Annotated in this window: 52 protein-coding genes (1 of these 52 only partly in view); 31 read left to right on the top strand and 21 right to left on the bottom strand. The window is 67.0% G+C overall.

Annotated elements, in window-relative coordinates:
• Positions 1-140 precede the first annotated feature (140 nt).
• Both IPV08_RS10715 and IPV08_RS10710 read right to left on the bottom strand, forming a co-directional pair.
• Entirely contained in the window at positions 141-1,163 is a 1,023-nt protein-coding gene (locus IPV08_RS10715) for a zinc-binding alcohol dehydrogenase family protein (RefSeq protein ID WP_055885152.1), read from the bottom strand.
• 64 nt (positions 1,164-1,227) lie between these two features.
• Positions 1,228-1,997, bottom strand: a protein-coding gene (locus IPV08_RS10710) for an IS5 family transposase (protein ID WP_207411856.1) whose coding sequence is annotated in 2 segments (ribosomal slippage) — positions 1,228-1,682 and positions 1,682-1,997 — 771 coding nt in all. Because the reading frame shifts where the segments join, the coding sequence is not laid out codon by codon here.
• Positions 1,998-3,757: 1,760 nt separating this feature from the next.
• Between IPV08_RS10710 and IPV08_RS10705 the strand changes: the two genes are divergently transcribed.
• Positions 3,758-5,314: a hypothetical protein gene (locus IPV08_RS10705; RefSeq protein ID WP_207411855.1), complete on the top strand. Its 1,557-nt coding sequence runs from the start codon at positions 3,758-3,760 to the stop codon at positions 5,312-5,314.
• A 185-nt stretch (positions 5,315-5,499) separates the two neighbouring features.
• Here IPV08_RS10705 and IPV08_RS10700 read toward each other — a convergent pair whose 3' ends face one another.
• Positions 5,500-5,712: a hypothetical protein gene (locus IPV08_RS10700; RefSeq protein WP_207411854.1), complete on the bottom strand. Its 213-nt coding sequence runs from the start codon at positions 5,710-5,712 to the stop codon at positions 5,500-5,502.
• A gap of 255 nt (positions 5,713-5,967) precedes the next feature.
• A complete protein-coding gene (locus IPV08_RS10695) occupies positions 5,968-6,240 on the bottom strand; it encodes a hypothetical protein (RefSeq protein WP_207411853.1) in 273 nt (90 codons plus the stop codon).
• Positions 6,241-6,747: 507 nt separating this feature from the next.
• Between IPV08_RS10695 and IPV08_RS10690 the strand changes: the two genes are divergently transcribed.
• The 7 genes from IPV08_RS10690 to IPV08_RS10660 all read left to right on the top strand — a co-directional run bounded on the left by IPV08_RS10690 (position 6,748) and on the right by IPV08_RS10660 (position 13,331).
• A complete protein-coding gene (locus IPV08_RS10690) occupies positions 6,748-7,485 on the top strand; it encodes a GIY-YIG nuclease family protein (protein WP_207411852.1) in 738 nt (245 codons plus the stop codon).
• A 295-nt stretch (positions 7,486-7,780) separates the two neighbouring features.
• Positions 7,781-8,908, top strand: coding sequence for a radical SAM protein (locus tag IPV08_RS10685; RefSeq protein WP_207411851.1), 1,128 nt, complete (start codon positions 7,781-7,783; stop codon positions 8,906-8,908).
• On the top strand, positions 8,905-9,765 hold the full coding sequence (locus tag IPV08_RS10680) for a hypothetical protein (RefSeq protein ID WP_207411850.1): 861 nt from the start codon (positions 8,905-8,907) through the stop codon (positions 9,763-9,765). Before IPV08_RS10685 ends, IPV08_RS10680 begins: the two co-directional genes overlap by 4 nt.
• A complete protein-coding gene (locus tag IPV08_RS10675; protein WP_207411849.1) occupies positions 9,734-11,191 on the top strand; it encodes a 5'-methylthioadenosine/S-adenosylhomocysteine nucleosidase in 1,458 nt (485 codons plus the stop codon). Before IPV08_RS10680 ends, IPV08_RS10675 begins: the two co-directional genes overlap by 32 nt.
• Positions 11,192-11,226: 35 nt before the next feature.
• Positions 11,227-12,078, top strand: a complete 852-nt coding sequence (locus tag IPV08_RS10670) for an exodeoxyribonuclease III (RefSeq protein ID WP_348646107.1) — start codon at positions 11,227-11,229, stop codon at positions 12,076-12,078.
• Between the two features lie 383 nt (positions 12,079-12,461).
• Positions 12,462-12,836, top strand: a complete 375-nt coding sequence (locus tag IPV08_RS10665; protein WP_207411847.1) for a hypothetical protein — start codon at positions 12,462-12,464, stop codon at positions 12,834-12,836.
• A 186-nt stretch (positions 12,837-13,022) separates the two neighbouring features.
• Positions 13,023-13,331, top strand: a complete 309-nt coding sequence (locus IPV08_RS10660) for a hypothetical protein (protein ID WP_207411846.1) — start codon at positions 13,023-13,025, stop codon at positions 13,329-13,331.
• A 71-nt stretch (positions 13,332-13,402) separates the two neighbouring features.
• Here IPV08_RS10660 and IPV08_RS10655 read toward each other — a convergent pair whose 3' ends face one another.
• A complete protein-coding gene (locus tag IPV08_RS10655; protein ID WP_207411845.1) occupies positions 13,403-14,230 on the bottom strand; it encodes a hypothetical protein in 828 nt (275 codons plus the stop codon).
• Between the two features lie 77 nt (positions 14,231-14,307).
• Entirely contained in the window at positions 14,308-15,156 is an 849-nt protein-coding gene (locus tag IPV08_RS10650) for a hypothetical protein (protein WP_207411844.1), read from the bottom strand.
• 196 nt (positions 15,157-15,352) lie between these two features.
• Between IPV08_RS10650 and IPV08_RS10645 the strand changes: the two genes are divergently transcribed.
• From IPV08_RS10645 to IPV08_RS10605, 9 genes are all read left to right on the top strand, one after another.
• The gene (locus IPV08_RS10645) at positions 15,353-15,598 is read left to right on the top strand and encodes a hypothetical protein (protein ID WP_091972155.1); all 246 of its coding nucleotides are present in this window, start codon (positions 15,353-15,355) and stop codon (positions 15,596-15,598) included.
• A complete protein-coding gene (locus IPV08_RS10640) occupies positions 15,595-15,939 on the top strand; it encodes a hypothetical protein (protein WP_210348358.1) in 345 nt (114 codons plus the stop codon). Before IPV08_RS10645 ends, IPV08_RS10640 begins: the two co-directional genes overlap by 4 nt.
• Before the next feature lie 11 nt (positions 15,940-15,950).
• On the top strand, positions 15,951-16,493 hold the full coding sequence (locus tag IPV08_RS10635) for a hypothetical protein (RefSeq protein WP_091972153.1): 543 nt from the start codon (positions 15,951-15,953) through the stop codon (positions 16,491-16,493).
• An 11-nt stretch (positions 16,494-16,504) separates the two neighbouring features.
• Entirely contained in the window at positions 16,505-17,224 is a 720-nt protein-coding gene (locus IPV08_RS10630) for a hypothetical protein (protein ID WP_091972151.1), read from the top strand.
• 105 nt (positions 17,225-17,329) lie between these two features.
• The gene (locus tag IPV08_RS10625; RefSeq protein WP_091972149.1) at positions 17,330-18,226 is read left to right on the top strand and encodes a hypothetical protein; all 897 of its coding nucleotides are present in this window, start codon (positions 17,330-17,332) and stop codon (positions 18,224-18,226) included.
• A gap of 93 nt (positions 18,227-18,319) precedes the next feature.
• Positions 18,320-18,646 (top strand): hypothetical protein, encoded by a 327-nt coding sequence (locus IPV08_RS10620; protein ID WP_091972148.1) that lies wholly within the window; start codon positions 18,320-18,322, stop codon positions 18,644-18,646.
• Positions 18,646-18,939, top strand: a complete 294-nt coding sequence (locus IPV08_RS10615) for a hypothetical protein (RefSeq protein ID WP_244528721.1) — start codon at positions 18,646-18,648, stop codon at positions 18,937-18,939. The genes IPV08_RS10620 and IPV08_RS10615 overlap by 1 nt, the downstream gene beginning before the upstream one ends.
• Positions 18,940-19,027: 88 nt before the next feature.
• The gene (locus tag IPV08_RS10610; protein ID WP_207411843.1) at positions 19,028-19,435 is read left to right on the top strand and encodes a hypothetical protein; all 408 of its coding nucleotides are present in this window, start codon (positions 19,028-19,030) and stop codon (positions 19,433-19,435) included.
• Positions 19,436-19,485: 50 nt separating this feature from the next.
• Positions 19,486-20,151: a hypothetical protein gene (locus IPV08_RS10605; protein ID WP_091972144.1), complete on the top strand. Its 666-nt coding sequence runs from the start codon at positions 19,486-19,488 to the stop codon at positions 20,149-20,151.
• 39 nt (positions 20,152-20,190) lie between these two features.
• On the opposite strand, the gene IPV08_RS10600 is transcribed toward IPV08_RS10605, so the two are convergent.
• The 7 genes from IPV08_RS10600 to dctA all read right to left on the bottom strand — a co-directional run bounded on the left by IPV08_RS10600 (position 20,191) and on the right by dctA (position 28,221).
• Positions 20,191-20,769, bottom strand: a complete 579-nt coding sequence (locus IPV08_RS10600) for a metallophosphoesterase (protein WP_091972142.1) — start codon at positions 20,767-20,769, stop codon at positions 20,191-20,193.
• 179 nt (positions 20,770-20,948) lie between these two features.
• A complete protein-coding gene (locus tag IPV08_RS10595) occupies positions 20,949-22,490 on the bottom strand; it encodes an integrase family protein (RefSeq protein WP_244528720.1) in 1,542 nt (513 codons plus the stop codon).
• A gap of 695 nt (positions 22,491-23,185) precedes the next feature.
• The gene (locus tag IPV08_RS10590; protein ID WP_207411842.1) at positions 23,186-24,259 is read right to left on the bottom strand and encodes a tartrate dehydrogenase; all 1,074 of its coding nucleotides are present in this window, start codon (positions 24,257-24,259) and stop codon (positions 23,186-23,188) included.
• A 31-nt stretch (positions 24,260-24,290) separates the two neighbouring features.
• Complete coding sequence (locus IPV08_RS10585; protein ID WP_207411841.1) at positions 24,291-25,265, bottom strand: 2-hydroxyacid dehydrogenase; 975 nt, start codon at positions 25,263-25,265, stop codon at positions 24,291-24,293.
• Positions 25,262-25,537 (bottom strand): hypothetical protein, encoded by a 276-nt coding sequence (locus IPV08_RS10580; protein WP_207411840.1) that lies wholly within the window; start codon positions 25,535-25,537, stop codon positions 25,262-25,264. The genes IPV08_RS10585 and IPV08_RS10580 overlap by 4 nt, the downstream gene beginning before the upstream one ends.
• A 114-nt stretch (positions 25,538-25,651) precedes the next feature.
• Entirely contained in the window at positions 25,652-26,815 is a 1,164-nt protein-coding gene (locus IPV08_RS10575; protein WP_056433205.1) for a mandelate racemase/muconate lactonizing enzyme family protein, read from the bottom strand.
• Positions 26,816-26,889: 74 nt separating this feature from the next.
• Entirely contained in the window at positions 26,890-28,221 is a 1,332-nt protein-coding gene (gene dctA / locus IPV08_RS10570; RefSeq protein WP_056433200.1) for a C4-dicarboxylate transporter DctA, read from the bottom strand.
• 190 nt (positions 28,222-28,411) lie between these two features.
• Here dctA and IPV08_RS10565 point away from each other — a divergent pair, with 190 nt between their 5' ends.
• A complete protein-coding gene (locus tag IPV08_RS10565; RefSeq protein ID WP_207411839.1) occupies positions 28,412-29,314 on the top strand; it encodes a LysR family transcriptional regulator in 903 nt (300 codons plus the stop codon).
• A 223-nt stretch (positions 29,315-29,537) separates the two neighbouring features.
• Here IPV08_RS10565 and IPV08_RS10560 read toward each other — a convergent pair whose 3' ends face one another.
• Positions 29,538-30,455, bottom strand: coding sequence for a LysR family transcriptional regulator (locus IPV08_RS10560; protein ID WP_207411838.1), 918 nt, complete (start codon positions 30,453-30,455; stop codon positions 29,538-29,540).
• Positions 30,456-30,662: 207 nt separating this feature from the next.
• On the opposite strand from IPV08_RS10560, the gene IPV08_RS10555 reads away from it, so the two are divergent.
• The 4 genes from IPV08_RS10555 (at position 30,663) to IPV08_RS10540 (ending at position 35,861) form a co-directional block, all read left to right on the top strand.
• Complete coding sequence (locus tag IPV08_RS10555) at positions 30,663-31,541, top strand: SDR family oxidoreductase (RefSeq protein ID WP_207411837.1); 879 nt, start codon at positions 30,663-30,665, stop codon at positions 31,539-31,541.
• A 258-nt stretch (positions 31,542-31,799) separates the two neighbouring features.
• Positions 31,800-31,991, top strand: a complete 192-nt coding sequence (locus IPV08_RS10550; protein WP_056433188.1) for a type II toxin-antitoxin system ParD family antitoxin — start codon at positions 31,800-31,802, stop codon at positions 31,989-31,991.
• Positions 31,991-34,498, top strand: a complete 2,508-nt coding sequence (locus tag IPV08_RS10545) for a PAS domain-containing protein (protein ID WP_207411836.1) — start codon at positions 31,991-31,993, stop codon at positions 34,496-34,498. The genes IPV08_RS10550 and IPV08_RS10545 overlap by 1 nt, the downstream gene beginning before the upstream one ends.
• Before the next feature lie 130 nt (positions 34,499-34,628).
• Complete coding sequence (locus IPV08_RS10540; RefSeq protein WP_207411835.1) at positions 34,629-35,861, top strand: FAD-dependent monooxygenase; 1,233 nt, start codon at positions 34,629-34,631, stop codon at positions 35,859-35,861.
• Between the two features lie 111 nt (positions 35,862-35,972).
• Here IPV08_RS10540 and IPV08_RS10535 read toward each other — a convergent pair whose 3' ends face one another.
• Positions 35,973-36,584 (bottom strand): sigma-70 family RNA polymerase sigma factor, encoded by a 612-nt coding sequence (locus IPV08_RS10535; protein WP_348646106.1) that lies wholly within the window; start codon positions 36,582-36,584, stop codon positions 35,973-35,975.
• 537 nt (positions 36,585-37,121) lie between these two features.
• Here IPV08_RS10535 and IPV08_RS10530 point away from each other — a divergent pair.
• From IPV08_RS10530 to IPV08_RS10490, 9 genes are all read left to right on the top strand, one after another.
• Positions 37,122-37,283 carry a CsbD family protein gene (locus IPV08_RS10530; RefSeq protein WP_207411833.1) on the top strand — a complete coding sequence of 54 codons (162 nt, stop codon included), beginning with the start codon at positions 37,122-37,124 and terminating at the stop codon, positions 37,281-37,283.
• A 58-nt stretch (positions 37,284-37,341) separates the two neighbouring features.
• Entirely contained in the window at positions 37,342-37,845 is a 504-nt protein-coding gene (locus IPV08_RS10525) for a CsbD family protein (protein WP_207411832.1), read from the top strand.
• 222 nt (positions 37,846-38,067) lie between these two features.
• Positions 38,068-38,988: a PhnA-like protein gene (locus tag IPV08_RS10520; protein ID WP_207411831.1), complete on the top strand. Its 921-nt coding sequence runs from the start codon at positions 38,068-38,070 to the stop codon at positions 38,986-38,988.
• A gap of 77 nt (positions 38,989-39,065) precedes the next feature.
• The gene (locus IPV08_RS10515) at positions 39,066-39,269 is read left to right on the top strand and encodes a CsbD family protein (RefSeq protein ID WP_056429224.1); all 204 of its coding nucleotides are present in this window, start codon (positions 39,066-39,068) and stop codon (positions 39,267-39,269) included.
• Between the two features lie 70 nt (positions 39,270-39,339).
• The gene (locus IPV08_RS10510; RefSeq protein ID WP_207411830.1) at positions 39,340-39,777 is read left to right on the top strand and encodes a CsbD family protein; all 438 of its coding nucleotides are present in this window, start codon (positions 39,340-39,342) and stop codon (positions 39,775-39,777) included.
• A gap of 178 nt (positions 39,778-39,955) precedes the next feature.
• Complete coding sequence (locus IPV08_RS10505; protein WP_207411829.1) at positions 39,956-40,390, top strand: BA14K family protein; 435 nt, start codon at positions 39,956-39,958, stop codon at positions 40,388-40,390.
• 154 nt (positions 40,391-40,544) lie between these two features.
• Entirely contained in the window at positions 40,545-41,036 is a 492-nt protein-coding gene (locus tag IPV08_RS10500) for a YidB family protein (protein WP_207411828.1), read from the top strand.
• A gap of 137 nt (positions 41,037-41,173) precedes the next feature.
• Entirely contained in the window at positions 41,174-42,322 is a 1,149-nt protein-coding gene (locus IPV08_RS10495; protein ID WP_207411827.1) for a chromosome partitioning protein ParA, read from the top strand.
• Positions 42,323-42,395: 73 nt separating this feature from the next.
• Entirely contained in the window at positions 42,396-42,671 is a 276-nt protein-coding gene (locus IPV08_RS10490) for a hypothetical protein (protein WP_246747889.1), read from the top strand.
• A 602-nt stretch (positions 42,672-43,273) separates the two neighbouring features.
• Here IPV08_RS10490 and IPV08_RS10485 read toward each other — a convergent pair.
• From IPV08_RS10485 to IPV08_RS10460, 6 genes are all read right to left on the bottom strand, one after another.
• Entirely contained in the window at positions 43,274-44,167 is an 894-nt protein-coding gene (locus tag IPV08_RS10485) for an NAD(+)/NADH kinase (protein WP_207411826.1), read from the bottom strand.
• Between the two features lie 2 nt (positions 44,168-44,169).
• Positions 44,170-45,153 (bottom strand): SPFH domain-containing protein, encoded by a 984-nt coding sequence (locus tag IPV08_RS10480; RefSeq protein WP_207411825.1) that lies wholly within the window; start codon positions 45,151-45,153, stop codon positions 44,170-44,172.
• Between the two features lie 18 nt (positions 45,154-45,171).
• Positions 45,172-45,897: an NUDIX domain-containing protein gene (locus tag IPV08_RS10475; RefSeq protein WP_207411824.1), complete on the bottom strand. Its 726-nt coding sequence runs from the start codon at positions 45,895-45,897 to the stop codon at positions 45,172-45,174.
• Between the two features lie 155 nt (positions 45,898-46,052).
• Entirely contained in the window at positions 46,053-47,129 is a 1,077-nt protein-coding gene (locus IPV08_RS10470; protein WP_207411823.1) for a BMP family ABC transporter substrate-binding protein, read from the bottom strand.
• Between the two features lie 30 nt (positions 47,130-47,159).
• Complete coding sequence (locus IPV08_RS10465; RefSeq protein WP_056425047.1) at positions 47,160-48,086, bottom strand: ABC transporter permease; 927 nt, start codon at positions 48,084-48,086, stop codon at positions 47,160-47,162.
• Positions 48,087-48,201: 115 nt separating this feature from the next.
• On the bottom strand, positions 48,202-49,067 hold the 3' portion of the coding sequence (locus tag IPV08_RS10460) for an ABC transporter permease (RefSeq protein WP_207411822.1). Its footprint extends 211 nt past the window's final position; only the last 866 of its 1,077 coding nucleotides appear in the window; the start codon falls outside the window, past its right edge; its stop codon occupies positions 48,202-48,204.

Genomic DNA, 49,067 nt, shown 5'->3' with positions numbered 1-49,067 from the left:
ATTTCCGCAGGTCCGCTTTCGAGCGGCTGCGGCATCAGAGCCGACGTCGAGATAACGTTAGTCCAAGCCGCGACGCGGAGGCATCGCGGGCTGATGCAGAAAGTGTCCCGGCTCCGAGCCGGGACGCTTCGCTTGCCGGTTCAGTCGCTGAACCCGGCGAGGACGACCTTGCCCCTCGCCTTCCCGCTCTCGATGAGCGCGTGGGCGCGTGCCAGGTTGGCGGCGTCGATTGGACCTAAGGTCTCGGTCAACGTCGTGCGCAGCCGTCCCGCATCGATCAGGCGGGCGATCTCGGTCAGGATAGCGTGCTGCCGTTCCATATCGGCGGTCTGGAACAGCGAGCGGGTGAACATCAGCTCCCAGTGCAGCGACAGGCTCTTGGGCTTGAGCGGCATCACGTCCAGGGTCTCGGGGTCGTCGATCGGGCCGAGGCGTCCCTGCGGCGCGAGGAGCTCGATGATCTGCGGAAGATGCGCACCGGTCTGCGTCGTCGCGAACACGAACCCGGGCGCCCCGGGAAGACCGAGCGCCGCCACCTCGGTGGCGAGGGGCTTCGCATGGTCGATCACGTGGTGGGCGCCGAGGTCCCGGCACCATTGCGCCGTCTCGGGGCGGGAGGCCGTGGCGATCACGGTGAGGTCCGTGAGCTGCCGGGCGAGCTGGATCGCGATCGAGCCGACGCCGCCGGCGCCGCCGACGATCAGGATCGCGGGGGCGGCACCCGGCACGGGCTTGGAGACGTCGAGCCGGTCGAACAGCATCTCCCAGGCGGTCAGCGCGGTGAGCGGCAGCGCCGCAGCGGCGGCGAAATCGAGGGTGGCCGGCTTGGCACCGACTAGGCGCTCGTCCACGCATTGGAACGTGGCGTTGCTGCCCGGCCGGTCGAGCGCACCGGCGTAGAACACCACGTCGCCGGGCTTGAACAGGCGCGCCTCCGGTCCGACCGAGACCACGGTTCCGGCCGCATCCCAGCCGAGAATCTTCGGCTCGCAGCCCTGCTTGTAGGCGCCCTGGCGCACCTTGGTGTCGATCGGATTCACAGAGACGGCCTGCACGCGTACGAGCAGATCGCGCCCGGCCGGCACGGGATCGGGGAAGGTCGTGTCCACGAGCGCTCTAGGCGCATCGATCGGTGAGCCTTCGGTGTAGGTGACGGCGCGCATGGGTGTCTCCCGGGATGTCGCGACGGGCGGCCTCGGGCCGCCGTCCCAGACCGTCTAGGGCGTGTCATCGCTTGAGCCAATCGAGGGCGGCGGCGAGGGAGAGGACGCCCATGAAGCTGACGGCAGTCTTCTCGTAGCGGGTGGCGATGGCGCGCCACTCTTTGAGCCTGGCCCAGAGGCGCTCGACCTGGTTGCGGTTGTTGTAGATCCAATCCGGGCAAGCGACGGGCGCTTCGTGGCGCTGAGGCGGGATCGCAGGCCGAGCGCCCATATTCCAGATGTGTTCGCGAAAGACGTGGCTGGTATAGCCGCGGTCCCCCACGACCCATTTGGGCACCCCCGGCAGTTGGTCGAGCAGGGGAACAGCGTGAGGGAGTTCATGAGCCTGACCGGGCGCCAGACGGAAGGCGATGGCGCGGCCCTGCCCGTCGGCGATCACGCAAGCCTTGGTGCCATACCCGCCACGCGAGCGGCCAACAGCTTCACGAGCGTCTCGCTCGGCTGCAGATCCCCCCTTTTGGCGGCTCCCGCCGCCTTTTGGTGCGCCCGAACGTTCGTGCCGTCGAGGAACACCATACCGAGTTGGACACCGCGCTCCTGCACGAGGTGAAGAAGCCGCTCCCAGACGCCGGCACGCGACCAGCGGATGAAGATCTGGGCAGCCCGCCACCAGGGTCCCAATTCCTCGGGAATGGCTCGCCATTTGGCTCCGTTCTGATGCCGCCAAAGGATGGCCGAGAGCGTGCGATGCAGATCCTGAGGAGGCGTTTTGGCCTTGGGCCGGCAGACTTCAACCAGAGGCTCCAGATCAGCCCATTGCGCGTCGCTCAGCATCGTCCCTCCTCCATTAGAGAGACGAAAACGCAAGCCCAACCAATCTGTCCAGGCGACGACAGGCCCTAGGGCCTGTTGTCACTTGAATGGATCAGCTGTGCTGGCGTTTTCCTGTCTCTTAAGCAGGAGAATGATTCTGAGCTACGCACAATGATCTAGACGAAACCTCTGATCGATACGTGAAGACCCCTGTCAGCTTCATAGATAACCGCGGTCTTGCTGCCGCCTTCAATTGGCGCAAGCAATACCACGCCGAATTTTCTTACCCCCAGGACTGAAACATTTCTTCGAACGCATTTGCGTCGCCTTCGAGAAATTCGGGCGCTCGAGGTAACTGCGTGTGGCTGATTCTCGTGAACCCATAGTACGAAGGCATCAGGTCATAATCATAAATTCGGACATACAGCTGCTGCTTGTCATCTGCGAGATAAACACGCACTAACATCATGTACTGCGGGTTTCCCATTATGGATCGCTGCATACAGAATAATTCTCGAAGATAGGAATCCTCGCCGACATCTATGATTCTCGTTGCCCAAATCATGAGAGCCGACCCTCTTCTCGTCTGCGGCGAGGATGCCTTCAACGGTGCGCTAAAATCGAGGTCCCTGGCTGTTGCCATGGGCTCCCAAGCCAACCCCGGTGTTCGCGCTCCGCCCGGACCCCCCACCCATATTACCCATCCCGCCATACAGGCTGCTCACCCCCTGTCGCTGTATGATACCAAGGGGATCGCGCTGGCGGTCGGATTCACTGCGCATGGAGTTGGGCTGAACTACTTCGATCCGCGGCGCGTGACGTTTGTTTTTCTTAACACCTGATTCCTTAGCCATCACCGGGCCAGCCATTAGGGAACCGACGATCAGGATGTAAATTGCAAATTTTCCAGCCAATACGATTATCCTTGATGCAATTAATGCTGCATATCAAGGCAGACGGCTGGGAGTCGCTGCTCAATCCATAGCCACTTGATTATGGCGCAGGCATTGTGCCGTTGCGCACCATGGATAGACGTACCGTCGTTTGGTCCAGCTAATCAGTTCAGGCGACGACAGGCCCTAATAGCGTGCCGCTTCCTTTGGCGCAGCAACGTGACGCGCACATCACGCCCGTGCTGCTAAGACAGTGAGGCAGTGGCGGAATGTCGACCCGAACGAATTTCGAGATCGGCAATTTAGCGACCTCAAATCTAGACGTCGATATGCACCCTTGCCTCATCTGCAGCAGAGCTAAGCTGACATGAGGACAGGGCCTCCTGGACGGGCCACCCCGCGCGTCCGCGCCGAAGCCGGTGGGAGCGCAGGCGGTGAACCGCGCGTAAGCACTCCGAGTGGCCGACGAATGGCCGCTTAGCGGTTGTGCTGACGGCGGTTTGGACGACCGGCTTGGGTCGACACCCGTCCGTCCGCTCTATGACCAGGTTGGGTGGAAAGCTTTAAGTGGACACCAACACAATCCGTTAAGCAAGATCGACAGTGTCAGCGTGGCCCTAAGCGAGGAGATTAGCAGGCGAGAGACTGTCATTGGCGTTCCTTCCAGGTCTTCACACGAAGGTGAGCGCGCGGGGGGACTCGATTGGGCCCGTGTTCCTCCTGCCCGGAATGCCGGTCGTCCTGGTTTGGGGGCGCAGCACCTGCTCGTGCAGGATGCTGCCCAGTCCGGTCGAACGTCGACCCGTGCCCAGGACGGCCGCATCGTCATCCTTGACCGCGGCGACCCGAACTGTGTCCTCTAAGTTTCCAGGAGTTCGGCGGCCCACGATGACAACAGGCGAGAGGGAACTCGGCGGAACGTCGGATACGGCCGATCGTCCCGGTGAGACGAAGGTCGAACTGACCTTGCCGGAGGCCTTCAAACTGGATGAGGCTGGTCTCGCCCACTGGTTCCCGCACCTCGACGGGAAGTGGACCGAGCAGACGAAAGGCCTCATCCGAAGATCCGGAGCGACTGGCCTCGATCTCAACTGGAATTGGTTCGAGACGCCGGTGGACTGGCGCTGCACATGCTGCGGGCGCGACAAGCCCGGGATCGTCCGGCTGCTGGAGGGCGGGGTGCTGCTGGCCCACCTGCACCTCCATCACGACCACATGCGCGACTACGTGGGCGGCCGCCTGAACGAGCGCTTCGGCATCCCATGGGCGAAGGGCGTGCCGCTCCCCTCGCGTCACGCGGGAGACCACATGCAGGCCCTCGTTACGCGTTTCCGTGACACGATGGTCTGCGACGGCTGCAACACCGCCGAGGGGGAGGCTAAAAGGACGCTCGGGCTACCACGCCATTTCTCGTTCTCGCCCTCCGAGATGGCTGGCTTCATCCGTCCGCATGCCAACACGATGAACGAGGTCGATGTCGATGCCGCGAGCGGGATCTGGCTCGACGCCAGGGCAGCATACGAGGACCGGTTGGCCTTCGCCGACACCCTGGTCGACCGCCTCGCCACTGGGCTTTTCGCGGTGGAGCGGAACGTTAACTCAGTGCCGCTGATCCAACCTTCAACGTTTAACGCGTTTCTTGGGCGGCATGCCTTACGCCAAGCTCCCATTCGACAGCTCAACACGTGGCTGTCCCGCATCTGGGGCGACCTCAGGGAGCGCTCGCTGAGCCGTGACGGGGTCGGGAAATCGAGCCGTCCGCGTCGTATTGCCAAGGTCCGCCACCCGACCGATGCCGAGTTCGCCGCCTTCGAGGCGAAGCCCGCCCGCGCTTGGGAGCGAACCCCGACCGACTGGTCTTGTCCCTGCTGCGGGCGTGGCAAACGCGCGATCCTACGGCTTGGGAAGACGGGAAGCTGGTTTGGTCAGATCCGCATCCACCCGGGCGTCAATTTCGAGACGGACGCCGGAAACATGGCCTTTAGGCGGGACCTCTATCCCGAGCATCTGGAGAGGCCGGTCGTCGCGTCGCGGTGGCAGCGTTACATTTGCTCGGATTGCGGGGATGTGGCGTCCAAGCTTCAGACCATTAGGCCGGATCTCGGGGTCTTCACGCTGACGTTGGAAGACATCCAGGACTGCCTCGGCGAGGTCCGCGACAACGAGAGAACTGAGATCGATCTCGAACGGGCGGCCGAAAGGGCCGAGAACAACTCCGACCTGCAGCGGGCGGAGAGTGAGTTCGAGTACCACCGGGATCTGGCGATGCATCTTTGGGAGGTCTACGGCCGCTTCGGACCAGCAGCCCGGGAGAAGGCGCGCGATGCCCTGGTCACGCTTGCGCGTGCGAGCGGGGTCGAGTCCGAGCATGCCCCGGGAGGTCTGGGCTGGCTGCTGCGACAGGGAAGGGCGTTCGCATCGGCTCCGCGGAGCGCGCCGGAGTAGGAGGGCGCGGATGTCCGCCGTGGCGACCAGCGTGGGTGGCAGAAGGCGGTCCGGTGCGTGCGAGACGCCGAGGGCATTCTGCCCCGCCCCGAGCATGTTGGCCGCCTCGTCCGTGCCCGTCTCGCGCTTGCCGTTGAGCTTGCCAGCTGGGTACCGGAACACCAAGCCCCAATGCCCGACGCGGGTCAGGGCCTGTGAACGGGCTCGACCCAGTCTGGGCCGTGCACGTCGACGACCATGGCGGTGCCGGTCGGCTCCTCGATCCGCCCGCGGTCGCGGGTGGTGAGGGCGTCCTGCACCTGCGTCATCGCCAAAATTATGCGGACGGAGGACTTGGCGAGGTCCTCGTCGGGCTTAGGGAATGCCGACAGGAAGTCGTCGACGGACCCGATCTCCATGACGCTGACGGGGTGGGGCTTGAGGATCTTCCTGGGGGGCTTGGTCGCGGCGGCCTCCTTCGCGAGGCGGCCGGGCGCTCAGGCGCCGGGACAGGTCTCAAGGATGCGGGATTCGGTGGGTGCGAGGGCGCGCGGGACCCTTTCGGGGCGCGCGAGGGCCGGGCCGCACGGGGACGGCTGGCCGCGCCGGGGTATCGGCGGGGGACGGTGGGACATCAGGGATGCTTCGTGGTCGAGGGGTTGCCGGGCGAAAGATCAGTGAGCGATGTCGAAGCCGTCCGGGTCGCCCCGAAGTTGGGCGTGCGTGGTCACCCGGACGTCGGTCGAGCAAGGGGCGCTGCGCTCGGCCAGCCCCCGGGCGCGTCGCTCGCCCTCCTCGTGGGCGGCGCGCCCCATGGTGACAAGCACCGCCCGCACCGCTCGCTTGAAAGCCACCTCGCCGAGGTCCTTGAACGACGACAGGCAGCGGAAGACCTCGTCGACTTGGCGGTAGGCGTCATGGGACAGATTGGGTTCGTGGAGGTTCATGGCGGCCCCGTGCGCGGGCCGCCGGCGTCTCGCCGGTCAGGCCTCGCGGATCGCGTGGAAGGGAAGCGCGGCGCTGCCTGGGTGCAGCGGACGTGCGTCCGGTATTAGGCGGCCGGGGATGAACACGGTGGGGCTCAGAGGTACGGGCGACGGCCTGGAAGCATGCGTAGACATAAAGGAAACCATGTCACAGGCGTCTACGCGCCCAGTGTCGATTACCCTGGTTCATCCATGGTTTGCCGCAATCGACATGTGGATCCCCAAGGAAAGCCTGGGCGCGAGCCCGGGCAGTCTCCGGGACGCCGATCCAGAGTGGCTCCGCTCTGAATGCGTAACGCAGGACGCTACCCGTCACGCGTTACGCCCGTTTCGGCTTCCGAACAGGTTCCGATGGACGTTTCCGGACCGCGGCCATGGCCATGCGCCAACGCCCGGCCAAGCCCGAGGACGAGTCCCAAAAACCTGTCGGCTGGACTATGATCGCCGGGATCAGGGTACGAGGACGCCATGCCGGTCGAGGTGCACGAGAAATGGGGGTTCGGCATGGCCCCGCCCAAGCCGGCGACGATGGCCGAACGTCGAGCCGCCGCACGGCTCGTCCTGGACCTTCTACAGGCACGTCTCCCACCTGAGCCCTCTGGCGTCGCGCTGGATGCGGTGAGCACCACGAAGGGCATGTTCACCCGCATCTTCAAGGAGGATCAGTGGGACTGGTTCACCGTGATGGGGCAGCTTGGATACCCGTCGCGTGGGCTGGCGGAGGCCATCTCGAAGGAGTTGACCTTTCTAAGGTCCGCCATCCGCGACGCCAACGCGAGTGGCTTCCTGACGGCCCTAACCAACCTGCGTCGGTTCTCCCTGCGGCAGTGCCTCAAGGTGTTTCTGGGCGAACTCACGATCACGGAGGAGCCTAGCTCGGGCTGGCTCTACGTTCTCTCGACGCGCGAATGGCCGGACCTGCTCAAGGTCGGGAGGACCGAAAGGACGCTCCAGGAGCGTGCGGCGGAGATCAATAGGGCGACCGGCGTGCCCATTCCCTTCGGCGTTAGGCGTTGCTGGCGCGTCATGAACCATGCGCTCGTCGAACGACGGGCGCATGAGTGCTTGGCCGAATTCCGGTTGCGGGGCGACCGGGAGTTCTTCCGCATCGGTTTCCACGAGGCCGCCCGTCGGCTCGGCGCCATGATGAGGGCCGATGGGCACGAGATCAGAACGCTCGGCAACTTGTCCCACCTCGCCGCCTGAACCCAGGCCGAGCATCCGGCGTGTATGAAGAGGGGCGACCTTTTCGGGTGTGTCAACGCGTCGCCGGACGGCCGAGCGGAACTCAGCAAGAGGAAAGCGAGGCGGTCAAGCCGACTGCGGGCGAATGCCTTCCTTAAGGGAAGTCGCGAACTTCGGCGCGCGCCATGCGTCGTGATGGGTGCACGTTGTGAGCGACGTGCATAACCGATAGAGCGACGCCACCACACGCTTGTCCCATACCTAGCGCCATGCTTGACTTCACGGTGAGCGATTCCGGCGGAAGGGCCGTCTCTTGATGCCGACGACGTTCACAGCGGACCCCGAGTTCGCCCATCATTTCCGGCGCCTGCACCAGGTCTTCATGTACGTGACTGACCGGTGCAACCTAGAATGCGAGCAGTGCATCTACAAGCCGAGCATCTCGCACTTCATCAATGAGGAGATCCCTCTAGACGACGCGCTTGGGCTGCTGGCGACCTTCCGCAAGCTCGGCGCCGGCAAGGTGACGTTCCTGGGGGGCGAGCCGACGCTTTACGGCCATAGGCAGGGTGGGCGTCCGCTGCTCGACCTGATCGAAGGAACCCGTGCGCTCGGCTACGAGTACGTGCGGATCGACACGAACGGACAGCGCGTCTCGTCGCTTCTCGACCAGCCGTCGTTCGCGCGTCTGGACGAGGTCGCGTTCAGCCTCGACGGCTTCTCGGCGCAGACCAACGACCCGCTCCGCGGCAAGGGAACGTTCGTCCGGGCCGTCGACGCGATCCGCAAGGCCGTCGGCCTGGGTTACTTCGTGACCGTGACGTGCTGCGTGCAGAAGCTGTTCTTGGATCGCGACGAGGCCGGGATACTAAACCTCGAACGGATGATCCGTTTCGTGGAGGGACTCGGCGTCCACCAGGTCAACTTCCACGACCTGTTCAAGGTCGGCATCCCGATGGATACCTGGACGGGTAACTTCGCGCCCCGCCCTCAGGACTGGGTGCCGGTCTACGAGGAGCTCTCGGCCAAGGTTCGGTCTGGGGCGTTCAGCATCAAGGTCCGGCTGCCCCAGTGCTTCGTGACGAAGGCGGAGTTCGCCCGGAAGCCGGACTACTACGGCTATTGCCCGGTCAAGCTCGGCGAGCGGGTCATGGTCCACCCGAACGGCACGATCCGGATCTGCTCGAACCTAATCTGCACGGCTTTCGGGGTGGCGACCTGGGCGGAGGGCAGGATCGGCTGGGAACGGTCGCACGCCAACGAGTTGGCGGGGCACGACCTCGACCGGATGACGCCTTGCACCAACCGTAGCCGTCACAAGAAGTACGGGGATCTCGTCCCGGTCTGCTTCTCATTCAAGCCGGGGCAGGACGAGTACGTGTGGAACCACAGGCTCGCCTGGGACGCCTCCCCGCCGGAGACGGTCGGGGCCGTTGCGTCATGACCAAGGCCGCCACCGAGAAGGACAGGCTCGTCGAGACCCTCGTCGAGGCCGGCGTCTCCCGCGCCGTGGCGCGCAAGGCCGAGATCCTGAGCTGGTCGAAGGATGACCCGCGCGCCAACGAACGCGTCCATGCCGCGACGAACACCCTGCTGCTCGACCTCCTGCGCGCTGACGATGTTGGGAAGTGCATCCACGTGACAGGCGGTGCGCGAGCGCTGACCGATCCATTCCATCGGCAGATCTGCGAGGAGATGCAGACCGACGACAAGGCTCCGTTCCAAGTCCTGTATCATGTTCCCGACAGCGTCGCCCGCGATGGTTGGGGTGTCGTCAAGTGGAACCTGAATAACTGGGAGAGAAAGGGATTTTTGGACTGGAAGCAAAAGCTGCGCACGCTCAGGATGATCGGCAAGAAGGCGGTTGACCTCAAGGCGTTCGACGAGCGCAGCAAGATCCAGTTCTCTGTCTTTGGGCATCGTTACGCTCAAGTCCAGGGCCAGCACGGGGACCAGGACCCCGCGAAGTACGTCTGGTTGATACGCTCTGAGAGCGTGAACGGGCTGTTGTCCGCCAGTGCGGAGACGGACCTTACTAAATCCGCCGATGTCGACGAGAGCGTATTCTCGGAAGTGGTCTCAACCATTTTCTCCAACTCAGCCCGCGCAATATTAAAGAAAATTTCGAGCGCTTCCACAATTTCGAGAGAAGATATCTTGTCTGACAAAGTCTTCGAGATGATCGACCCTAACCCTGGCGTCACGCTAGAAGCCTTGCGCGTTATATCCTTCGTGAGTTCGAACGAACGCGGGAATTTGATGCTTACCGATGACGGCGCCGAATTCTACCGAGCCACTTGAGCGTCGCATCGTGCTAGATGATTGGGAAAAGGCTTTCGCGGAATTAAGGGATGTCTGCGACATTCCTGACCAGGCGCTCGCCGGATGGAAGGTCAGGGTCCGGCACTCTAAGCAGGAGCCGTTCTCGACAATCGGGCGGACGTTCAAGGACGTGCTCCGGGCCAACGGAGCGCGATTGTGCGATCTCGACGATCTTGATCACGTGCTCTCTGTGAAGCTGCAGCAGGGGGCCCTCGACTCCATCGATTCCTACCTGATGGTCGCCGGGACGACGAACGTGTCGGCGGAGGCCATGGAACTCGCCCATGAGCAGTGCGCGAAGGGCACGTCGTTTAGCGCCCGAACCGTCGTCACGATGCCGAAGGACTACAGCGACGGCTTCATCCGAAAGCGCCTTGTGTTCCATGGCGTGAAGACCGAGCTCTATGACGAGGCTGACGTCATGAGCGGTACGCTCTGCACGCGCACGTTGGGCCACATCATATCCAAGAAGCGAGAAACCGACATGCTCTCGACGACGAGGAACCCGACGCTCGGCATCGTTACCGCGCTCACGGTCGAGATGGATGCGGTCGTTTCGCTCCTTGGTGACATCGACCGCAAGGTGACCCGGGTGGAAGGCGTGCTCCGCGATTACGTCCATGGGACGTTGCCCGCCCGCAACGGCGGCAAGCACGAGATCGTGGTCGTGAGGACTGGCGCTGGGAACAACATCTCCGCAGCCTTGGCCGAACGGCTTTTCGCGGATTTTGCGCTGGAGGAGATTGTCATGGTGGGCATCGCGGGCGGCATCCCGCGGATCGTCCCGAACGATGAGGACGTGAGGCTGGGGGACATCGTCGTCTCCGGACGCAAGGGGGTGATCCAGTACGACTTCGTCAAGGAACGCGTGAAGGGGCAGCAGGCAGCCCATCAGCCGATGGCCCCCGTCCGTGCCTTGACTACGATGGCGGAAACCCTCGCCGGCAGCGAGGTCGAGATGGCCCGGTATAACGCTCGCCTCGCGGCGGTTACGCAGAAGGGCGGCCCCTACCAACGGCCGTCCGACCGGACCGACGTCCTGTACGAGGACGAGGCTCGAACGAAACCGCTCGCCATCCGTCGCGCCAAGGACGAGAGGCGCAAGCGGCACGCCTCCATCGCGTTCGTAGGCGCAGTCGGAAGCGCGAACAAGGTCGTGAAGAGCCATAAGGAAAGGGAGCGCATACGCAAGAAGTACGGCGTCATCGCGGTCGAGATGGAGGGCGCCGGCGTTGCCGAGGCGGCGATGGGCAACGGCAGGGGGTTCTTCGTCGTGAGGGGGATTTGCGACTACGCGAACGACAGGAAGAACGACAAATGGCACCCTTACGCCGCGATGGCGGCGGCTGTTTTTGCCGTGGATTTAATCGAGAGCATGCCTCTTTCGACAACGAAAACCGTCTAATAATACCCGACTAGGGACACCATAGCGGGCGAGTCGTGCGCATAACCACCTGGAACGTGAATGGCTTGCGGGCGACCGTCCGCAACGACTTCGAGGCCTGGCTGCGCCTGGCCGGGAACGACGTCGTTTGCCTCCAGGAAGTGAAGGTGCAGGAGGACCTGCTCACGACCAACTGGTTCGAGGGCTACGTCGCGTATTGGAACTCGGCTGAGCGGGGCGGCTACAGCGGCGTCGCGACCTTGGTCCGCGAGGGGCTGGAGGTGCATGGGGTGACGCGCGGCATTGGCCATCACTCAGACGTCGAAGGGCGGGTCCTGACCGTGGACTTCGAGACGTTCAGCCTCGTCAACGTCTACGCACCTCACAGCCACCGCGAGCTGACGCGGGTCGCCGAGAAGGTCTCGTTCCTCGAAGCGCTCGACGCCTTCATCGCCGAGAAACGAGCGGCCGGCCGGCCGCTCGTCCTAGTCGGCGACTTCAACGTCGCCCATACCGAGATCGACCTCGCGAACCCGGCCCCCAACCGTGGCAACGCTGGGTTCCTTCCCGAGGAGCGCTCCTGGGTCGACCGGCTGCTGGCGTCGGGCTTCGTCGATGCCTTCCGGCAGTTCCAGCCCGGCGGCGGCCACTACACCTGGTGGAGCATGCGCTCGACCGTACGGGAGCGGAACATCGGCTGGCGGCTCGACTACGTCTTCGTCGAGGAGACGCTGCGAGGGAACCTCGTCGCCTGCCGCCACCTCCCTGACAGGGCTGGTTCCGACCACTGCCCGGTCGAGGTCGAGTTGAACGTCCCGGAACCGGCGGACGAGGCGGATGACATCCTGCGGCAGCCGACGCCCTACCACCTCGCTGGCCGATCTGTGGGGACCGGCCTCGTCGTTTGACGGTCGGCCGGCCGGACCTTCGCATCGGCTGCGAGGCCGACGCGACGCCATAGGGCGTGCCGCTCACATGTAGAACCGATACCGCGGGTCGGGCGCCTAGCCCTCCGCGACGTGCTTGAGGATCTCGCCGACCTGCCGGGCCGCCCACATCGTGATGGGCAGCGCCCCGTCGATACGCGCAGACGTCGAATGTGACCTCGATCTTCATAAGTGACAGCCTCGCCCCGGCCAGTGCACCTGGCAACACACGTGGGTCGCAGTCGGGCGCACGCCGGCCCATTTCAGGCGCACGTGCGCCCGCTGTGCGCCCGTCATTATGAACACCTGTTCAGGAAGCCGTCACATGTGACGTGACTTGCATGCCGAGGTGGTAGTCTCCTCGCATGAGAGAGCCATCCTATCACCCCGCCCAGAGTTACCTCGAAACAGGCGCCCGCCGGATCGGCCGGATCCGCCGCCAGACGGCGAACCGGATGCGAGACATGCGGCAGCACTGGAAGAACATCGGCCGTCCGGATCCCGCGACGCTCGACCGGGCGATCGTGGACGCCCTCCGCGACTCCATCCTCTCCGCGCCCGAGGGCGCCCGGCTGAGCACCCCCGTCGATCCGGAAGCCCTGCTGCGGGGTGTCGCCCGGAAGCTTGTCGAGAGGTCGCAGGCCGACCGGGAGGCCGGCAAGGAGGGCGTCGTCTACGCCATGCAGGAAGTCGTCGTCGGCCTTCAGGTCCGCCTCCTGCAACGCCCGAAGCGAGCGTAACGGTGTGACGGCAAACGCCGTTTCGTTGCTTAGGAGTAACGGGAGGACAGACCCCCATGGCATTTGGAGACGTCTCGCCACTTCGGCGCCCGTTTACGAAAGGCCAGGGAAGAAATCCAAATCCAGTTGCGCCCGATTCGGTCTTCGGCGACTCTCTCCTCACACCCGCCGCCGAGGAGAGCCCCGATGTCCCACATGACCTCCATCTCCCTCGAAGCTTCCTCCCAGGTCGCTCGTGGTCTCGCTCTCGGTGTCATCGCAGTCGACCGTTTTGGTGCAGAGATCCGCAGGGAGCGCCGGGCCGCAGCGTCCTCGGTGCAGGAGCTCGCGATCCGTCTCCAGGAAGCTCGCGCGGACCAGGCCCATGCCCAGCGCCGGGCAGCCGCTGCGGAGCGCACGGTGGCCGAGGCAGCCCGCGAGATCGCCGAGCTTCGGGCAGCCCTCCGCCGGGAACAGGCGCACTCCGCGACCCTCCGCGAGATCCTCGGCGTCTGAGGTCGACTGCATCCCGAAACGGAAAAGGCCCGCCGGTGGGAGCCGGCGGGCCTTTCGTTTGGGCGGGTGGCTCAGTGGAAGGAGTGGCCCGCCGTGTACCCGGCGGAGTGGTCGACTTCCATGGGGAGTACCCGGCGAGCGCGGGCGGCGATCTCGTCCCGGTCGTCCCGCCGGTTCCGGCGAGCCTGGGCCTCCATGGCGCGCATCTCGGCGTCGCTGAGGGTGCCGACCTTCGCGGCCGGGACGACCTTCGGGACCGGCGGCAGCGACGTGAGCTTGGTGCCGTCCAGGTGAGCCTCGATCGCCCACGGGTTCATCTCGGCGAGGGCGACGGCCTGACCCCGGGTCAGCCCTTCGATCCATGCCCTCACGGCCGGCGAGGCGTCCGTGAGGTGGAAACTCGCGGCCAGGTCGTTCCCGCGAGCACGGCATTCGGCGGCGAGCTGGAGCTGCGTCCCAAGCAAAGCCATCGGCACGTGGATCCGCGGGTTGCCCAAGCCGTCCGACGCGGCGTCGTCATGCGCGACGGCGGCGTCGGCGACCTGACGGGGTCCGGCGGGCGCGCGGGGGATCAGGGCGCCGAGCGTCGCGCCGACCGCCGAGGCCGTGGCGTTGACCGCGCGGAACGCCGGCTCCAGCCCCTTACCGACGCCGACGAGGGCGTGCCCGCCTACAGACCGGGCGAGCCCCGCGACCTTCCGAGCGGTGGAAACGTCGCGCTTCAGGTCGCCCCAGGTTCCGCCGACGATGAACCGGAACAGCGCGACGATCATCTCGGCGATCATCTGGGCCAGCGCAGCGAGGCCTGCCCGCTCCTTGGCGGCCTTCGCGGCGTCGACGACCGGGGCGGCCCGCCGGGGGGCGGTGGAGGCGGCGAGGGCGGACTTGAACTTGGCCATCGTGATCTTCCTTGTGTGCTGAGGGCGGTCCCGATCGGCCCGCTCTTCACCGATTGAAGCCCCGCGCTTTGAAAGTTTCAAAGCGCGGGGACGTCCGGCTGGATCGCGGCGTCGAAGGCTCGGGACCGGAGCTCGACGGGAAGCTGCCTGCGATGGTGGTGGAGTAGCCGCAGGGCGTGGGCCGCCTCCCGCTCCGTGAGCTCCTTCCTCTCGGCGAGGAGGTGCCCGACGCCCGTGTCGTCCTGGCCCCAGCCCTCACCATTCCTCTTGGACGCGCGGTCCCCGTCGAGGGCCGAGAGGATCCGGCATCCCTCCAGCGCCGCGGCCCGGACGTCGGGATCCGCCGCGAGCCGCAGCCATGCTTCCGGGGCGAGTTGACGCAGCCTCGCTTCGGCCCGCGTCCGGGTCGCCTCGGCCTTCGAAACCAGATCACAGACCCGCCAAGCTGACGAATCGGGGAGGGGTGAAACCCCGACGAGTTGTGTCGCTTCGGGCAGGGATCGCCCGAGCTGCCAGGCCCCCTTCGACACGAGATCGGCGAGCCGGGGGAGCAGCGCGGCCGCCCGGGCGCGAGTGGCGGCCGCGAGTTTGGCGAGGGCAGCCTCCCGCGCGGCGGCTGCCTCGATGACGGCGGCGGCCTCGGCTGCGACGAGGGCGTCGACGTCGGCCTGGAGCGCGGCGATCTCGGCGTCGTCAAGCTTGCAGTTCTCCGGCCACCAGACCGCGGTCATGCCCCGGTCCCCCACGATGAAGTGGACGTACCCGGCCGCGCGCATGCGCGCGGGCTCGCGCGCGAGCGCCAGGATGAATGCCGGGGAAGTCGTGCGGGACGTCCAGAGGAGGGCGGTCCCTCGGCGGTACGTGTGCTCGTAGTCCTGAGCGAACGTCATGCCGAGAGCGAGCGGGGGTACGGGGAAGGGGGGCAAACGACGGTCTCCTGGAATTTTCCGGCGAAAAAACGTTTCAGCCCTTGTGAGTTGGAAATCCTGTACTTGTTTAAGTTGGCGTTCGTTGAACAACGTTCAGAGATTTTCTTCGCTCATCTTACATTTGGCCGTTGCAAAGTGCAAAGCCTCGCATTACCCTTCCCTTAGACGCCGACTACACCTTCCCGAGGATCTGATGGCTTCCACGAGCGCACCCGAGCGCGCGGTCGACCCCCCGCGCCTAGTCACCGACGACGACGTCCTAGATCTCCTCCGCGCGGCGGTCGCCCAGGCCGGATCCCAGCGCGCTTTCGCCCTCGCGGCAGGCGTGAACGAGGGTGACCTCTCCTCCGCCCTGTCGGGTCGCCGCCCGCCCTCGACGCCCCTGCGCCGGGCCGTCAGCGTCGAGCATGCCCTCGTGCACGTGGGGGGCTGCCTGTGACGTCGTGGTGCAGCGTCCTCGCCGAGGAGCAGAACCGGCTAGGCGAGGACGGGGGTCCCGACCGGATCGAGCCCTCTTTCACCGAGGGCGGCGTCGTCCGCCGACACACTGCCCGCCGCCCCGTCGTGTGCGACGACTGCCCCATCGGTCGGGGCGTCCGCGTCGGGGAGCGGTACTCCGTCCATGTCGGCCTCGACCTCGACCGCAGGGACTTCTTCAGGGAGTGGCACTGCGAGACCATGGCGGACGAGTGCCGCGCGGCGCTGCCACCGCCGCCGCCGGTTGAGCGCACCCCGCCCCCTACCGGCGTGCCGATCGATCCGGACAACCTTCCGTTCTGAGGAGACACATCATGGGCCGGGTATTCGACGAGGCGCATTTCGCGATGAGTGCGGCCGAGCAGTATGCGTGCTGCACGGACCCGCACGAGGAGCCGGAGGACGTCGCCTACAGCCATGACCTCGCCATCCTGCGAGAGGGGGGCCTTCCGGTGCCGTCGGTTACGGCACCGGTGATCTCGGCGCAGCGCCTCGACCTGGCCTCGATTTGGCGCGCTCTGCCGGACGAAGATCGGGACCGGATCGGCGAACTCGCCCTTGGCGTGATCACTGGCGCATTCGTCTCCGCGGCCGCCGGGAGGACTGCAGAGAGTGCCGCCCGCGCCTGTGCTGCGCACGGCCGTGCATCCCTGGATGCTTTGTCCGACGAGATGCCCGACATCCTCTACGCCGCGCTCCAGGGGCCGTCGTGGAGGATCCCAGCGAGCCTTGGGCCGATCTGCACCGGCTGCGGGTGCAGCGAGCACGACGCCTGTCACGGCGAGTGCCGGTGGACGGACGAGCGCCGGATCCGCTGCACGGCGTGTGACGACCCGTCCGCGCACATCCCCTTCTAAGGAGCGAGCCCATGCCCATCGACCCCCACCGCATCGCCTGCCGCGACGGCGTTGTCTTCTTCGTCCGGGAACGCGCGACCGGAACGATTGTCGTCTCCGCGCTCCACGACGACGCCGTCTCCCTCTCCTGCGGCCTCTCCCGGTACCGCGCGCCCCATCGCCCCGGAGAGGCCTACGCCGAGCACACGAGGATGCCAGTCGAGCGTGTGCGCGCCTACGCTATCGGCCATGGCGGCGTCGCGGAGGGCGGGCCCGTGGCGATCGCCCTGCTGAAGAAGCTTCGCTCCGAGGCGAACAAGGGCACCGAGGGAGTCGCCTCCACCGCCGGCTTTCGCGCCGCTGCGGGGGGATCCGGTGTGGCCGGGCGGCCCGAGGCCTCGGCTGTCCCCGGGGCACCTGATCAACGCCTCGGCGCAGGACTTCCGCAGGTGGAGGTCGACGTCCTGACGCCGGAGATCATCGACGCGCGGCGGTTCCTCGCCGTGCTCGACGGGCCGCATCTCCTCGACGGCCGGGAGCCTGCGACGGACGCCGAGGCTCTGCGCGTCTGGCAGAACCGCGGCTCGATCGCCCTACGAGCGTACACGAGCCTCGCCGTCCGGCTCGGGCCTGGGTCCGAGCGGCACCCTCTCTACCGCGAGGCGGTCGCCCTGAGGGACAGGGCGCTGTCCCACGTGCGGGACACGATCCCACACACCAATACCTACACCCCGCACCGACAGGCCGGCTGAATTTCCAGCCGCCCCCCGCCCCGAGCTTGACTTCGCTAACGTTGTCCATAGATTGATGGACATGAGCTGGCCATGCCGGCTCATTCACGAAGGGAAACCTCGATCATGACGAAATCTTACAACCGCGGCGCCATCCTCTGCGCTGCCTGGTCCCAGGCCAAGTGGATCGCCAATCTCGTCGGCAAGCCCGTGCACCAGTTCATCGCCGCCATGCGGAAGGCTTGGGCGCTGGCGAAGGGGGCCGATGCCCCGGCCGCCGTCGAGATGGTCCCGCAGCCGGTCCAGCAGCAGCAGGCCTGTGCGGCCGAGGCGCCCGCCGCCGAGCCCGCAACTGTCGAGCTCCATCTCGGCCGCGGCCTGGTCACAAGGATCGGCGACCGGATCAGGTTCTACGGGCAAGTCACGGGCGGCGGCGCGAACGGCCCCGGCAATGTCGAAGTCTCTCTTGGGTACGCCAAAAGCAACCGGGTGCGCTTCGCCGAGGACCACCGCTCCGGCTCCAAGCGCTCGGGTTCGGTCGAGTGGCACCTGCAGGCCGACCGCCTCTACGCGCTCTCGAACGTCGCCCTGAATTCCTCGCGCAGCAGCGGCTTCTACGTCTCCACTTTCAAGGGCACCTTGACCGAACTCGATCGCGACGAGTTTGAGGTCGAGCGTCGCCGGGTGTGGCCCCTCCAGGCCGAGGAGCACGACGCGGCGGCCGAACGCCGGCGTCAGGACGAGCTCGTCCGGATGGAGCGCGAGCAGGCTCAGGCTGAGGAGCGTCGCATTGCCCGCGAGGCCCTGACGGAGAAAAACGCCGAGGAGGCTGAGCGCCTGAGAAAGGAGGGGCAGCCCCGGGTCGCGGGCCTGCCGAAGCTCACTGGAACGGCGAAGCAAGTCGCCTACGCAATTTCGATCCGGAACGCCGTGATGGCCCGGCAGCCGGATCTGCCCGCGCTCAGGACGGAGCGGGCCTCGAAATTCTGGATCGAGACGCATCGGGGCGCCCTCTATCGCTGACGGCCGCCCCTCGCCGGGTCCGACCCCCGCCCCCCGTCCTCATCTGAAGTCCGGGCAGGCCGAGGCCGCCCATCCGCAAAGGAACCCAGCCCCATGAACATGCATACCCCGCCCGAGGATGTCCGCCGCGAGGTCATCGAGACGATCCTCGACGAGCTCGTCCAGGGCAGCGCCGATGAGGCTGCGATCGAGGCGATCGGAGATCTCGGTGACGAGCGCTACGTCGTACCCGGACAAGACGGCCTCGACGTCTACGGCCACCGCGACAGCCGCCGCCCGTACATGACGCTCCCCCGCGGGCTGAAGCCGGAGACGGCCCGCCTGCTCATCGACGTGTGGGAGACGGGCTACCGCCAGGGCGTCAAGAATGGCGCCGGCGAGATCCAGCAAGGCCTCAAGCGCCTGCTCGCGATCGTGTGATGGCCATGGACAAGGTCGTTCTGGCGGAGGCCGCGCGCCTCCTCCTCGGGCCCGAGTGGAAAAGACCTCTCGCGAAGCTCCTCGGACCGCATCACCCGGCTGGCCCGAGGGACAGCCTGGATCCCCGCCTCGCATTCCGCTGGGCGAGCGGCGAGCGGCCCGTGCCTGACTGGGTACCGGGGGTCCTGGCCGACATGCTGATCCACCGTGCCGAACTGCTCGTGCATCAGTCCGAGCAGGCCCTCGCCCTCTCAGCACGCCTTATGAAAGAGGAACGCGATGCCCTGGGTTGAGCGCCCCATCACGCCCCGGTTCCCGCCGTTCCACCCTGAGAGGGGGGGCACGTACGACCCCGGTCTCCGCGTCGAAACTGAGAAATTCGTGGACAGTCTGGAGCTCCTGACGAGCCCGATCTGGCAGCTGGCCCCGCTCACGAAGCGCGGCCGTGAGGCTGTCCTCCGACCGGCGGGAGACACGCTACGGGCCGCTCTCGTCGCCGGTTGGCGCGTCCGCCGGCTCGGCGAGGCGGATCCGTTCGCGCTCGTGCTGCGGCTGAAAGACCACCTTATGCACGGCCGCCTCGTATCCGCCTCGCCTGAGCGCATGCCCCTTGAGTTCATGGACCGGTGCCTCGTCGTGACGGCCACCCAGGTCATCGCCGTCCACGGCTCCGACGAGACATGGGCTCTTAGCCAGCTGGGGGATGTGATCGTGGGGACGTATCCCGCCCCGCGCCGGCGTGCGCGTCCGCTCCCCGAGGGGGACGCTGAAGCCCTCTCCTGGCTCTAGGCAGAGCCGCTCCGATCCCCCGTAGCTAGCCCCATCCAGGAGTGAGCCCGATGTCCATTGTCACCGACGCCCACAGGGAATGGATCGCCGAAGCCCTCGCGGCCCCCTTTGAGACCCCGCGCCGCATCCCGACCCTGGGCCGGAGTAGGCCCCGCGCGGAGCCGCTGCCCGATCTTTTCCGGGACATCCTCGACGCGCTGGACGCCCCGCTCGAGCCGGAGGCCCCGGCCCCTTTCGGGATGTCCCCAGGCGATCTCCTGAGGTCGCATTTCGGGGATGCGCTTCCCGGCCAGTCAGCGCTCACGGTCAGGCGCCGGGAGCTCAAGCGCCAGCGCGAGGAGGCGGCCGACGTTGAGGTCGCGGAGGCCGCGGAGAAGGCGCGCCGGGACCGAGAGCTCCCCCCGCTGGATCAGGGCGTCGTCATGCAGGAGCCTGAGCTCGCCGATCAGGTGGAGGTCAAGGAGGCCCTCTACGACGTCGTCCCGCGTGGGGTCCCTCACTTTCAAAAGGCTACCCTCGCCGTGCATCGATCGCCCGGAAGGATCATCGCCGACGTGCGCCTCTTCGACGACGAGATAGGGCGCGTTGAGATCACCGGGCCCGAGGGCGCCAGGGGCTATCGGTGGCATCACAGCGGCGTCGCCGGGACTGACTTTAACTGGAACGAGGGAGCTCGGTGCTGGGAGCGGATCCCGTATCTGTACAAGACGGCGTAACCCCAAGGGCCTCCTCAGATCTGAGGAGGCCGCCGCCCTTCACGCTGCCTGCGCCATCGAGGCGGACGCGGCGTCCCCGGCCCCTCGGGCGGCCACGTCGGCGAGGAGCTCCACGATCTCGGGGATCGTCACCGGGCGAAAGTCCCAGCTGTCCACGCCGACATCGCATGCCCTCGCCGTCGGGGGGATCGAGCCGTGCGAGTGCCCGAAGAGATGGATGCGGCCCCTGTGGATGTCCCTCCATGTGAGATGCGCGTAATGCGAGAGCCAGACGTCCACGCCCTTGGGCATGCCTCTGTCCTGCACCGTGAGCGCCATGACGTCATGGATCCCGCCCTCCCACGGGAGGCGCTCGCCCCGCGCCTCATGATTGCCCCGGATGAGAGTGCGGTGCCCTGCGAGGCGCGAGAAGATCCCCTCGGCGTGCTTCATCGAGCAGCCGTAGGCGAAATCGCCGACATGGAAGACGCGGTCGGTCGGGCGCACGCGGTTGTTCCAGGCAGCCACGAGATGTTCGTCGTGCTCCTCGCGGGAGGAGAATGGACGGGGCCGCCCCATGCGGGGGCTGAGCATGCCGGCATGCCCGAAGTGCGTGTCCGAAGTGAAATACGTCGTCATGGGGAGATCCCCCTCTCGGCATAGGAACGCAGGCGTCCGGGCGGCCCGGACGGGGTGGCTGGCTTCAGGCCGGCAAGCGTTTCGCTAGGCAGAGGAGGGCGGTGTTCATGAAGGCAGACTCGACGATCTAGGCGGTCCCGGCAAGTGGATCCCCGGGGTTCGAGCAGGTTATCCCTGGGCTATGCTGCCAACGGTTTGACTTCCTCGGCCGCCTTGGCCTCGGCCGCCTTTTTCGCGGCGGTCTTCGCCTTGCCGTCCCTCTCGCGAGCGCGGCGCCGGGCGGCGATCTCGGCCGCGAGCTCGGGCAGGGGAGGGAACCCGGCCGCCGCCGTCGCTGCCTGATCCTCGCACCAGGCGAGCCAGCGTGACATCACGGGTTGCTTGAGGTCGAGGCGGTCGTCGATCGTGTAGTGCCCTTCGAGGACATCGTCGGCCGCGATGCCCTCGTTGTGATCCATGATGAGCTTCACGGCGTCGCGGGGCAGGCGCAGCGTCTTCTGGCTGTGCGTCGAGAACCCGCGCCGGATGTCGTGCGGGGAAGCGCGCAGGCCCATGTCGAGAAGCCGGTGGTTGAGGGCCGCTTCGTTCATGTGCCCGGCAACGACGTCGCCGAGCTTCCACGGACGGATCTGCGGGAACAGGTGCTCCCTCCCGGCCGCCGCGCATGCTTGCAGTTGCGGGACGATCCGCTGCCAAAGGGCAGGGGGGAGCGGCAGGGCATGGCGGCTCTGGTCGTCCCGGCTGTCGGCGGTCTTGCGATGGGCGGGGCCCATACTCCAGACGCCCCAGCCGGGCTCCTCCGCCCACGGCACGAAGTCCTCGACGCGCGCATCCACGATCGGGCGCCGGCGCTGTGCCGTCAGGACGAGGAGCTCAAGGGCGAGCGACACGGTCGGGTCGATGACGCCGGCGCGGGCGACGGCGAGGACCGTGCCGATCTCGACTGGGGTCGCGACGTAGCGCCCGGCGATCTTCCCGTTGGCCCTCATCTTTCGGGACTTGGACTTCGGCGGCGCCGCCAGCTTCGCCATGTCGGTTCCGACGCCCTCGATGCCGAGGCCGCTCCGGATCCTGACATGCGCCTGCCACATCCACCGCCACATGGGCCGAAGGGCCGACGCCAGGTTGACGGCGTGCGTCTCCCGGCCGGAGCGGTGGACGTCGTAGACGACGCCCGCGAGATCCTCCAGCGACACGCGGCGCACCTTGACGCCGGCGAGGCACGCGAGCTCGGGCGCGTGGAGCTTGGCGGAGTAGTCCTTCCACGTCGCCTCGCGGAGGGTCCGCTCCACCTCGGCGAGGTACTCCGTTCGGGCGGCTTCCCAGGTCCAATAGGGGATGTCTGCGCCGTACTGCATGGACGCCTCGACGAGCCGCTCGTCGCGGGGAGGGGCGGGCTTGGCGGGTGCGACCTTGCCAAGGCGGATGAACTCGCGCTCAAGGAAGGCGTCGTCCGGGATCTCGGTCCGGTTGGCGACGTGCTTCTGCGCCTCAGCCACGATGCTCCGGGCTTCATCGAGGGTGAGGCCGGGCGGGGATCCGAGCGTGAGCCGGTACGTCGTGCCCTGCCGGATCACCTTGTAGCCCCAACGCGCGCCGCGCGGTCCGACGCGGAGGAGGAGGCCGGGCTGCTGGCTGTCGATGAGATCGTACGCCCGCGCGCCATCGCGCACATCCTTGAGGGCCTTCTCGACGTGGGTCTTGGACAGGCGGACGGCCATCGGAGCAACTCGGGCTGGTCTCGGGCTGCGCAGCCCGGGATCTCCATGCCCCTCTACGACGGCGTGCGTTGCCCTGTCGTTAACGCAATCCCCTGGACTTGCTGGCATTTCGGTGATCCCACCCGGGATCATTCCGGGCTCAAACTCGGGCTGCGGGGATGGAACAATAGAAATCATAATCCTTGTGTCGGGAGTTCAAATCTCTCCCTCGCTACCAATCATTCCTAGTCGTTAGATCGACCTAGCCTTTGAGCCCTGGACCCCTGGTCCGGGGCTTTTTGGTTCTCTGAGAGGGATCTGCCGGACAGCGCGAACAATCGGGACGTGGTGTCCACCTGACGGCATCGATGGGCGGTTTTTGCGTGGCCCCTGCCTGGTATCCTCAGTCTCGCTCGCGATGCTCCTCAGCGATGATCCCATGGCGCTTCGTCCCCACTCGCCACTCATCGGCGCAATCGGGAGGCCACGACCTCGTTCGGTACGGAGGGCTAGGTCGACCTTAGTGTAGATTGATCTTGATCGCGGGAACCGGACGCTCGGTCGTCCCCCGAATGGAAGTCACAGGTGGACTTCAACCGGCTGTTTGCCGGGAACGGACGACGAAAGCACCGGCGCCGGAAGGTCCGACGCCGGTCTCATCGAGTATGCGGCCTTCGGCGTCGGTGGCCGCGTCCTGGCGTTCCAGCCGGATGCCCTTATCCGAGGGCTTCTTCCACCGCCCTGCCGCAGGCTTCGGTATCGGCGTTGCCGCCGAGATCGCGGGTGCGCAGGGTCCGCTCGGAGAGGACGCGCTCGATACCTGTGACGATCTCCCGGGCGGCCTCGGGCTCGCCGAGATGTTCCAGCATCATCGAGCCCGACCAGATCTGGCCGATCGGGTTGGCGATGCCCTGGCCGGCGATGTCGGGGGCCGACCCGTGAACCGGTTCGAACACCGAGGGGAAGAGCCGCTCCGGGTTGATGTTGCCGGAGGGCGCGATGCCGATCGTGCCGGTGCAGGCGGGTCCGAGGTCGGAAAGGATGTCGCCGAACAGGTTCGAGGCGACGACCACGTCGAACCGGTCCGGGTTCAGCACGAAATGGGCCGTCAGAATGTCGATATGGTACTGGTCCCAGGCCACGTCCGGGTAGGCCTTGGCCATCTCCTTCACCCGCTCGTCCCAATAGGGCATCGTGATCGAGATGCCGTTGGACTTGGTGGCCGAGGTCAAGTGCTTCTTCGGGCGGCTCTGGGCCAGCTCGAAGGCGAATTTCAGGATGCGGTCGACGCCGTGGCGCGTCATGATCGTCTCCTGCAGGGCGAATTCGCGGTCCGTGCCGGCGAACATGCGCCCGCCCGCATTCGAGTATTCGCCCTCCGTGTTCTCGCGGACCACCCAGAAATCGATGTCGCCGGGCTTGCGGTCGGCGAGCGGGCTCTTCACCCCCGGCATCAGGCGCACGGGGCGCAGGTTGGCGTATTGGTCGAATTCCCGCCGGAACAGGATCAGCGAGCCCCAGAGCGAGACGTGATCGGGCACCCTGTCCGGCATGCCCACGGCCCCGAAGAAGATCGCGTCGTGGCCGCCGATCTGCGCCTTCCAGTCCTCCGGCATCATCCGGTTGTGCCGCTCGTAATAATCGCAGCTGGCGAAGTCGAACCAATCGAACTCGAGGCTGAAGCCGTGGCGCTTGGCCGCCTTCTCGAGGACGCGCACGCCCTCCGGCACGACCTCCTTGCCGATCCCGTCGCCCGGAATGACGGCGATGCGATAGTGGCGTGATGTCATGGGAATGGCGCTCCGCGGATGGGTTTGGGGATCAGGCGGCGCTCGGCGGCCAGGGCGTCTCGGCGACGGGGGTCACCGGCCCCCGACCCTCGAACCAGGAAACGAGGTTGTCCACGAGGAGGTTGCCCATGGCGCGGCGGGTGTGATGGGTGGCCGAACCCACATGCGGCAGCAGGACGACGTTGTCCAAGGCAATGAGGGCGTCGGGAACCCGGGGTTCGTTCGCGAACACGTCGAGGCCGGCCGAGTGGATCGCGCCCTGCTGCAGGGCCGCGATCAGGGCGTCCTCGTCGACGAGGCTGCCGCGGGCCACGTTGATGAGGATACCGTCGGGGCCGAGTGCGCCCAGCACCTCCGCGGTGACGAGGGGTCCGGCTACGCCGCCGGGCGCCACGACCACGAGGACGTCGCAGGCCCGCGCCAGCTCGACCGCGCTCGGGTGGTAGTCATAGGCCACCTCGGGTTGCCGGCGGCGGCCGTGATAGGCGATGGCGCAGCCGAATCCGTCGAGGCGCGTGGCGATGGCGTGCCCGATCCGCCCGAGGCCGAGGATGCCGATGCGGCGCCCGCGCAGGGAGGGCGAGAGCGGAAACGGGGCTTTCGGCCAGGCGCCCGCGCGGAGATAGCGGTCGGCCTGTGGGAGGCGGCGGACGGTGGCGAGGAGCAGGCCGAGGGCGAGGTCGGCGACCTCCTCGGTGAGCACGTCCGGAGTGTTGGTGACGACGGCGCCCCGGTCCTTGGCGGCCGCGACGTCGATCGTGTCGTAGCCGACACCGAAATTGGCGACGATCTCCAGGGCGGGGAGGCGCGCGAAGAGATCGGCTCCCGCCGGCGCCTGTCCTCCCACCACCACGCCGCGAATGGCCGGGCCGACCTCCGCCAGGAACGCGTCCCGGTCCGTGGCCCGATCGAGGCGGTGGAGGACGAAGCGCTCGTCGAGGGCTCGGATCGTATCGGGAAGGATCGCCTTCAGCAGCAGGATCTCCGCCTTCGCATGCGCTGTCATGGGGCCTCTTCGCAGTTGCGTGTTGCGTGGAGGTGGCGCTCCCGCTCCGGGGCGAAGCCACCTTGTGCTTTCCGCCAGCGGAGGGTGGACCGCAACCCGGAGCCGGCCCGCTCGGCAAGACCGCGTTGCGCCAATCCCATACAGGCCGCGAGGACTGTCTCGTTCCTCTGGCCGCGCGGAAGGCCGGACCTGACCTTGACCACCGTGGCGCTGACGAAATCTTCGGTCAAAGCGGACAGAACGGCTCGCTCCTCATCACTGAGCGGTCGCATCGTACGGATTTCCTCGGCACGTCGGTTCCCGGAAGACGGCCGCCGCCCGGAGCCGGGCGACGGCGGTGGAGGCCGTGCGGGGCCGGATCGCGCCCCGCACGGATCGGTCGCCGCTTACTCGGCGAGTTCGCGCATGACCTTGATCAGGTCCGACTTGCCCTCGAAGCCGATGCCGGGAAGCTCCGGCATGACGATGTGGCCGTCCTCGACCTTCACCCCGTCCGGGAAGCCGCCATAGGGCTGGAACAGGTCCGGGTAGCTCTCGTTGCCGCCCAGCCCGAGGCCGGCCGCGATGTTGAGCGACATCTGGTGACCGCCATGCGGGATGCAGCGCTTGGGCGACCAGCCGAACTGCTCCAGCACGTCGAGGGTGCGGAGATACTCGACGAGTCCGTAGGAGAGGGCGCAGTCGAACTGCAGGTAGTCGCGGTCGGGCCGCATGCCGCCGTAGCGCAGGAGGTTGCGGGCATCCTGGTGCGAGAACAGGTTCTCGCCGGTCGCCATCGGGCCGGGATAGAACTCGGAGATCGCGGCCTGCAGGGCGTAATCGAGGGGATCGCCGATCTCCTCGTACCAGAACAGCGGGTACTGGCGCAGCATCTTGGCGTAGGCGATGCCCTGTTCGAGATTGAAGCGGCCGTTCACGTCGACGGCGAGCTGCGCCTGCGAGCCGATCTCCTTCAGCACGGCCTCGATGCGGCGCTGGTCCTCCTCGATCGGCACGCCGCCGATCTTCATCTTCACGACGTTGTAGCCACGGTCGAGGTAGCCGCGCATCTCGGCACGCAGCTGGGTGTCGTCCTTGCCGGGATAGTAATAGCCGCCGGCCGCGTAGACGAAGACGCGCGGATTGGCCTCGACGCCCTTCTGCTCGGCGAGCATCCGGAACAGCGGCTTGCCGGCGATCTTGGCGGTGGCGTCCCAGATCGCCATGTCGAGGGTGCCCACCGCCACCGAGCGCTCGCCGTGGCCGCCGGGCTTCTCGTTGGTCATCATCGCCGCCCAGAGCTTGTGCGGGTCGAGATTGTCACCGGCCTCGTTGAGCACGCTCGCGGGCTCGGCCTCGAGGATGCGGTTCTTGAAGCGCTCGCGGATCAGGCCGCCCTGGCCGTAGCGGCCGTTGGAATTGAAGCCGTAGCCCACCACCCGGCGGCCGTCGCGCTCCACGTCCGTGACCACGGCCACGAGGCTGGCGGTCATCTTCGAGAAGTCGATATAGGCGTTGCGGATGGGCGAGGAGATCGGCTTGGTGATCTCGCAGACGTCGACGATACGCATGGTGGCTCTCCTTGAGATGCGAAGGGATTCGCGCGGGGGGAAGGGATGGAAGCGGACGAAAGCAGCCGGAAGGTCTAGTGGGCGGCCGCCACGGGGCGGGGCAGGGCATGCCCGGCTTCCGTGTCGGGAACGACGTCCTCGGATGAGACGGCGGCCCGGTTGCGGTAGGCCTCCTCCGCCTTGGCGAGGTCGAAGGCGCCTTCCCACTTGGCGACCGCGATGGTGGCGACCGCGTTGCCGATGAGGTTCGTGACCGCCCGCGCCTCGTTCATGAAGCGATCGACGCCGAGCAGAAGGACGAGGCCGGCGACCGGGACGGTGTGGATGCTCGACAGGGTGGCGGCGAGGGTGACGAACCCGGCCCCGGCGACACCCGCCGACCCTTTCGAGGTCAGGAGCAGCACGCCCAGGACGACGAGCTGGTCGCCGATGCCCAGCGGCGTGTTGGTGGCCTGGGCGACGAAGATCGCCGCCATGGTCAGGTAGATGCAGGTGCCGTCGGCGTTGAAGGTGTAGCCCGTCGGCAGAACGAGGCCGACCACCGACTTCTCGCAGCCCACCCGCTCCAGCTTGGCCATCATCCGGGGCATCACGGCCTCGGTGGAGCAGGTCCCGAAGGTGATGAGGATCTCGTCCTTGAAGAAGCCGAGGACCTTGAAGAGCGAGAACCCGGTCCAGGCGCAGACGGAGCCGAGCACCAGCACGACGAACAGGATCGACGTGGCGTAGACACCGAGCATCAGGTAGGCGAGGGACCAGACGGTGCCGAACCCGTACTTGCCGATGGTGAAGGCGACGCCGGCACCCGCACCGATGGGGGCCAAGCGCATCACCATGGCGACGATGCGGAACAGCGCGTCCAGCAGGCTGTCGATGACGACGACCACCGGCTTGCCGCGTTCGCCCGCCTGAACCAGGGCGAGGCCGAAGAGCAGCGAGATCAGGATGATCTGCAGCATGGCGCCCTTGGCGAAGGCATCCACCATCGTCGAGGGGATGATGTCCATCAGGAAGCCGACGATGCCGGGCTGCGCTTCCGCCCGCTTGGCGTAGGAGGCGATGGCGCTGCCGTCGATATGCGTGGCGTCGATGTTCATGCCGACGCCCGGCTGCATCACGTTGACCACCACGAGGCCGATGACGAGGGCCAGCGTCGAGACGACCTCGAAGTAGATCAGCGCGCGCACACCGATGCGGCCGACCTCCTTCATGTTACCCATCTTGGCGATGCCGACCACGATGGTACCGAAGATGACCGGCGCGAGCAGCATCTTGATCAGCTTGATGAAGCCGTCCGCCAGGGGCTGCAGCGTGACGGCGACGTCCGGCAGGAAATACCCGACGAACCCGCCGATGACGATTGCTATGAAGACTTGAACATAGAGTCGGCTTAGCCATGACTTCATGATCTGTTTCCTCCTGATCTGCCACTTAACGGGCAGCTTGATTAGTGATCCCTCTTGTGGGGCTTGATGCTGTGGGTACGCCTGGACACCCTCGTCCGGCCAATGCCATGTTCGGTTCGGGCTATGCGCGAACGGCATCGGGCTGGACGGACGGATGGACATGGTCCGACCGATGGATCTGGGCTGATCGATGGATCTGGACTGGCTGAAGGACTTCCTCGCACTGGCGGAGCAGAAGACGTTCTCGCGGGCGGCGGAGGCCCGGAGCGTGACGCAGCCGGCCTTCAGCCGGCGCATCCGGGCTCTCGAGGATTGGGTCGGGACGCCGCTCTTCGCACGGGGCGCGCAAGGGGCGGCGCTGACCCCGGCCGGCGTCACCTTCCTCCCGGCAGCCCAGGCTCTGCTGCACAGCCTGGAGCGGGCCCGCCGCGAGACGCGGGCGGTGGGCGCTCAGGATACGGCGACGCTCTCCATCGCCGCGACCCACGCCCTATCGTTCACGTTCTTTCCGAGTTGGGTCCGCCGGGTCATGCGATCCCGGACGCTGGGCACGCTCAATCTCATTTCGGACAGCATGGAAGCCTGCGAGCAGATCATGCTGTCGGGCGAGGTACACTTCCTGCTCTGCCACTTCCACAGGAACGCCCCGACGCGGTTCGAGCCCGACCGGTTCGAGAGCGTGCGGGTCGGCGACGATCGTCTCATCCCGCTTTGCGCGCCCTCGGGAGACGGCGCTGGTCTGTGGTCGCTGCCGGGATCGTCCGCCGAGCTGGTTCCCTACCTGGCCTACAGCCAGGCCTCGGGCCTCGGGCGCATCCTGGCGAGCTGCCGCAACGGGGATTCGTTCCACCTCGACACCCGCTTCACCTCGCATCTCGCCGCGACGCTGACGACCATGGCGCGCGAGGGGCACGGCGTCGCCTGGCTCCCACAAACGGTCGCGGCCGACGATCAGACGCGCGGTCGCCTCGTCCGCGCGGGGCACGAACAGTTCGACGTGCCCATCGAGATCAGACTGTTCCGCTCGCTCGAGTGCCGCAATCACGCCGCCGACGAGCTTTGGGACTATCTCACCGGAGCGCAAACCTCATAGCTCGTGGGTGCGTCGATCACAGCCGCATCCCCGTGGAGCACGGCCAGTCTTGGGCCGGTGGACATCCGCTTTCGGGAAGTCAGTCAATCGCCGTCTATGGCAAGGTTGGGATCTGCCCGCTCCTCGGTGATGAATCGGCAAGACAGGTCGATAGCCTATGAACCGAATCGGGCCGCCCCCTGAACGGCCGACTCCCGCTCATCTCCCAGGGGGCTCCGCGATCCTACCCAGGGTGCTTGACGACACCGTCACTCGGCATCCGGCTGGCGAGCGCATCGATGGCGAGGCGTGACCGCAACGGCAGATACCGTGCCGCGGGCCAGACGGCGTAGCAATCCATGGTCGCGTAGGGCCGCTCCGCCCAGAGCTGGACGAGTTCACCCTTTTGCAGGCTGTCGCGGATCAGCCAGTGTTGGAGCCAGCAGAGGCCGAGCCCCGCCTTGGCGGCGCTCAGGATGACTTCGACGTCGTCGAACCGCAGCCTGGAATGTGGGGAAACCGGGACGAGGACGCCGTTGGCATCCGGCAGGCGCCAAGCATAGCCGCGGTCGCCGCGCGCATAGGCGAGTGCGTCGTGCCCGGCGAGATCCGCGAGCTCCTCCGGGCGCCCGCGCGCATCGAGGTAGGACGGGGAGGCGCAGAGCACCATACGTTCCGTCACCAGCCGCCGGGCACGCAGAGAGCTGTTGTTGCCGAGCGCGCCGAAGCGCAGCCCGAGGTCGAAGCCGTCGGCGATCAGGTCGATGACCCGGTCGCTGAAATTCAGGTCGAGTTCCAGCTTCGGATGCGCCTTGGCGTAGTCGAGCAGGATCGGCGCCGCGCAGCGCCGGCCGAGGAGAACCGGCATCGAGATCCGCAATCGCCCCGCCACCTCCTGGCGGCCCGATTCGAGGAGCGCCTCGCCGGTCCGCAATTCCGCGACGGCGCGCAGGCAATGTTCGTAGAATTGCTGCCCGGCTTCCGTCAGGCTCTGGGTGCGCGTGGTCCGCTGAAACAGGCGCACGCCGAGCCGCTCCTCGAGCCGGGCCACGGCCTTGCCGACGGCGGACCGGGACAGGGACAGCCGGTCCGCCGCCCGCGCGAACCCGCCAGCCTCTACCGCCTCCACGAAGATCTGCACGCCGTCGAACTTGTCCCGCATCGGTCGCCCGATCCTGCCGATCCTGATCCGTCGATTGTAGCGCCACAGGCAACAAAGAAGCGAATACTCAGATCTGAAGCCGCAGAAAAATCTACGCTAGAGGAAGGGCGGACGGACGGCGAGGCCCCGACAGGAGCGGCCCCGCCCAAAGGGCGGCAGAGGCCGAGTCCCGTAGGCGCGCCCCGGATGGAAAAGGAAGAACTGAGGATGAGCGCGAAAGTCGTTGTGGTCACCGGCGCGAGCAGTGGCTTTGGAAAACTCACGGCCCTGGAACTGGCGAGGCGCGGTCACAGCGTCATCGCGACCATGCGGGATGTCGTGGGCCGGAACAGCGCGGTCCGGAACGAACTGATCGAGGCCGCGAAGGCGGAGGGGAATCCCCTGCAGGTCCTCGAAATGGATGTGGTCAGCGACGACTCGGTCGAGGCCGCCATCGCTCGGGTCATCGCGCAGCACGGCAGGATCGACGTTCTGGTCAACAATGCCGGCCTGATGCCCATTGGGGTGACGGAAGCCTACACGATCGCCGATGTCGAACGGCTGTTCGCGGTCAATGTCTTTGGGGCGGTCCGCGCCGACCGTGCCGTCCTGCCGCATATGCGCGCCGCCGGCAGCGGACTGATCGTGCAGGTCACGTCGCTGATGGGACGCTTCGTCATACCGTTCTTCGGTGTCTATGCGGCGACCAAGTTCGCGCTCGAAGCCCTGGCGGAGACCTATCGTTACGAGCTGAGCGGCTTCGGGATCGATTCGGTCATCGTGGAGCCGGGCCCGTTCCCCAGCAACCTGATCTCGTCCAGCCCCGAGCCATCCGATACGGACGTACTGACCGCCTATGGCGCAGTGGCGTCGATCCCGGGCCAGATCAAGGACAACGCCGACAAGTCGTACGACCCCGCCCATCCTCCGCGCCCGCAACTCGTCGCCGATGCGATCGCCGGGCTGGTCGAGGCAACGGAGCGGCGTCCCCTGCGCACGGTGGTCATGCCCGAGGGCGTGGATTTCGGCGTCGCGCGCATCAATGAGGCGGTGGCTCCGATCCAGAACGACATGCTTCGGGCCATGGGCATGGCACACGTCATCTGAAACATGAGGCGGCGGGACATGCCACCCGCCGCTTTTTGACGGGTTCGGTTTCGCTCGATGGAGGGGACGTTGCCTCGTGGAGGCCTTCCAGCCCCTGCGCTGAACGGATCGGGATGCCCCGGATGTGGCCGAACGGCCGGTTCGGCACGCTCCCGGATGCCTGCGGGATCAGAGCTGATTGAACCGCTGCCGCTGCCCCCGCGACCGGTACAGTTGCTAACTTTTGACAGCTTCATGTCCCTGTGACACCGTTCGGTCATGTCGAGCACGCCGACCCGCAACATCGCCCTGACCCATGAGCTGGAGAGCTACATCAAGGGTCAGGTCGCGAGTGGGCATTATGCAAATGCCAGCGAAGTCGTCCGCGCCGGTCTTCGCCTTTTGATCGAGCGTGACCACGCGGTGCCTCGCTCCCGCGGCCATAGCTCCGCCAAAGCGGCGGACAGATGATGACCGCCTCGATTGCCGCTCCGTCCGCCCCGCACGACTTCCAGGCGGATATCATTGCGGTCGAGGGCATCGCCGCGGTTCCGACGATCCTGAACGTGGTCTGTCGGACGACGGGCATGGGCTTCGCCGCCATCGCCAGGGTAACGGACGACCGCTGGGTCGCCTGTAGCGTCAAGGACGACATCGCCTTCGGTCTGGCGCCGGGCGGCGAGCTGCCGGTCGCCACCACGATCTGCGACGCGATCCGCTCGTCCGGGACGGGCGTGGTCATCGACCACGTGTCCGAGGACCCGGCGTACCAGGCGCATCCGACCCCGGAGATGTACGGCTTCCAGAGCTACATCTCGATGCCCATCACCCTGCCGGACGGCAGCTTCTTCGGCACGCTCTGCGCCATCGACCCTCGTCCGGCCCGACTGAACACGCCGGAGACCGTCGGCATGTTCAGGATGTTCGCCGACCTCATCGGCTTCTATCTCGACGCGCATAGGCGCCTCGCCGACCGGGAGGCGCTCCGGCGCAGCGACGCCTTCGTCAGAGGCATCCTCAGGGCGAGCCCGGATTGCGTGAAGGTGCTCTCCGCCGACGGCACGCTGGAATTCATGAGCGCGCGGGGGCTCGAACTGAACCAGATCGGATCGCTTCAGGACGTGGTGGGGCAGGAATATGCCGGGCTCTGGCCGGAAGGCGAGCGCGCCAAGCTGCGCGATGCCGTCCGGCGGGCGGCCGCCGGAGAGGTCTCACGCATCGAGGGGCAGGCCCAGACGGCCGATGGCGACCTCCGCTGGTGGGAGGTGAGCTTCGCGCCCTTCCAGCCTGACGAGGGCGGTGCCCTCAAGCTCGTCGGCATTTCCCGCGACATCACCGAGCGCTACCGGGCCGAGACCGCGCGGCAAGCCGGGGCGGAGGCCCTGCAAGCCCTGAACGACGACCTGGAGCGGCAGGTCGCGGAGCGGACGGCGGAGCTTCGTCTGTCGCGCGACATCCTCCAATCGAGCGCCGCGCCCATCTGCGCCTTCGACACCGCGTACCGGCTCATCGCCTTCAATCAGGCCCATAGCGACGAGTTCTTCCGCATCTTCGCCCACCGCGTGCAGGTCGGCGAGGTGTTCCCCGACCTGTTCCCGCCGGACCAAGCCCCGGTCATGCGCGGGTTGATGGAGCGCGCGCTCCGGGGCGAGACATTCACCGTCACCGAGGAATTCGGCGACCCCGACCTGGCGAAGCCCTATTGGGAGGTGTCCTACTCGCCCTTGCGCGACGAGGTGGGACACATCGTCGGGGCGTTCCACTACGCCAAGGATATCTCGGAGCGGCTACGCGCCGAGACCGCACTCGCCGACACGCAGGAAGCGTTGCGCCAATCGCAGAAAATGGAGGCCGTCGGGCAGCTGACTGGGGGCGTGGCGCACGATTTCAACAACCTTCTCACCATCATCCGCTCCTCCGTCGATTTCCTGCGCCGGCCGGAGCTGCCCGACGAGCGCAAGCGGCGCTACCTCGATGCCGTGTCCGATACGGTCGACCGCGCCGCGAAGCTGACCGGGCAGCTCCTCGCCTTCGCCCGCCGCCAGGCCCTCAAGCCCGAAGTGTTCGAGGTCGGCGAGTGCCTGCGCGCCGTCTCGGAGATGATCGACACCGTGACGGGGGCTCGCATCCGCCTGACGGTGGAAACGCCCGACGAGCCCTGCTTCGTGAAGGCGGACCTGAGCCAGTTCGAGACAGCCCTCGTCAACATGGCGGTGAATGCCCGCGATGCGATGGACGGGGAGGGGACCCTGACCCTGACTCTGGTGCGCCGCGGAAAGCTGCCGCCGATCCGGGGGCATGCGGTCGCCCTTGGAGCCTTCGCGGCGATCTCCCTCACCGATACGGGCACCGGAATCGCGCCTGAGCAGTTGGGCCGCATCTTCGAGCCGTTCTTCACCACGAAGGAGGTGGGGAAGGGAACCGGCCTCGGCCTCAGCCAGGTGTTCGGTTTCGCCAAGCAGTCGGGCGGCGATGTCGACGTGTCGACCAGGCTCGGGCACGGCACGACGTTCACGCTCTACCTGCCCGAGATCGTGATCGAGCAGAACGGCGCGGACCGCGAGATACCGCAGCCGGCCCCGGGCTCCCCGATGGGTGCGGGCCAGCGCGTCCTGGTGGTCGAGGACAATATCGAGGTGGGCCGCTTCGCCACGCAGATCCTCGAAGACCTCGGCTACCGCACCACCTGGGCCGTCAATGCCGAGGCAGCCCTGGAGCTGTTGGGGAGCGAGGGCAATGGATTCGACGCCGTGTTCTCGGACGTAGTGATGCCGGGCATGGGCGGCATCGCCCTGGCCAAGCGATTGCGCGCGCAGCTGCCGAGCCTGCCGATACTGCTCGCCTCAGGCTACAGCCACGTCCTGGCGCAGGATGGAACGGAGGGTTTCGAGCTTCTGCACAAGCCGTACTCGGCCGAACAGCTCGGGCGCATCCTAAGGCAATTGACGACGAAGCGGATGAACGCGCTCGTCGGCTGATCGAAGCGGCATTCGCGAAGTCCACCCGGCAAACTTAAGAAGCTTGCCCCCTGACATCGATCGTCCGTTGGTGATTCCGTGCTCGGAACCTAGATCCAGCCCCGCATCGTCACCACGCTCCGGACATTTCATGGCTCATCGCATCCTCGTTACCGGAGCCAGCGTGGCCGGCTGTACCCTCGCATGGTGGCTTGCCCATCTCGGAAACGAGGTCACCGTGGTCGAACGGGCACCCACCTTCCGGGACGGCGGCCAGAACATCGACGTGCGCGGCGTCGGCCGTGACGTGCTGCGCCGGATGGGGCTGGAACAGATCGCCCTCGAACGCGGAACGGGCGAAACCGGAACCGCTTGGGTCGATGGCGAGGGCCGGATCGCCGCTCAATTCCTCGTGGACAGGGACGGCGGCGACGGACCAACGGCCGAGATGGAGATCCTGCGCGGGGACCTCGCCCGCCTCCTCTACGAGGCCGGGCGCGACACGGCACGGTTTCGCTTCGGTGACAGCATCGACAGGATCGACCAGGACGGGGAGGCGGCGACCGTCACCTTCGCGAACGGTCGCACCAAGCGCTACGATGCCGTCGTCATCGCCGAGGGTGTCGGTTCGGCGACGCGCGAGCTCGTCTTCCCCGGCGAGAACGATCCGCGCTGGATGGATCTCGTCATCGCCTATTTCACCATCCCGCGCGTCGCCGACGACGACCGGCTCTGGCGCTGGTACAACGCGACCGGTGGCCGGAGCGTCTCGCTTCGACCTGATCGCAACGGCACCACGCGGGCGATGCTGTCCCTCCGGCAGCCGCCGGGGAACGAGCAAAGCTGGGACAGCGACCAGCAGAAGGCGTTCCTGCAGGAGCGCTTCGCCGGTGCCGGCTGGCAGACCGGACGTGTCCTCGCCGGCCTGGACACGACGGAGGATTTCTACTTCGACGTCCTTCGCCAGGTCCGGATGCCGCGCTGGTCGAAGGGCTGCGTCGCGTTGGTGGGTGATGCGGCCTGGTGCGCCACGCCGCTCGCGGGCATCGGCACCACCCTCGCCATCACCGGCGCCTTCGTGCTAGCCCACGAGATCTCTCGGACCGCCGATATTCGCTCGGGCTTCGATGCCTACGAGAGGGCGATGCGACCGATGGTCGAGCAGGGCCAGGGCGTCCCGAAGATCGCCCCGAAATTGGCGAACCCGAAAAGTCGCCTCGGCATCCGTCTCCTCCACGGTGCGTTGCGCTTCGCCAGCATGCCCATCACACGGCGTATCGCGGGAAAACTGTTCTCGAATGCGCCGAAGGCACCCGACATGTCGCGTTACGACCCTCCGCCCACGGCTGACGAGGGGCCATCCTCCACGCTTCGGACAGCCTGATCGCTTGCGCGACGAAAGCGCCTGGACCCGACAGAGTCAGCAGAGCGACGGACGCCGGACCGAACGGCCGGGCGACTCCTCACTCTCAGCGCAAGCGCGCGGACATCGGCGTCATTGGCCGAGGGAAAGGGTGAGGCGGTAACGCGCCTGGCTCACCCGGACCCTCACGGTGCCGACGGGGCACCCGAGCACGGCGGCCGCCTCCTCATGCGTGAGTCCATCCACCGTCACCAGCAACAACGTCTCTCGCTCCTCCATGGGAACGGCATCCAGGGCGGTCTGCAATGCGAGATGGGCGGCCCCTTGCTGCTGGTTGGCAGCCGCCGAGTGTTCGGCCGCGACGGCACCGTCGAAATCCAAGATCCGGCGCCTCACGCGCCTGTGCTTGTTGTGGTGGATATTGCGCAGGATCGTGAACAGCCACGCCACGAGGCTGGTGCCCTCAGCGAACCGGGAGCGCTGTTCCCAGGCCCGCATCAGCGTGGCCCGGACCATGTCGTCGGCCTCCGCGATGTTGCCGGTGCGCAGGAGAGCGGAGCGGCGCAGGCGCGGCACGAGGGCGATCACCCCGTCGCCGAACGCCTTCGAGACCTGCCGCTCCGCCTCCGCGTCGAGCAGGGCGGCCCTGAGCCGGAGCAGAACCCTACCGAGCCGCGTATCGGCCTCGACCGTGCCCGCTCTCGGAATGAGCTCTTCAAGTCTTCGTCCAAGCTCATCCTGCACAGAGGGATTCGAGCCATCTGGATATGACGATTCTTTAGCTTCTGTGGTGACGTACATTCCGCAGATACGTCCTTGTACCGGATAGCGGCCGGAGGTCGCCGTGCTTCTACGGTTGAGAATACGTACGCGCTTCTGGATGATCGCTCACGTTCACGTCAATGATCCAGATATACCAGTCTTTCGCTTTCACCCATCGGAACCGCCGGCCACCCCCACCTGTTAGAGGCGGGCTTGATACAGGCGGCACGGAAGGCGGTCGAAGGTGGTTGGCGGCGGCAGGCATGAGCTTCGGCGGGTCGGCGGACGCAAGAACTCTCTTTTCTCGATCGTCATGACGGGCGGTCACACGGAGGCCGCCCGCCGGAAGCTCAACGAGCACGAGCATTCCGCAGACGTTGTCCAGAGCCGTAGCGACAGTTTCCCCTTGCTCTGAACTGACGAATAAAAATCACTCTACTAGTAGATTTGCATCATTGCTTGGCAGTGAGCACGGGCCACTTGAGGGGTGTGTCAGTCGCTGAGGCATTGGAGCATCCCGTGAGCGCGCAAAAGACGACCGATGCTTCCGACAAGCTCAAGGCCTCGGTGAAAGAGGCCATCGGAAAACTGGTCGGAGATCCAGAAGTCGAAGCCGATGGCAGATCTCAGCAGAAATTACTGAAACCCGACGTGAAACCGAAGACCAGCCCAAAGTCGTAGCTTCGGCGGAACGTCACGCTTCACGAACATCCTTCACGACAAGAACAGGAGAGACATCATGGTCGATGCGGATCGCATCACGGGCGCCGCCAAGGAACTCGGCGGCAAAGTGCAGGGCACGGTGGGCGACCTCACCGGTTCGAAGCGGGATTCGGCGGAGGGCCGTGCGCGCGAGGCACAGGGTGCTGCCGAGAACCTCTATGGCCAGGCCAAGGACACCGTACGCGACGCGGCCGACCAAGTGGTCGATACCGCCCGCGACATCGGCGGCAAGGTTCGCGACACGGTCGGAAACCTGATCGGGTCCGACGACGTCGAGGACCGCGCGCGCCGCGCCCAGGGCGCCGCTGCCGACACCTACGACCGCGCCGAGCGCTCCGTCCGCAGCGCTGGCCGCGAGGCCTATGACCGGGCCGAGGACGCCTACGAAAACGGCGGCAATTATCTGCGCCAGGGCGGCCGCGAAGCCAGCAACCAGATCGCCGAGCACCCTGTCGCCGTCCTGCTGGTCGCCGGCCTCCTCGGCTACGGAATCGGCCTCCTCATCCACGGCCGCGACTGACGCTTAGAGCGCTCTCCGCCGAAGTGGATGCCGGTTCGGCGAAAAAGAGCGCGGCAAAACAAAGGCCTTGAGATGTGCCCCGACCCAACGTGGTCGGGCGCAGCTCTAGCGCCGCGATCGATCGGCCCGACCGCGCCGTGACCGCGCGGTCCGGCCCATGAGTTCACCCACCCCCGAACGACCGAGCTTCTCGGACGACCGACGACCCGGAGTACCAGTATCGTGTCCACTTCCCCCCTTCTTGCGACCTCATCCACCCCGGCTGCCGCCGACACCCGCACCGTCCTGCTGAACCAGGTGTCGTGGGGCGCGATCTTCGCCGGCGCCGTCACCGCCCTGGTGACCCAGGTCATCCTCAACATGGTCGGCGTCGGCATCGGCTTGTCCAGCGTCGGACCGGTGGCCGCCGACAACCCGGCCGCCTCGACCCTGTCGCTCAGCGCCGGCATCTGGTTCATCGTCTCGGGCATCGTGGCCGCCCTGGCGGGCGGCTTCATCGCCGGGCGTCTCTCGGGCAAGCCCGTCACGGGCGCCGCCGGCCTGCACGGCCTCGTCTCCTGGGCGGTGACCACCCTCGTGGTGCTCTACCTCCTCACCTCGGCGGCCGGCGGCCTCATCGGCGGAGCCTTCTCGGGCGTGACCAGCACGCTGGGCGGAGCCGGCTCGCTGGTCGGCGGCACCGTGCAGACCGCGGCCCAGGCCGCCGCCCCCTCGCTGTCGAAGATCACCAACCCGCTCGACGGCATCGAGCAGAGCGTCCGCAACCAGGCCGCCGGCCAGGACCCGCAGGCCGCCAAGGACGCCGCCGTCGCCGCGATCCGCGCCCTGTTCACGGGTGATCCGAGCCAGAAGGCCCAGGCCGAGAACCGTGCCGCCGACGCGCTGGCCAAGGCCCAGGGCATTCCGGTCGACCAGGCCAAGACGCAGATCCAGGACTACCGCAAGCAGTACGAAGAGACCGTCGCCACCGCCAAGCAGAAGGCCGAGGCCGCAGCCGTCGCCGCCAAGTCCGCCGCCACCCAGGGCGCCTTCTACGGCGCGCTCGCCCTGATCCTCGGCGCGCTCGCCGGCTTCTTCGGCGGCCGCCTCGGCGCCCCGAAGCTCCACACCCTCGCCGACAGCTACGGCGCCCGCCGCGCCTGAGCCACTCCCCGGCCGGTCACCCGCGACCGGCCGGACCTCCCCCTGCGATCTCATTCTCGAACCGAAGGAGCATCCCCATGAGCAGCACCACGGACAAGCTGAAGGGCCTCGCCAACGAAGCCGCCGGCAACGTCAAGCAGGCGGCCGGCAAGGTCACGGGCAACGACACGTTGGTTGCCGAGGGCAAGGCCCAGGAACTCAAGGGCGAGGCCCAGCGCACCGTCGGCGAGGCCAAGGACGGCGTCGCCTCGGTGGTCGACACGGTTACCGGCAAGCGCTGAACCGAAACGGCGGGCCCCGACCCGATCCGGGGCCCGTCACCTCCATCAATTTCGAACCTGGGAGTATCTCATGAACGGCGACCAGTTCCGCGGCGCGTCCCGCCACCTCACGGGCCGCGCCCAGACCGCGCTCGGCGGAATCACCGGTGATCCCGCCCGTCAGGTGCGCGGCGCCGTCAATCAGGTGGCCGGCGGTGCGCAATACGCCTACGGCCGGGCCCGTGGCCGGGCCGAGGATTTGGCTCAGGATGGCCGAGACATCGCCCATGAGATCCGGGATCGCGCCGGAAATCTCGTCGAGGACGGACGTCACCTCGTTGACGAGGCGCGAGATCGGGCCGGACACCTCATTGCCGATGGGCGCGACCTCGCGCGTCACGCCCGCAAGCGCGGCACGACCTACGGCCGGCAGGCCGTTCGCTACGCCGACAACAACCGAGCCTCCGCCGTGTTCGGCCTCGCCGCCGTCGCTTTCGCGGTCGGGTGGCTGTCCCGTTCCAAGCGTTGATCCCTCGTCCTCGGAGACCATCCCATGATCCGCAAGCTCCTGACTGCCTTCCTGCTTCCGAAGATCATCGCCTATGTCAGCCGCCGCTTCGGCGGCCGGTCCGCCGCCCCGCCGAACCGTCGGGGCTACTGATCCGGTTTCGGCATTTCCCCATCTTACGTCAGGAGACCACCTCACGATGAAGCTGACCTTCGCCCTCGCCGCCACCTTGGCCGCAACCCTGATCGGGCTTCCGGCCCAGGCCTCCCCGGCCACCGTCTCTCCGATCGAGGCGCTGGTCCGTGGTGACCTGGCGACCGGGTACGTGCAGCACCGTCGCTTCGGTCATCGGCACGGCTGGCGTGGCGGGCGTGGATACGGCCGGGGCTACGGCCATCGTCGTGGCTACGGCTACCGCCGTGGTCCCGGCGTGGGCGCCGCCGTCGGCGCAGGCGTGGCAGGCCTTGCGGCGGGGGCCATCATCGGCGGTGCCATCGCCAACTCGCAGGCCCAGGCCGCCCCGCGTGGGGTCCCGGCCGAGGCCGTCGCGGCCTGCGCCCGCCGTTTCCGCTCTTACGACGCGGCCAGCGGAACCTATCTCGGCAACGACGGCGACCGTCACACCTGCCCCTGATCCATCGATGGGGCCCGGACACGCCCGGAAGATGCCGGCGTCGCTCCGCCCCGGCTCCCGCGGCACTCCTTCCAACGCCGGCTCGGCTCCCATGCCGGGCCGGATTTCCGCAGACTGCCTTCCGCCCCCCACTCTCCACCGACAAGGACGACAGATGAGCAAGGGCTATCCCTCAATGACCGCGCTGCTGGGCCTGTTGGCCGTGGCCGGCTACCAGAACCGCGACAAGCTCGCCGAACTGCTGAAGGGGCACGATGCCCCCTCGGCTCCGTCGCTGAGCCCGAACCACGGCACCGTCCCGCCGATTCCCAACACCAGCGCGAACACCAGCTCCACGGGCGGCCTTGGAAGTCTTCTGGGCGGCCTCGGCACGGCCGGCGTGGGCGGGCTGATCGCCAGCGGCCTGAGTGAGCTCGTCGATCACTTCACCAAGGGCGGTCATGGCGAGACCGCGACGTCCTGGGTCAACCAGGGCGCCAACCGCGACATTCCCGAGGCGGATCTGGAACGCGCCATCGGCACGGACACCCTCGACCACCTCACCCAGCAGACCGGGCTGAGCCGCGCCGCGCTCCTGTCCCGCCTCTCGCGCGAGCTGCCCTCGGCCATCGACCGCTACGCCGCCGACGGCCGCAAGCCGGCTTAAGGCCAGACTTGCAGGCCAGACCTGCCCGACACGAAGCCACGATGCGGCCGGCGCATGACTGCGCCGGCCGCATACGACACCGGGCGATGCCGCGCCGGGGTTCGATCCACCGCCTTCCCCGACACCGCGAGACCCTCATGGCCATCGACTACCGCTCGGAACTCCGCCGACCCTTGCCCTTCAGCCTCGCTGTCGTGGCCGCGATCCTGCTGGTCTGGCTCATCGTCGCCTCCATCGCGGGCGCACGCCAGCGCAGTGCCCGGGACCATCGGATCGAGGACCTGCAGAGCCAGCAGATTGCGCTCCGCGCCGATCTCGAGCGGCAGGTCTCGACCGCCGGAACCTTGAATGCGCTCCAGGCCAAGATCGCCACCGCCCAGCAGCAGGGCCAGCAGGCGAGCCAGGCCGCCGAGCAGGCGAAGTCGCGCGCCGCAGCCCTGACGCAGGAGCAGCAGACGGCTGAGGCCAAGGCGGCCGAGGCAAAGAAGACGGCCGAGGCAGAGGCCCGCAAGCTCACCGAGCTGCAGAGCCAGGTCACGCAGGCCGAGGGGAAACTGACGCCGTTGCGCGAGGCCATCACCACCGCGGAGACGTCGGCGGTGGACCGCGCCCGGGATCTCGCCGAGGTCGGTCGCCGTCTCGAGGACGCCCGCGTGCAGGAGGCCAAGCTCCGCGCCGATCTCGCGACCATGACGCAGGAGGCGACGGCCAAGACGGCCGACCTCGCCAAGGCAGAGGAGCGCCAGCAGAATGCCCGCGAGGCCGCCGCCGCCGCGCAGAAGGATCTGGCCGACGCGCGTGCGGCGACCGAGCAGGCCACCAAGCAGCGCACGGAGATCGATCAGGCCGTCGCCGAATTGAGCGCCAACAAGGACAAGCTCACCGCCGAGATCGGCCTCGCCAACCGCGACGCCCAGCAGGCGCGCGAGGCCCTGGCGACTGTCCGCAACGACCTCGCCGAGGTCCAGGCGCAACGCGACCGCGTCGTGTCCGAGCGTGGCCAGGCCGAGCAGGCGTTGCAGAAGCTCTCCGCCGACCGCGATGCCGGCGCCACTGCCCTCGATGCCCTCCGCAAGCGCCAGACCGACGCGCAGGGAGAGCTGGCCACGCTCACCGAGACCCTGGCCACCCGCAACAAGGAGGCTGCCTCCATCGACGAGCGCCTAGCCTCTGCCCGGCAGGATCTGAGCGCCGCCCAGGCGAAGCTCGCCGAGACCCGCCAGCAGCTCGCCGCTCCGCCGGCCGTGGCGCCCGGCCAACCCGCCGCCAATCAGCCGTCTCGTTGAGGCAACAACGACCCATGCGAGCACTGCTTGCGTGGGTCGTCCATCCGGCCCTGTCCCCTATGAAGATCGCAGCATGACCATCCGTATCTTAGCCCTGACGGGTCTCGCTCTCGTCGGAGCGCTAGCCATGACCCAGCCATCCACGGCGCAGGAGGGCCCCGAAATGGAGGCCATGCGGGCGAGCTGCGGCAGCGATTACCTGCGACTCTGCGCGGGAATGAATCCCGGCGGCCCCGAAGTGAAAGCCTGCTTCAAGCGCAATCGCCCGAACCTTTCGGAAGGATGCTCGAGCGCCATCGCGGCTTATGAGCGGTCACGTGGCCGCTCCTCCGACGACGCCGAAGACTGACCAAATCAGACAACGGCCAGACGAAAAACACAGAGAAACGGATCGGATCCATGACCAAGTTCACCAAGGCCATCACCTATGTCGTGGCCGTCGCGGCCCTCGTCACGCTGGTGGTCGTCATCCTCCAATCGACGAGCATGCTCGCAAGCTCGTAGCGGACGATGGGACGAACAATATTTTGGAATGGCCTGCGGCATGGAGAAACGCCGCAGGTTCCTGTCGCGAACACGAACGACGACCATAATCGAATAATCGGCTGATGAAGGAACGGTATTGACGCGAACTTGTTTCTTGCTTCCAAGTTTAAGTCGGAGGCATGCATGCGTCGCGTATCATCTGTCCTCTCGATCTTCAGGAAGCGCGCCAATCCTGAACAACCTCCGCAAAAGTCATTACGGTCAAGCTCTCCTGTCGCGCCCCATCCTCTGAGCGAAAGTCTCGTTTACCCGATGGGACAAAGCTATAGCTGGGGCGGCCCATCGACGGCGTCACATGGCTTCGCGCCGGCTATAGGCTATGACGGCTATCATGGCGGCAACGGCTACTGATCTTGTGACGAAATAAAATCACGGAGGAGACTGGAACAGTAACCCCGTGACTGTCTAACCGACGGCGAGGTTGAGGGTGCGGTCCGCCGGCGAGAGCCTGACCTGGGAACCCCATCCGAATGGCAGGAAATCCTGCTCGATACCGTCCGCAAACACGACGCCGCCGTCGTTCATCCGCGAGGTGATAAGGAGCCCGGCATCTTTCAACTTGCCGGCGCGCAGCCGCGTGGTGCTAGCGACGCTGGGGAAGGGCTCGCGCACCCAATAGCCCACCGCCGCCTCCTCGGTTCCGAGCGGGATGGTCAGATGCGTCGCCTCGGCGATGGAGCGGGCCCATCCGGTGATCCCGGTCCCGGAGGCCACGATGAGCCCGCTGGAGGAATGATCCTCGGCCTCGTCCGCCGTCTCGATCCGGTAGCGTGCGGATTGGTGGCTGCGATGCCCGACGAAGATCTCGTTGAGGGCAAACAGCGTCTCGCCGTGGTCGAGGATTGCCCGGACCATGGTGCGACGCTCGATCGCCGCCGCACCGTTCACGCTGGCGGGGAGGAGAGCGCCCAACCGCTCGACGGCGATGCGGGCGAGGATACCGTCATAGAGGTCCGGCGCCGGGTTGATGCCGATGACGGGCTGCGCTCCGAGATACTTCGCCACATTCGCCACGAGCCCATCCTGCCCCACGGCGACGATCACGTCGTCGGGGGCGAAGAGGAAACGGTCGAGATCGGCCCGCCGGACCAGGGCTTGGCGCCACTCGTCGGGAACCGAGGCCCGCGCCTGGGCGAGCACGGCGTGGAAACGCTCGTGGCGCTCCACCACGTCCTCGAGTTTCTGCCCGCGGCTCTCGAGGAAGAAGCGCGCCTGGCCGCTGGTGGCGTGGCGTGCGATCAGAGCCTCGTAATCGGTCTCGCGGATCACGAAGACCGCGCGGTGGGTGAGGGCGGCCATGGTTAGCGCGCCTCCACCATCGGACGGGGCTTGTGGAACTCGCTCATCACGGCGGCCAGGAGGTCGGGCGTCACGCTGACATGCTCGATCGTGTCGAGCTTGCCCGCCAGTTCCTGCGCGGCGAGGCCGAGCAGAACCGCGGGCGGCAGGTCGCGGTAGATCGCGACGCGCTGCGCCTCGGCTTGGACCCTGGCCCCCTCGACGAGACGGATGCGCTCCGCTTCCGCCGTCGCCTCGACGCCCTGCGCCTCGGCGAGACCGGCGGCGCGGCTTCGCGCGTTCTCCGCCTCCTCGGAGATGAGGAGCTTCTCCCGGCGCGCCAGTTCCGTGCGCGTGGCGAGCTCGTTCTCGGCGATGGCGCGCTCCTTTTCCACGGCGAGCGCCCGACGGGAGAAGGTCGCCTCGTCGGCCTTCTGCTGGAGCGCCTCGAAGGTCGGGGTCTGCAGGGCGCGTTCGAGCTCGCTCGTCGGCGCGAGGTTGGTGAGCCGCACCGACACGGCGGCGACGCCGATCTCGGCCAGGGACTGGTCCGCCGCCAGAACGGTCTCCAGTCCTCCGCGCAGGGGCTCGGGGCCGGCATCCAGGATGGCGCGCACCGGCTTGCCACCGAGATATTGCAGCACCGCCTGACTGGCGATGCCGGCGATGCGGGCCTCGATCTTCTCGATCGGCTCACCCTGGAGCTTTCCGTTGCGAAGGCCGATGGAGAAATCGATGCGGTTCGCCAACCGCTCGGGATCGACCACGTGCCAGCCGATCGTCCCCTGCACGGCGACGGCCTGGAAATCCTGGCTGCGGCCCCGCACGAACAACGTCATCTCGCGGTCGTCCATCGGCACTTCGGCGATGCTCGACGTCTCGGGGCGGAACCAGAACACGAGGCCCCGGCCGCTCTGCCGGATGCGTCCCTTGCGGTAGCGGATGACGTGGCTGCTCGCCTCGCTCCTCAGCTGCGCGACCAGGCCGATATTGCGGATCGTCGCCATGGAAATCCTCCTGTGCGTTCAGCGAGATGGTTGAAATCGGTAGAGTTCGGCCGGCCGGAACGACGTTCCGGCCTCACGCAATCCGGTCGGCGCCAGCCAGCCCCGGTCGAGCATTCTGCGTCGGAAAGCCGGCTTGTTGAGCGTGGTGCCGAGCACCGCCTCGTGCACGTCCTGCAACTGGCGCAGGGTGAAGTGCTCGGGCAGGAGGGCAAAGCCCACATCCGAATAGTCGAGCTTGCCGCGCAACCGCAGGATCGCCATGGCCAGGATGGCGGCATGGTCGAAGGCGAGGGGAAGCGTCTCTCCCTTCGGCGACAGGGCCGTCACCTCTCCGCCCGTCTCGCCCGGCCACGGCACCGCGATGGTGGCCGGCGTGAGGGCCGCCGAGCGCTCCAGCGCCTCGGCGAAGTCAGCCTCCGGCAGAAGAGCCAGATAGGCGACGCTGATGATCCGCATCCGCGGATCGCGGTCGAGAGCACCGAATGTGTAGAGCTGCTCCAGATGCGCCCTGGCGATGCCGGCCTTCTCCTGCAGGACATAGAGGGCCGCCGCGTCGAGGGTCTGGTCGATGCCGACGAAGCCGCCGGGCAGCGCCCAGCGGCCAGCATGCGGAAGCTGGTCCCGCTTCAGCAGCAGCGCCGCGAGCCGGCCCGCGCGCAGGCCCAGCAGCACGAGATCGACGGCGAGGGCAGGGCGCTCGTAGGCGGCGGGATCGTAATCCGCCAGGAACTCGGCTTCGGTCACGGGGCAGCCTTATATGCTCGATGCATCTTAGTTAGATGCATCGAGCATATAAGGCAAGGAGTACGTCGCCCCGGGCACGAAAAAACCGGCCATCGCCTGGAGGGCGATGGCCGGTCTTCGAGCCGATGTGAATCAGGATGACGCGAACGGCGTGGTCAGTTCGGCAGCTTGTCGTCGATGCCCTTCACATACCAGTTCATGCCGAGGATCATCGGGTCGGGGGCGGTCTCGCCCTCCTTCACGGCGACGCTGCCATCCTGTTTCAGGACCGGCCCCTTGAAGGGATGGAGCGTACCGTCGGCGATCGCCTTCTTGGAGGCCTCGGCCTTGGCTTTCACGTCGTCGGGCATGTTGGCGAAGGGCGCCAGCACCACCATGCCCTCCTTGATCCCGCCCCAGGTGTCGTGGCTCTTCCAGGTGCCGTCCAGAACGGCCTTGGCCTCGCCGATCACGTAGCCATCCCAATCGTCGACGATGGAGGTGAGCTGAGCCTTCGGGGCGAAGCGCATCTGGTCGGAGGACTGGCCGAAGGCGAACTTGCCCTGCTTCTCCGCCTCCTGCAGCGGAGCGGCGGAATCGGTGTGCTGGGACAGGATGTCGGCCCCCTGCGCCAGCAAGGCCTTGGCCGCCTCGGCCTCCTTGCCCGGATCGAACCAGGTGTTCACCCAGACGATCTTGAGCTTGATGTTGGGGTTCACCGATTGCGCGCCGAGCATGAAGGCATTGATGCCGCTCACCACCTCGGGGATCGGGAACGAGGCGATGTAGCCCACCGTGCCGGTCTTGGAGAGCCTGCCGGCGATCTCGCCGCAGATGTAGCGGCCCTCGTAGAACCGCGCCGAATAGGTCGAGACGTTGGCCGAGCGCTTGTAGCCGGTGGCGTGCTCGAACTTCACCTTCGGGAATTTCTTGGCCACCTTCAGGGTGGGCTCCATGAAGCCGAAGGAGGTGGTGAAGATCAGCTGATGGCCCGAGCGCGCCAAGCTCTCGATGGAGCGTTCGCTGTCCGCCTCGGGCACGTTCTCGAGGAAGCTCGTCTCGACCTTGTCCGGCATGGCCGCCAGCAACGCCTTGCGGCTCTGGTCGTGCTGAAACGAGTAGCCGAAATCGGCCACCGGCCCGACATAGATGAAGCCGACCTTCAGCTTGCCCGCCGGCTTCTCCTGCGCCTGGGCCGCACCGAGCCCCAGCGTGAGCGCCACAGCGACGGCGACCCCCTTGATCATCCCCATATCACCGTCGTCCTCTTCGAAAAGCGCCGTTCAGCGGAACGGCGTGAACACGCGGCCGAGCGAGGCCGGGGCCACCGAGCCGCCCTGTCGTCGCCCCAGTGAGAGCAAGACGAGGGCCAGGATGGTGGCGAGGTAGGGCAGGGCCGAGAGGGCCTGGCCGGGCAGCCCGAGACCCGCGGCCTGCGCGTGAAGCTGCAGCACCGTGGCTCCGCCGAACAGCATAGCGCCGGCCATCACCCGTAGCGGGCGCCAGGAGGCGAAGACGACGAGAGCGAGGGCGATCCAGCCGCGGCCGGCAGTCATGGCCGGAGCCCAGAACGGCGTGTAGGCGAGGGAGAGATAGGCGCCGGCGAGACCGGCGCATGCGCCTCCGAACAGCACCGCGAGAAACCGGACCTTGCGCACCTTGAGGCCGAGCGCGTGGGTGGAGGTGTGGTCGTCGCCGATGGCGCGGAGCGCGAGACCGGCCCTGGTCCGCCACAGGAACCATGCGATTCCGGCAACGAGGGCGAAGCCGGCATAGACGAACGCATCCTGTCCGAAGAACAGCCGGCCGATGCCGGGAAGGTCGGTGAGGCCGGGAATGGCGAGATGCGGCGCCGATTCCCGCTTCATGCCGACATAGGAGGCGCCGACCAGTCCCGAGAGGCCGAGGCCGAGGATCGTCATGGCGAGCCCGGACGCGATCTGGTTGGCGGCGAGCACCACGGTGAGGATTCCGAACAGGGCCGACAGAGCGAGGCCGGCGCCCGCCCCCGCCACCGCTCCGGCCAATGTCGAGCCCGTCTCCACGGCCACCGCGAAGCCTGTTGCGGCGCCGAGCACCATCATGCCTTCGACGCCGAGATTGAGCACGCCGGACCGCTCGACCACGAGTTCGCCGAGCGCCGCGATCATCAGCGGTGTCGCGGCGGCGACGATGGTGACGAGCACCATCTGCAGGACGTCGAGAGTCATGGTGCGAGCTTCCTTCGACGCGCCGTCCGTCCAGCCGCCTTGCGGGTCGTCTCTCGCCGAGGAGCGCGCGGACGGATCATGCGCGCGGGCCGGACCGACAGGGGTGTCACGCCCGTCACGTCGCCGTCCCCGGCACGAAACGGACGCGGTAGCGCGACAGGGCGTCTGCCCCGAGCACGAGGGCGAGCAGCAATCCCTGGAAGGCGCGGGTGAGGTCGAGGGGCAGCTTGAGGTCGATCTGCGCGCCCTCGCCGCCGATGGTCGTGAGCGCGATCACCAGGGCCGCCACCAGGATTCCCACCGGGGAGAGCCGGCCGAGGAAGGCGACGATGATGGCGGTGAAACCGTAGCCCGGCGAGATCGACGGCTGAAGCTGGCCGATCTTGCCCGCCACCTCGGCGATCCCGGCGAGCCCCGCCGCCCCGCCCGAGACCGCGAAGACCGCGAGCGTCAGGCGGACATTGCTGAACCCGGCGAAACGGGCGGCGCGCGGGCTCGCCCCCACCACCCGGACCTCGAAGCCGAACAAGGTCCGCGCCAGCACGATGGCGGCGACGATCACCGCCGCCAGGGCGATGAGGACGCCGGCATGGAGCGTGTCCCCCTCCATCAGGTAGGGGAGGCGGGCCGCGTCGTCGAAGGTGACGCTCTGGGGAAAGTTGTAGCCCGCCGGATCGCGCAAGGGTCCACGCGCCATGTAGTCCAGCAGCAATTCGGCGACGTAGACCAGCATCAGGCTCGTCAGGATCTCGGAGACGCCGAGCCAGACCTTGAGCAAAGCCGGGATCAGCGCATAGGCGATGCCGGCCAGCGTGCCCACGGCGAGCATCAGCGGCAGGACCCAGAGGGTGTTCCCCTCCGCCCCGTGCGTCGCCACGGCAATCCAGCCTCCGAACAGGCCACCGACGACGAACTGGCCCTCGGCGCCGATATTCCAGACATTGGCGCGGAAGCAGAAGGCGAGGCCGATGGCGATGAGGG

Origin of the sequence: Methylobacterium sp. SD274, assembly GCF_017355285.1 — a bacterium.
Taxonomy (GTDB): domain Bacteria; phylum Pseudomonadota; class Alphaproteobacteria; order Rhizobiales; family Beijerinckiaceae; genus Methylobacterium.
The sequence above is the reverse complement of the archived record's forward strand: the minus strand, read 5'-3'. Positions and strand labels throughout refer to the sequence as shown.

Coding starts and splice junctions, on each gene's coding strand:
- IPV08_RS10715 (WP_055885152.1), bottom strand. CDS start 1,163: ATGCGCGCCGTCACCTACACCGAAGGCTCACCGATCGATGCGCCTAGA.
- IPV08_RS10705 (WP_207411855.1), top strand. CDS start 3,758: ATGACAACAGGCGAGAGGGAACTCGGCGGAACGTCGGATACGGCCGAT.
- IPV08_RS10700 (WP_207411854.1), bottom strand. CDS start 5,712: ATGGAGATCGGGTCCGTCGACGACTTCCTGTCGGCATTCCCTAAGCCC.
- IPV08_RS10695 (WP_207411853.1), bottom strand. CDS start 6,240: ATGAACCTCCACGAACCCAATCTGTCCCATGACGCCTACCGCCAAGTC.
- IPV08_RS10690 (WP_207411852.1), top strand. CDS start 6,748: ATGCCGGTCGAGGTGCACGAGAAATGGGGGTTCGGCATGGCCCCGCCC.
- IPV08_RS10685 (WP_207411851.1), top strand. CDS start 7,781: ATGCCGACGACGTTCACAGCGGACCCCGAGTTCGCCCATCATTTCCGG.
- IPV08_RS10680 (WP_207411850.1), top strand. CDS start 8,905: ATGACCAAGGCCGCCACCGAGAAGGACAGGCTCGTCGAGACCCTCGTC.
- IPV08_RS10675 (WP_207411849.1), top strand. CDS start 9,734: ATGACGGCGCCGAATTCTACCGAGCCACTTGAGCGTCGCATCGTGCTA.
- IPV08_RS10665 (WP_207411847.1), top strand. CDS start 12,462: ATGAGAGAGCCATCCTATCACCCCGCCCAGAGTTACCTCGAAACAGGC.
- IPV08_RS10660 (WP_207411846.1), top strand. CDS start 13,023: ATGTCCCACATGACCTCCATCTCCCTCGAAGCTTCCTCCCAGGTCGCT.
- IPV08_RS10655 (WP_207411845.1), bottom strand. CDS start 14,230: ATGGCCAAGTTCAAGTCCGCCCTCGCCGCCTCCACCGCCCCCCGGCGG.
- IPV08_RS10645 (WP_091972155.1), top strand. CDS start 15,353: ATGGCTTCCACGAGCGCACCCGAGCGCGCGGTCGACCCCCCGCGCCTA.
- IPV08_RS10635 (WP_091972153.1), top strand. CDS start 15,951: ATGGGCCGGGTATTCGACGAGGCGCATTTCGCGATGAGTGCGGCCGAG.
- IPV08_RS10630 (WP_091972151.1), top strand. CDS start 16,505: ATGCCCATCGACCCCCACCGCATCGCCTGCCGCGACGGCGTTGTCTTC.
- IPV08_RS10625 (WP_091972149.1), top strand. CDS start 17,330: ATGACGAAATCTTACAACCGCGGCGCCATCCTCTGCGCTGCCTGGTCC.
- IPV08_RS10620 (WP_091972148.1), top strand. CDS start 18,320: ATGAACATGCATACCCCGCCCGAGGATGTCCGCCGCGAGGTCATCGAG.
- IPV08_RS10615 (WP_244528721.1), top strand. CDS start 18,646: ATGGCCATGGACAAGGTCGTTCTGGCGGAGGCCGCGCGCCTCCTCCTC.
- IPV08_RS10605 (WP_091972144.1), top strand. CDS start 19,486: ATGTCCATTGTCACCGACGCCCACAGGGAATGGATCGCCGAAGCCCTC.
- IPV08_RS10600 (WP_091972142.1), bottom strand. CDS start 20,769: ATGACGACGTATTTCACTTCGGACACGCACTTCGGGCATGCCGGCATG.
- IPV08_RS10595 (WP_244528720.1), bottom strand. CDS start 22,490: ATGGCCGTCCGCCTGTCCAAGACCCACGTCGAGAAGGCCCTCAAGGAT.
- IPV08_RS10590 (WP_207411842.1), bottom strand. CDS start 24,259: ATGACATCACGCCACTATCGCATCGCCGTCATTCCGGGCGACGGGATC.
- IPV08_RS10585 (WP_207411841.1), bottom strand. CDS start 25,265: ATGACAGCGCATGCGAAGGCGGAGATCCTGCTGCTGAAGGCGATCCTT.
- IPV08_RS10580 (WP_207411840.1), bottom strand. CDS start 25,537: ATGCGACCGCTCAGTGATGAGGAGCGAGCCGTTCTGTCCGCTTTGACC.
- IPV08_RS10575 (WP_056433205.1), bottom strand. CDS start 26,815: ATGCGTATCGTCGACGTCTGCGAGATCACCAAGCCGATCTCCTCGCCC.
- dctA (WP_056433200.1), bottom strand. CDS start 28,221: ATGAAGTCATGGCTAAGCCGACTCTATGTTCAAGTCTTCATAGCAATC.
- IPV08_RS10565 (WP_207411839.1), top strand. CDS start 28,412: ATGGATCTGGACTGGCTGAAGGACTTCCTCGCACTGGCGGAGCAGAAG.
- IPV08_RS10560 (WP_207411838.1), bottom strand. CDS start 30,455: ATGCGGGACAAGTTCGACGGCGTGCAGATCTTCGTGGAGGCGGTAGAG.
- IPV08_RS10555 (WP_207411837.1), top strand. CDS start 30,663: ATGAGCGCGAAAGTCGTTGTGGTCACCGGCGCGAGCAGTGGCTTTGGA.
- IPV08_RS10550 (WP_056433188.1), top strand. CDS start 31,800: ATGTCGAGCACGCCGACCCGCAACATCGCCCTGACCCATGAGCTGGAG.
- IPV08_RS10545 (WP_207411836.1), top strand. CDS start 31,991: ATGACCGCCTCGATTGCCGCTCCGTCCGCCCCGCACGACTTCCAGGCG.
- IPV08_RS10540 (WP_207411835.1), top strand. CDS start 34,629: ATGGCTCATCGCATCCTCGTTACCGGAGCCAGCGTGGCCGGCTGTACC.
- IPV08_RS10525 (WP_207411832.1), top strand. CDS start 37,342: ATGGTCGATGCGGATCGCATCACGGGCGCCGCCAAGGAACTCGGCGGC.
- IPV08_RS10515 (WP_056429224.1), top strand. CDS start 39,066: ATGAGCAGCACCACGGACAAGCTGAAGGGCCTCGCCAACGAAGCCGCC.
- IPV08_RS10510 (WP_207411830.1), top strand. CDS start 39,340: ATGAACGGCGACCAGTTCCGCGGCGCGTCCCGCCACCTCACGGGCCGC.
- IPV08_RS10505 (WP_207411829.1), top strand. CDS start 39,956: ATGAAGCTGACCTTCGCCCTCGCCGCCACCTTGGCCGCAACCCTGATC.
- IPV08_RS10500 (WP_207411828.1), top strand. CDS start 40,545: ATGAGCAAGGGCTATCCCTCAATGACCGCGCTGCTGGGCCTGTTGGCC.
- IPV08_RS10495 (WP_207411827.1), top strand. CDS start 41,174: ATGGCCATCGACTACCGCTCGGAACTCCGCCGACCCTTGCCCTTCAGC.
- IPV08_RS10490 (WP_246747889.1), top strand. CDS start 42,396: ATGACCATCCGTATCTTAGCCCTGACGGGTCTCGCTCTCGTCGGAGCG.
- IPV08_RS10485 (WP_207411826.1), bottom strand. CDS start 44,167: ATGGCCGCCCTCACCCACCGCGCGGTCTTCGTGATCCGCGAGACCGAT.
- IPV08_RS10480 (WP_207411825.1), bottom strand. CDS start 45,153: ATGGCGACGATCCGCAATATCGGCCTGGTCGCGCAGCTGAGGAGCGAG.
- IPV08_RS10470 (WP_207411823.1), bottom strand. CDS start 47,129: ATGGGGATGATCAAGGGGGTCGCCGTCGCTGTGGCGCTCACGCTGGGG.
- IPV08_RS10465 (WP_056425047.1), bottom strand. CDS start 48,086: ATGACTCTCGACGTCCTGCAGATGGTGCTCGTCACCATCGTCGCCGCC.